General features: G+C 71.7%; 57 protein-coding genes (1 of these 57 cut by a window edge). 39 read left to right on the forward strand and 18 right to left on the reverse strand.

What is annotated here, in order from left to right; all coding sequences use genetic code 11:
• The first annotated feature begins 58 nt into the window (after window positions 1-58).
• The 3 genes from AB0I71_RS04550 to AB0I71_RS04560 all read left to right on the forward strand — a co-directional run bounded on the left by AB0I71_RS04550 (window position 59) and on the right by AB0I71_RS04560 (window position 2,180).
• A complete protein-coding gene (locus AB0I71_RS04550; protein ID WP_357581857.1) occupies window positions 59-301 on the forward strand; it encodes a hypothetical protein in 243 nt (80 codons plus the stop codon).
• A 140-nt stretch (window positions 302-441) separates the two neighbouring features.
• Complete coding sequence (locus AB0I71_RS04555; RefSeq protein ID WP_357581858.1) at window positions 442-1,398, forward strand: DUF4034 domain-containing protein; 957 nt, start codon at window positions 442-444, stop codon at window positions 1,396-1,398.
• A 62-nt stretch (window positions 1,399-1,460) separates the two neighbouring features.
• Complete coding sequence (locus AB0I71_RS04560; RefSeq protein WP_357581859.1) at window positions 1,461-2,180, forward strand: class I SAM-dependent methyltransferase; 720 nt, start codon at window positions 1,461-1,463, stop codon at window positions 2,178-2,180.
• Window positions 2,181-2,222: 42 nt separating this feature from the next.
• Here the strand turns inward: AB0I71_RS04560 and AB0I71_RS04565 are convergent, their stop codons facing one another.
• The 3 genes from AB0I71_RS04565 to AB0I71_RS04575 form a co-directional block, all read right to left on the reverse strand.
• Complete coding sequence (locus AB0I71_RS04565; RefSeq protein ID WP_357581860.1) at window positions 2,223-3,392, reverse strand: 4-hydroxybenzoate 3-monooxygenase; 1,170 nt, start codon at window positions 3,390-3,392, stop codon at window positions 2,223-2,225.
• Between the two features lie 178 nt (window positions 3,393-3,570).
• The gene (locus tag AB0I71_RS04570) at window positions 3,571-4,335 is read right to left on the reverse strand and encodes an IclR family transcriptional regulator (protein ID WP_357581861.1); all 765 of its coding nucleotides are present in this window, start codon (window positions 4,333-4,335) and stop codon (window positions 3,571-3,573) included.
• Window positions 4,336-4,396: 61 nt separating this feature from the next.
• On the reverse strand, window positions 4,397-5,857 hold the full coding sequence (locus AB0I71_RS04575) for a benzaldehyde dehydrogenase (protein ID WP_357581862.1): 1,461 nt from the start codon (window positions 5,855-5,857) through the stop codon (window positions 4,397-4,399).
• Window positions 5,858-6,194: 337 nt separating this feature from the next.
• Here AB0I71_RS04575 and AB0I71_RS04580 point away from each other — a divergent pair, with 337 nt between their 5' ends.
• The 9 genes from AB0I71_RS04580 (at window position 6,195) to AB0I71_RS04620 (ending at window position 14,233) form a co-directional block, all read left to right on the forward strand.
• Window positions 6,195-7,013, forward strand: coding sequence for a CoA-transferase (locus AB0I71_RS04580; protein ID WP_357581863.1), 819 nt, complete (start codon window positions 6,195-6,197; stop codon window positions 7,011-7,013).
• Between the two features lie 76 nt (window positions 7,014-7,089).
• The gene (locus tag AB0I71_RS04585) at window positions 7,090-7,860 is read left to right on the forward strand and encodes a CoA-transferase (RefSeq protein WP_357581864.1); all 771 of its coding nucleotides are present in this window, start codon (window positions 7,090-7,092) and stop codon (window positions 7,858-7,860) included.
• A gap of 130 nt (window positions 7,861-7,990) precedes the next feature.
• Entirely contained in the window at window positions 7,991-8,713 is a 723-nt protein-coding gene (pcaH, locus tag AB0I71_RS04590; RefSeq protein WP_357582011.1) for a protocatechuate 3,4-dioxygenase subunit beta, read from the forward strand.
• On the forward strand, window positions 8,706-9,275 hold the full coding sequence (pcaG, locus tag AB0I71_RS04595) for a protocatechuate 3,4-dioxygenase subunit alpha (RefSeq protein WP_357581865.1): 570 nt from the start codon (window positions 8,706-8,708) through the stop codon (window positions 9,273-9,275). The genes pcaH and pcaG overlap by 8 nt, the downstream gene beginning before the upstream one ends.
• Window positions 9,250-10,590 (forward strand): 3-carboxy-cis,cis-muconate cycloisomerase, encoded by a 1,341-nt coding sequence (gene pcaB, locus AB0I71_RS04600; RefSeq protein ID WP_357581866.1) that lies wholly within the window; start codon window positions 9,250-9,252, stop codon window positions 10,588-10,590. The genes pcaG and pcaB overlap by 26 nt, the downstream gene beginning before the upstream one ends.
• Entirely contained in the window at window positions 10,587-11,402 is an 816-nt protein-coding gene (gene pcaD, locus AB0I71_RS04605; protein ID WP_357581867.1) for a 3-oxoadipate enol-lactonase, read from the forward strand. Before pcaB ends, pcaD begins: the two co-directional genes overlap by 4 nt.
• Window positions 11,399-11,779 (forward strand): 4-carboxymuconolactone decarboxylase, encoded by a 381-nt coding sequence (gene pcaC / locus AB0I71_RS04610; RefSeq protein ID WP_357581868.1) that lies wholly within the window; start codon window positions 11,399-11,401, stop codon window positions 11,777-11,779. Before pcaD ends, pcaC begins: the two co-directional genes overlap by 4 nt.
• A complete protein-coding gene (locus AB0I71_RS04615) occupies window positions 11,776-12,564 on the forward strand; it encodes an IclR family transcriptional regulator (RefSeq protein WP_357581869.1) in 789 nt (262 codons plus the stop codon). Before pcaC ends, AB0I71_RS04615 begins: the two co-directional genes overlap by 4 nt.
• A gap of 94 nt (window positions 12,565-12,658) precedes the next feature.
• On the forward strand, window positions 12,659-14,233 hold the full coding sequence (locus AB0I71_RS04620) for a Na+/H+ antiporter (protein ID WP_357581870.1): 1,575 nt from the start codon (window positions 12,659-12,661) through the stop codon (window positions 14,231-14,233).
• A 47-nt stretch (window positions 14,234-14,280) separates the two neighbouring features.
• Here AB0I71_RS04620 and AB0I71_RS04625 read toward each other — a convergent pair whose 3' ends face one another.
• Entirely contained in the window at window positions 14,281-15,528 is a 1,248-nt protein-coding gene (locus AB0I71_RS04625) for a helix-turn-helix domain-containing protein (protein WP_357581871.1), read from the reverse strand.
• A gap of 84 nt (window positions 15,529-15,612) precedes the next feature.
• Here AB0I71_RS04625 and AB0I71_RS04630 point away from each other — a divergent pair, with 84 nt between their 5' ends.
• Both AB0I71_RS04630 and AB0I71_RS04635 read left to right on the forward strand, forming a co-directional pair.
• Complete coding sequence (locus AB0I71_RS04630; RefSeq protein WP_357581872.1) at window positions 15,613-16,704, forward strand: ferredoxin reductase; 1,092 nt, start codon at window positions 15,613-15,615, stop codon at window positions 16,702-16,704.
• Window positions 16,705-16,720: 16 nt separating this feature from the next.
• Window positions 16,721-17,878, forward strand: a complete 1,158-nt coding sequence (locus tag AB0I71_RS04635) for an acyl-CoA desaturase (RefSeq protein ID WP_357581873.1) — start codon at window positions 16,721-16,723, stop codon at window positions 17,876-17,878.
• A gap of 285 nt (window positions 17,879-18,163) precedes the next feature.
• Here AB0I71_RS04635 and AB0I71_RS04640 read toward each other — a convergent pair whose 3' ends face one another.
• Together AB0I71_RS04640 and AB0I71_RS04645 are read right to left on the reverse strand one after the other, a co-directional pair.
• Complete coding sequence (locus AB0I71_RS04640) at window positions 18,164-18,457, reverse strand: hypothetical protein (protein WP_357582021.1); 294 nt, start codon at window positions 18,455-18,457, stop codon at window positions 18,164-18,166.
• 26 nt (window positions 18,458-18,483) lie between these two features.
• Window positions 18,484-19,203 (reverse strand): spermidine synthase, encoded by a 720-nt coding sequence (locus AB0I71_RS04645; RefSeq protein WP_357581874.1) that lies wholly within the window; start codon window positions 19,201-19,203, stop codon window positions 18,484-18,486.
• Window positions 19,204-19,314: 111 nt separating this feature from the next.
• Between AB0I71_RS04645 and eccB the strand changes: the two genes are divergently transcribed.
• Both eccB and AB0I71_RS04655 read left to right on the forward strand, forming a co-directional pair.
• A complete protein-coding gene (gene eccB, locus AB0I71_RS04650; RefSeq protein WP_357581875.1) occupies window positions 19,315-20,691 on the forward strand; it encodes a type VII secretion protein EccB in 1,377 nt (458 codons plus the stop codon).
• 118 nt (window positions 20,692-20,809) lie between these two features.
• Complete coding sequence (locus tag AB0I71_RS04655) at window positions 20,810-21,385, forward strand: dihydrofolate reductase family protein (protein ID WP_357581876.1); 576 nt, start codon at window positions 20,810-20,812, stop codon at window positions 21,383-21,385.
• 130 nt (window positions 21,386-21,515) lie between these two features.
• Here the strand turns inward: AB0I71_RS04655 and AB0I71_RS04660 are convergent, their stop codons facing one another.
• The 5 genes from AB0I71_RS04660 to AB0I71_RS04680 all read right to left on the reverse strand — a co-directional run bounded on the left by AB0I71_RS04660 (window position 21,516) and on the right by AB0I71_RS04680 (window position 26,934).
• On the reverse strand, window positions 21,516-22,037 hold the full coding sequence (locus AB0I71_RS04660; RefSeq protein ID WP_357581877.1) for an AAA family ATPase: 522 nt from the start codon (window positions 22,035-22,037) through the stop codon (window positions 21,516-21,518).
• Window positions 22,038-22,092: 55 nt separating this feature from the next.
• Window positions 22,093-23,853: an ABC transporter ATP-binding protein gene (locus AB0I71_RS04665; RefSeq protein WP_357581878.1), complete on the reverse strand. Its 1,761-nt coding sequence runs from the start codon at window positions 23,851-23,853 to the stop codon at window positions 22,093-22,095.
• Window positions 23,850-25,601 carry an ABC transporter ATP-binding protein gene (locus AB0I71_RS04670; protein WP_357581879.1) on the reverse strand — a complete coding sequence of 584 codons (1,752 nt, stop codon included), beginning with the start codon at window positions 25,599-25,601 and terminating at the stop codon, window positions 23,850-23,852. The genes AB0I71_RS04665 and AB0I71_RS04670 overlap by 4 nt, the downstream gene beginning before the upstream one ends.
• 84 nt (window positions 25,602-25,685) lie before the next feature.
• The gene (locus tag AB0I71_RS04675) at window positions 25,686-26,288 is read right to left on the reverse strand and encodes a class I SAM-dependent methyltransferase (RefSeq protein ID WP_357582012.1); all 603 of its coding nucleotides are present in this window, start codon (window positions 26,286-26,288) and stop codon (window positions 25,686-25,688) included.
• 34 nt (window positions 26,289-26,322) lie between these two features.
• Window positions 26,323-26,934 carry a class I SAM-dependent methyltransferase gene (locus tag AB0I71_RS04680; RefSeq protein WP_357581880.1) on the reverse strand — a complete coding sequence of 204 codons (612 nt, stop codon included), beginning with the start codon at window positions 26,932-26,934 and terminating at the stop codon, window positions 26,323-26,325.
• A 112-nt stretch (window positions 26,935-27,046) separates the two neighbouring features.
• On the opposite strand from AB0I71_RS04680, the gene AB0I71_RS04685 reads away from it, so the two are divergent.
• The 8 genes from AB0I71_RS04685 to AB0I71_RS04720 all read left to right on the forward strand — a co-directional run bounded on the left by AB0I71_RS04685 (window position 27,047) and on the right by AB0I71_RS04720 (window position 34,851).
• Complete coding sequence (locus AB0I71_RS04685; RefSeq protein WP_357581881.1) at window positions 27,047-28,420, forward strand: hypothetical protein; 1,374 nt, start codon at window positions 27,047-27,049, stop codon at window positions 28,418-28,420.
• Between the two features lie 163 nt (window positions 28,421-28,583).
• Window positions 28,584-29,228: a PhoU domain-containing protein gene (locus AB0I71_RS04690; protein ID WP_357581882.1), complete on the forward strand. Its 645-nt coding sequence runs from the start codon at window positions 28,584-28,586 to the stop codon at window positions 29,226-29,228.
• A 215-nt stretch (window positions 29,229-29,443) separates the two neighbouring features.
• Complete coding sequence (gene pstS / locus AB0I71_RS04695) at window positions 29,444-30,517, forward strand: phosphate ABC transporter substrate-binding protein PstS (RefSeq protein WP_357581883.1); 1,074 nt, start codon at window positions 29,444-29,446, stop codon at window positions 30,515-30,517.
• An 85-nt stretch (window positions 30,518-30,602) separates the two neighbouring features.
• Window positions 30,603-31,595, forward strand: coding sequence for a phosphate ABC transporter permease subunit PstC (pstC, locus tag AB0I71_RS04700; protein ID WP_357581884.1), 993 nt, complete (start codon window positions 30,603-30,605; stop codon window positions 31,593-31,595).
• Window positions 31,592-32,506: a phosphate ABC transporter permease PstA gene (pstA, locus tag AB0I71_RS04705; RefSeq protein WP_357581885.1), complete on the forward strand. Its 915-nt coding sequence runs from the start codon at window positions 31,592-31,594 to the stop codon at window positions 32,504-32,506. The genes pstC and pstA overlap by 4 nt, the downstream gene beginning before the upstream one ends.
• 1 nt (window position 32,507) lies before the next feature.
• Entirely contained in the window at window positions 32,508-33,371 is an 864-nt protein-coding gene (gene pstB / locus AB0I71_RS04710) for a phosphate ABC transporter ATP-binding protein PstB (protein WP_357581886.1), read from the forward strand.
• A gap of 179 nt (window positions 33,372-33,550) precedes the next feature.
• Window positions 33,551-34,300, forward strand: coding sequence for a response regulator transcription factor (locus tag AB0I71_RS04715; RefSeq protein WP_357581887.1), 750 nt, complete (start codon window positions 33,551-33,553; stop codon window positions 34,298-34,300).
• A complete protein-coding gene (locus AB0I71_RS04720) occupies window positions 34,297-34,851 on the forward strand; it encodes a hypothetical protein (protein WP_357581888.1) in 555 nt (184 codons plus the stop codon). The genes AB0I71_RS04715 and AB0I71_RS04720 overlap by 4 nt, the downstream gene beginning before the upstream one ends.
• 19 nt (window positions 34,852-34,870) lie before the next feature.
• Here AB0I71_RS04720 and AB0I71_RS04725 read toward each other — a convergent pair whose 3' ends face one another.
• Entirely contained in the window at window positions 34,871-35,329 is a 459-nt protein-coding gene (locus AB0I71_RS04725) for a hypothetical protein (RefSeq protein WP_357581889.1), read from the reverse strand.
• Window positions 35,330-35,717: 388 nt separating this feature from the next.
• Between AB0I71_RS04725 and AB0I71_RS04730 the strand changes: the two genes are divergently transcribed.
• Both AB0I71_RS04730 and AB0I71_RS04735 read left to right on the forward strand, forming a co-directional pair.
• The gene (locus AB0I71_RS04730) at window positions 35,718-36,074 is read left to right on the forward strand and encodes a DUF2267 domain-containing protein (RefSeq protein ID WP_357581890.1); all 357 of its coding nucleotides are present in this window, start codon (window positions 35,718-35,720) and stop codon (window positions 36,072-36,074) included.
• 77 nt (window positions 36,075-36,151) lie between these two features.
• Window positions 36,152-36,634: a type II toxin-antitoxin system PemK/MazF family toxin gene (locus AB0I71_RS04735; protein WP_357581891.1), complete on the forward strand. Its 483-nt coding sequence runs from the start codon at window positions 36,152-36,154 to the stop codon at window positions 36,632-36,634.
• Window positions 36,635-36,672: 38 nt separating this feature from the next.
• Here the strand turns inward: AB0I71_RS04735 and AB0I71_RS04740 are convergent, their stop codons facing one another.
• Together AB0I71_RS04740 and AB0I71_RS04745 are read right to left on the reverse strand one after the other, a co-directional pair.
• On the reverse strand, window positions 36,673-37,323 hold the full coding sequence (locus AB0I71_RS04740; protein WP_357581892.1) for an NAD(P)H-dependent oxidoreductase: 651 nt from the start codon (window positions 37,321-37,323) through the stop codon (window positions 36,673-36,675).
• Window positions 37,324-37,413: 90 nt separating this feature from the next.
• Window positions 37,414-38,061, reverse strand: a complete 648-nt coding sequence (locus tag AB0I71_RS04745; protein ID WP_357581893.1) for a GGDEF domain-containing protein — start codon at window positions 38,059-38,061, stop codon at window positions 37,414-37,416.
• A 254-nt stretch (window positions 38,062-38,315) separates the two neighbouring features.
• Here AB0I71_RS04745 and AB0I71_RS04750 point away from each other — a divergent pair, with 254 nt between their 5' ends.
• The 5 genes from AB0I71_RS04750 (at window position 38,316) to AB0I71_RS04770 (ending at window position 42,758) form a co-directional block, all read left to right on the forward strand.
• Window positions 38,316-38,555, forward strand: coding sequence for a DUF397 domain-containing protein (locus AB0I71_RS04750; protein WP_204001349.1), 240 nt, complete (start codon window positions 38,316-38,318; stop codon window positions 38,553-38,555).
• A 132-nt stretch (window positions 38,556-38,687) separates the two neighbouring features.
• Window positions 38,688-39,575, forward strand: coding sequence for a helix-turn-helix transcriptional regulator (locus AB0I71_RS04755; RefSeq protein WP_357581894.1), 888 nt, complete (start codon window positions 38,688-38,690; stop codon window positions 39,573-39,575).
• A 242-nt stretch (window positions 39,576-39,817) separates the two neighbouring features.
• Window positions 39,818-40,867 carry a LacI family DNA-binding transcriptional regulator gene (locus AB0I71_RS04760; RefSeq protein WP_357581895.1) on the forward strand — a complete coding sequence of 350 codons (1,050 nt, stop codon included), beginning with the start codon at window positions 39,818-39,820 and terminating at the stop codon, window positions 40,865-40,867.
• 2 nt (window positions 40,868-40,869) lie between these two features.
• Window positions 40,870-41,076 carry a hypothetical protein gene (locus AB0I71_RS04765; protein ID WP_357581896.1) on the forward strand — a complete coding sequence of 69 codons (207 nt, stop codon included), beginning with the start codon at window positions 40,870-40,872 and terminating at the stop codon, window positions 41,074-41,076.
• A gap of 140 nt (window positions 41,077-41,216) precedes the next feature.
• Window positions 41,217-42,758, forward strand: coding sequence for a serine/threonine-protein kinase (locus tag AB0I71_RS04770; RefSeq protein ID WP_357581897.1), 1,542 nt, complete (start codon window positions 41,217-41,219; stop codon window positions 42,756-42,758).
• Between the two features lie 39 nt (window positions 42,759-42,797).
• Here the strand turns inward: AB0I71_RS04770 and AB0I71_RS04775 are convergent, their stop codons facing one another.
• A complete protein-coding gene (locus AB0I71_RS04775; protein WP_357581898.1) occupies window positions 42,798-43,493 on the reverse strand; it encodes a carbon-nitrogen hydrolase family protein in 696 nt (231 codons plus the stop codon).
• 77 nt (window positions 43,494-43,570) lie between these two features.
• Here AB0I71_RS04775 and AB0I71_RS04780 point away from each other — a divergent pair, with 77 nt between their 5' ends.
• Together AB0I71_RS04780 and AB0I71_RS04785 are read left to right on the forward strand one after the other, a co-directional pair.
• Window positions 43,571-44,371: a DedA family protein gene (locus tag AB0I71_RS04780; RefSeq protein ID WP_357582013.1), complete on the forward strand. Its 801-nt coding sequence runs from the start codon at window positions 43,571-43,573 to the stop codon at window positions 44,369-44,371.
• A gap of 67 nt (window positions 44,372-44,438) precedes the next feature.
• Window positions 44,439-44,882 (forward strand): protein-tyrosine phosphatase family protein, encoded by a 444-nt coding sequence (locus AB0I71_RS04785; protein ID WP_357581899.1) that lies wholly within the window; start codon window positions 44,439-44,441, stop codon window positions 44,880-44,882.
• 78 nt (window positions 44,883-44,960) lie between these two features.
• Here AB0I71_RS04785 and AB0I71_RS04790 read toward each other — a convergent pair whose 3' ends face one another.
• The gene (locus AB0I71_RS04790) at window positions 44,961-47,234 is read right to left on the reverse strand and encodes an excinuclease ABC subunit UvrA (protein WP_357581900.1); all 2,274 of its coding nucleotides are present in this window, start codon (window positions 47,232-47,234) and stop codon (window positions 44,961-44,963) included.
• A gap of 177 nt (window positions 47,235-47,411) precedes the next feature.
• Here AB0I71_RS04790 and AB0I71_RS04795 point away from each other — a divergent pair, with 177 nt between their 5' ends.
• Window positions 47,412-48,137 carry a MerR family transcriptional regulator gene (locus AB0I71_RS04795; RefSeq protein ID WP_357581901.1) on the forward strand — a complete coding sequence of 242 codons (726 nt, stop codon included), beginning with the start codon at window positions 47,412-47,414 and terminating at the stop codon, window positions 48,135-48,137.
• A 48-nt stretch (window positions 48,138-48,185) separates the two neighbouring features.
• Here AB0I71_RS04795 and AB0I71_RS04800 read toward each other — a convergent pair whose 3' ends face one another.
• Both AB0I71_RS04800 and AB0I71_RS04805 read right to left on the reverse strand, forming a co-directional pair.
• Window positions 48,186-48,914, reverse strand: a complete 729-nt coding sequence (locus AB0I71_RS04800) for a methyltransferase domain-containing protein (RefSeq protein WP_357581902.1) — start codon at window positions 48,912-48,914, stop codon at window positions 48,186-48,188.
• A 151-nt stretch (window positions 48,915-49,065) separates the two neighbouring features.
• Window positions 49,066-49,908 (reverse strand): hypothetical protein, encoded by an 843-nt coding sequence (locus AB0I71_RS04805; protein WP_357581903.1) that lies wholly within the window; start codon window positions 49,906-49,908, stop codon window positions 49,066-49,068.
• 321 nt (window positions 49,909-50,229) lie between these two features.
• On the opposite strand from AB0I71_RS04805, the gene AB0I71_RS04810 reads away from it, so the two are divergent.
• The 5 genes from AB0I71_RS04810 to AB0I71_RS04830 all read left to right on the forward strand — a co-directional run.
• Window positions 50,230-51,531: a serine hydrolase gene (locus tag AB0I71_RS04810; RefSeq protein ID WP_357581904.1), complete on the forward strand. Its 1,302-nt coding sequence runs from the start codon at window positions 50,230-50,232 to the stop codon at window positions 51,529-51,531.
• A 164-nt stretch (window positions 51,532-51,695) separates the two neighbouring features.
• Entirely contained in the window at window positions 51,696-52,895 is a 1,200-nt protein-coding gene (locus tag AB0I71_RS04815; RefSeq protein ID WP_357582014.1) for a D-alanyl-D-alanine carboxypeptidase, read from the forward strand.
• 40 nt (window positions 52,896-52,935) lie between these two features.
• Window positions 52,936-53,715 (forward strand): M15 family metallopeptidase, encoded by a 780-nt coding sequence (locus AB0I71_RS04820; protein WP_357581905.1) that lies wholly within the window; start codon window positions 52,936-52,938, stop codon window positions 53,713-53,715.
• Window positions 53,716-53,824: 109 nt separating this feature from the next.
• Window positions 53,825-54,613 carry a class I SAM-dependent methyltransferase gene (locus AB0I71_RS04825; RefSeq protein ID WP_357581906.1) on the forward strand — a complete coding sequence of 263 codons (789 nt, stop codon included), beginning with the start codon at window positions 53,825-53,827 and terminating at the stop codon, window positions 54,611-54,613.
• Between the two features lie 179 nt (window positions 54,614-54,792).
• Window positions 54,793-55,775 carry the 5' portion of a PHB depolymerase family esterase gene (locus AB0I71_RS04830; protein WP_357581907.1) on the forward strand. The gene runs 49 nt beyond the window's last position, so 983 of the gene's 1,032 nt are visible here — the first part of the coding sequence; the start codon lies at window positions 54,793-54,795; its stop codon lies beyond the right edge, outside the window.

A 55,775-nucleotide genomic window follows, 5' to 3' on the forward strand; every position in this document is an offset into this window, starting at 1 on the left:
GGCCGGTACGCCCCCGACATCGGCCGGGTGCCGACGGTCCGGAAGGTACCCTCGGCCGGTGTTCTCGCCACACGGCCCGTCGCTACGGGAGTTGTGCGTCCAGGCGCTCACCTCGGTCGAGCGCGGCTATGACCTGCTGGCGCCGAAGTTCGACCACACGCCCTTCCGTACGCCGGACAGCGTTCTCCGCGCGACCGCGCAGGCGCTGTCCGACGTCGGGTCGTTCGACAAGGGGCTGGATGTCTGTTGCGGTACCGGCGCGCCCGGAGCGCTCTCTCGTCGACCTGTATCTAGCCCTTGAAGCGGCTGCACGCCATGCCTGCCGCCGGACCGATTTCGCCCGGGGGCGAGTAGACCTCGGTGGACCGACGTCGTTGCGCCCAACCTTGATCGTCTACGATCGGCGGCCGGTGCGGCGCACGACACGGAGGTTGGGTTGGCATGTGGCCGTTCAAAAAGCACCCGACGGAGCCGGTCCTGGACCCGACCTACGGTGACCCGCACCGCAAGGCCCTGATCCGGGCGCTGGAGAAGCGCAAGTGGAAGTGGGCCCGGGAGCTGCTCACCATGGCAGCCGACCCGGACGAACTGGCCTTCCTGATGGAGGCCGTCGGCGGGGTCGACGGGATCCAGGACTGGATCGGCGAATGGATCGACGCCGAACCGGAGTCGACGCTGCCGCTGCTGGTAGCCGGTTGTCACGCGGTGCACTGGGCGTGGGAGGCGCGCGGCGGCAAACTGGCCAAGTACACAAGTGCCGAGCAGTTCAGAGGATTCCACGAGCGGTTGCACTACGCCGAGGCGACGTTGCAGCAGGTGATCGCCCGCGAACCGGACAACGTGACGGCGTGGGCGTGGCTGGTGACCAGTTCCCGCGGGCTGCGCATCGGTGCGGTCGAGGCTCAGCAGCGGTTCGACGCGGTGACTCGACTGCACCCCGGGCACCTCGTCGCGCACGAGCAGCGGCTGCAGTACCTGTGCGCGAAATGGTCCGGTAGTCATGAGCAGATGTTCGACTTCGCCCGGGGCGCTGCCGCTGCGGCCGGACCCAACAGTCTCCTGCATGAGCTGGTGGCCGTCGCCCACATCGAGAAGTGGGACCGCACCGAACGAGCGGAGGCCAACGATTACATCGTCTCGGACGAGGTCCGGACGGAGCTGCTCGCCGCGGCGGAGAACTCCATCTTCCACCCGGATTACATCCCTGCCGGCCCGGGCTGGGCACCCCGGGTTGCGACGTTCGCGATGGCCTTCGAACTGGCCGACGAGTTCGACGCGGCCTGGCACGCGTTCGCACTGCTGGACGGCATGGTCACCGAGTGGCCGTGGATGATCCTCGGCGACCCGGTCGAGAAATTCACCGCCTCCCTCGACTACGTGACCGCGAACCGCAGCTGACGAACTGCGGTACGGCCCGACTTCGGCCGGAGCGGGTGACGGTCGGCAGGTACCCTCGGCCGGTGTTCTCGCCACAAGGCCCGTCGCTGCGGGAGCTGTGCGTCCAGGCGCTCTCCTCGGTCGAGCGCGGCTACGACCTGCTGGCGCCGAAGTTCGACCACACGCCTTTTCGTACGCCGGAAAGCGTGCTCGACGCGACCGTCGAGGCGCTGTCCGAACTCGGGCCGTTCGCGCACGGCCTGGACGTGTGCTGCGGTACCGGCGCGGGCATGCGGGTGCTCCGGTCCCTGTGTTCCGAAGGGATCACCGGCGTCGACTTCAGCGCCGGAATGCTCGCCCAGGCCCGCCGCGCGTACCCGGATGCCACCTGGGTCCGGGCCGACGCTCGGGCGCTGCCGTTCGCCGCGGGCTTCGACCTCGCGGTCAGCGCCGGAGCGCTCGGACACTTCCTGCCGACCGAACGGCCCGCGCTCTTCGCCGGGGTGTACCGGGCGCTGCGGCCCGGCGGACTCTTCGCCATCCCGATCGGCACGGCACCGCTCACCTCGGTGTCGCACTGGATGACGCGCGGATTCGACCTGGTCATGCGGGTACGCAACGTCGTCTGGCACCCGCCGTTCGTCATGTACTACCACAGCGCGCCGTTGCCCGCGCTCTGTGCCGACCTGACGGCGGCCGGCTTCACCGCGACGGACGCCGCCTTGCCCGCCCTGGGCACGCACCGCGACGGCAGCCCCCGTTTCCAGCTCATCCTCGCGCGCAAGGCTGCCGCGCACTGCTGAGACGTCGAACGCGCACTCCTGAGACGTTGAAAGGCCCCTCCCTCACACCTCGGGCAGGCCGACGTAGTTCTCGGCGAGGCTGGTGGCGTACGCCGGAGACGTGGTGACGTAGCGCAGGGTGGCCGACTGGAGCTTCGCCTCGTACGGGTCGTCGGCGTTGAGCCGGTGCAGCATCGAGGTCATCCACCAGGAGAACTGCTGCGCCCGCCAGACCCGGCGCAGTGCGGTACGCGAGTAGCCGTCCAGCAGGTCGGTGCTGCCGTCGGCGTACCAGGCGGCGAAGGCGTCACCGAGCAGGGCGACGTCCGCGAGCGCCAGGTTCATGCCCTTGGCACCTGTCGGCGGCACGATGTGCACCGCGTCGCCGGCCAGGTACAGCCGCTGCCACTGCATCGGCTCGACCACCAGACTCCGCAGCGGAGTGATCGACTTTTCCAGCACCGGACCCTCGTTGAGCGTCCAGTTCGGCACCGTCTCCAGCCGGGTACGCAGCTCGGCCCAGATCCGTTCGTCCGGCCAGTCGGCGATGTCCTCGTCGGCCGGGACCTGGAGGTACAACCGGGAGATCTGTGGCGAGCGCATGCTGTACAGGGCGAAGCCCCGCTCGTGGTGGGCGTAGATCAGCTCCTCCACCGCGGGTGGGGCGGCGGCGAGCACGCCCAGCCAGGCGAACGGGTAGGTGCGCTCGTAGGTGGTCAGCACCCCGTCGGGCACCGTCTGTCGGCTGATCCCGTGGTAGCCGTCGCAGCCGACCACGAAGTCACAGTGCAGCTCCTCGTCCCGGCCCTGATGCCGAAAGTGGATCACCGGTGCCGAGTCCAGCCCGGACAGGCGTTCGGCCGGTGCCTCGAACAGGATCGTCCCGCCCGCCGCCAGCCGGGCGGCGATCATGTCCTTGACCACCTCCTGCTGCCCGTACACGGTGATCGCCCGGCCGGTCAGCTCGGTCATCGGCACCCGGTGCGACTCGCCGTCGAAACGCAGCTCGATGCCCTCGTGCCGCAGCCCCTCCCGGTCCAGCCGTGCCCCCAGGCCGGTGTCGCGCAGCAGGTCGACCGAGCCCTGTTCGAGCACGCCCGCGCGCAACCGGTGCTCCACGTACTCCCGGCTGCGGCTCTCGATCACCACCGAGTCGATCCCGTGCCGGTGCAGCAGGTGCGACAACATGAGACCGGCGGGTCCCGCTCCGACGATGCCGACCTGGGTACGCATCCGTGCCTCCTCGCCGCCGATGGTGGTGGGGGCGACATCGTCACCCGACCTTCAGCCTGCCCGCTCCGGCCCCGCGCCGCCGCTGCCGGTTTCCACTCAGTGGAAGCCCGCTGCGGGCCGGTCGACGGCGACGGCGGCGTCGGTCGGCTGTCGTCCGGTGGCGGCCGGGCCCGCGGCGTCAGGCGGTGGAACGCAACGCGCCGGCTGCCGGGACCGCTGCGGTCTCGGCGAGCCGGGCGGCGACCCGTTCGGCGGCGGCCAGCAGCGCCGGCACCAGCCGTTGGGGCGCCGCGCCGAGGCTGTGCCCGACCACGCCTATCGCGGCCAGCACGGCTCCGTCGGCGTCGCGCACCGGCACGGCGACCGAGCAGGAACCGAGGGTCATCTCCTCGTGGGTCCGCGCCCAGCCGCGTTCGCGTACCGTGGCCAGCTCGCGGGCCACCCGGCCGGGCTCGGTGACGGTGTACGCGGTGCAGCGGCGCAACGGCCGGCGCAGGTGCGCGGCGAGGAATTCCGGCGGAGCGTACGCCAGCAGCGCCTTGCCGACGCCTGTGGCGTGCAGCGGCAGCCGCCCACCGGCCCGGGAGACGGTCGGCACCGACCGGTGCCCGGTGACCTTCTCCACGTACAGCGCCTCGTCGCCGTCGCGGACGGCGAGGTGCACGTTCTCGCCGAGGGCGGTGTACAGCTCCTGAAGGTAGGGCAGGGCCACCTCGCGCAGCCGGGTGTGCAGCGGCGAGAGCAGCCCGGCCTCCCACAGCCGTACGCCTATCGTGTACCTGCCGTCGGCAGCGCGGGCCAACGCCCGGCCGGTCACCAGTTCGGCGACCAGCCGGTGCGTGGTGGCCAGCGGCAGCCCGCTGCGCCTGGCGATGTCGCTGAGCGTCAACGCCGGGTGGGCCGCGTCGAACGCGCCGAGCACGGCCAGCACCCGCGAGGTCACCGACGCCCCGGGAGATCCCGTCCTGCCCGCCATGTCCTGCCTACCCGTCCTGCCTGCCCGCTCAGAACGGGTAGCGGGTGATGTCGCCCTGCATCGTGAGCCACTGGGTCTCGGTGAACGCCTCGATGTTCGCCGCCGCCCCACCGAAGCGGGAACCGGTGCCGGAGGCGCCGACCCCGCCGAACGGCGCCACCGCCTCGTCGCTGACGGTCTGGTCGTTGATGTGCACGATGCCGCTGGGAATCCGCTCGGCAAGCGCCATCGCCTTCATCACGTCGCGGCTCAGGATGCCCAGCGACAGCCCGTACTCGCTCGCGCCGGCGAGCGCCGCCGCCTCGTCCAGGTCGGAGAAGCTGAGCACCGGGGCGACCGGGCCGAACACCTCCTGCGCGTACGCCGGGGTGTCCGGGGTGACGTCGGCGAGCACGGTCGGCCGGTAGAACAGCCCTTCGAAGCTGCCCCCGGCGGCCAGTCGGGCACCCGCGTCCACGCTCGACGTGACAAGCGAGTGAATCTTGTCGCGCTGCGCCTCGTCGATGATCGGCCCGAGCGCCACCTGCTCCTTGGCGGGGTCGCCGACCGGCAGGTGGTCGGCCTTGGCGGCCAGCTCGGTGACGTACCGCTCGGCGAGGCTCTCGTGGACCAGGTGCCGGCCGGTGGTCATGCAGATCTGCCCCTGGTGCAGGAAGGAACCCCAGGCACCGGCCGAGACGGCGAGGTCCAGGTCCGCGTCGTCGAGCACCACGAGTGCGGAGTTGCCGCCCAGCTCCAGGTGCGCCCGCTTGAGGTGCCGTGCGGCGGCCTCGCCGACCTTGCGGCCGGCGGCGGACGAACCGGTGAAGCTGATCACCCGTACGTGCGGGTCGGCGACAAGCGCTTCGCCGGTGGAGATCCCGCCCGGCAGCACGTGCAGCAGGCCCTCGGGCAGCCCGGCCTCCTCGAAGACCCGGGCGATGGCCAGCCCGCCGCAGACCGCCGTACGCAGGTCCGGCTTGAGCACCACGGCGTTGCCCAACGCCAGCGCCGGGGCCACCGAGCGGATGGCCAGGATCAGCGGGGCGTTGAACGGCGAGATGACGCCCACCACGCCTACCGGTAGCCGGCGGGCGAGGCTCAGTCGCGGCTGAGCGCTCGGGATGATCTCACCGAGCGACTGCGAGGGCAGCGTCGCGGCCTCGTAGCACTCCTGGGCGGCGGTGCTGGTCTCCAGCACACCCTTCGGCGGGATCGACCCGGACTCGCGGACCACCCAGTCGCCGACCTCGGCGGCGTGCTGCTCCCACAACGCGCCGGCCCGGCGCAGCACGGCGGCCCGCTCGGCGTAGCTGGTGGCCGCCCAGGCCCGCTGCGCGGCGGCGGCCCGGGCGCTGGCCCGTGCCACGTCGTCGGCGTCGGCCACGCCGATCAGGCCGAGCTCCTCGCCGGTGGCGGGGGAGCGAACGGCGGCGGTACCACCGGCCGGCTGCACCCAGCCGTCGCTGTAGAGCCGGCCGTGCCAGGTGTCGGTGTCGAGCAGGGGCATGGTGATCCTCCTTGCGCCGCAGAACAGCCGGGGCCCTGGCCGGAGGGGTAGTTCCGACCACGCCTCACGCGTGCGGCGGTCCGTCGGCAGGCAGAGCCGGCCGCGCGCGACGCCTGTTCGCTTGCCGAACAAGCGTTCTCATCTAGGACATTTGCACGGGACTCGACTGGCGTCAACGGCTCGCCGCAACATTTCCGCAATAGGTCGGACGCGGGAATCCGGCCGGCCGGTACGCGTTGACGAACCTCACCGACCCGGATTACGTTCGAGATAAGTACGTCGGTCCGCATGCCGAACAGCGATCGGCGGGTGTTCGACACAGGAGGCAGGGAGGCTCATGGCGAAGCTCGTCCCGCTGGCCGACGGCATCGCGGAACTGGTCCGCGACGGGGACACGGTGGCGCTTGAGGGGTTCACCCACCTGATTCCGTTCGCCGCCGGCCACGAGATCATCCGGCAGGGGCGGCGCGAGCTGACCCTGGTGCGGATGACGCCCGACGTCATCTACGACCAGCTCATCGGTGCCGGCTGCGCGCGCCGGCTGGTCTTCTCCTGGGGCGGCAACCCCGGCGTGGGGTCGCTGCACCGGTTCCGCGACGCCGTGCAGAACTCCTGGCCCGTGCCGCTGGAGCTGGAGGAACACAGCCACGCCGGGATGGCCAACCGCTACGTCGCCGGCGCCTCCGGCCTGCCCTTCGCCGTGCTGCGCGGCTACCGCGGCACCGACCTGCCCCGGCACACCACGAACATCCGCAGCATCGACTGCCCCTTCACCGGGGAGACGCTGACCGCGGTCCCCGCACTGAACCCCGACGTGACAGTGGTGCACGCCCAGCGCGCCGACCGCGCGGGCAACGTGCAGATGTGGGGCATCACCGGAGTGCAGAAGGAGGCGGTGCTGGCGGCCCGCCGGTCCCTGGTCACGGTCGAGGAGATCGTCGACGAGTTGACCCCGGTGGCCGGTCAGGTCGTGCTGCCCGGCTGGGCGGTCACCGCCGTGGCACACGTACCCGGAGGCGCCCATCCCTCGTACGCGCACGGCTACTCGGTGCGCGACAACGCCTTCTACGTGGCCTGGGACGAGATCAGCCGGGACCGTGACACGTTCCAGGAGTGGATCGCACGGCACGTGCAGAACGCGGGAGCGAAGGCATGAGCGAGCGTCAGCGAGCGAATCATCAACTCAGTGCGTTGGTGCCTCAGGCCGGCCCGGAGCGCAGCGGAGGGCGGGCATGAGCACGGGGGACTACACGGCCGACGAGATGATGACGGTGGCGGCGGCCCGGCAACTGCGCGACGGCACCGCCTGTTTCGTCGGGATCGGACTGCCCAGCACCGCGGCGAACCTGGCCCGCGCCACCCACGCCCCGGATCTGGTGCTGATCTACGAGTCCGGTTGTCTCGGCGCCAAGCCGGACCGGTTGCCGCTCTCCATCGGTGACGGCGTCCTCGCCGACACCGCCGACGCGGTGATCCCGGTGCCCGAGGTGTTCAACTACTGGCTGCAACCCGGACGCATCGACGTCGGGTTCCTCGGCGCCGCGCAGCTCGACCGGTACGGCAACATCAACACCACAGTCATCGGCGGTGACTACACCGATCCGAAGGTGCGCCTGCCCGGTGCCGGTGGCGCTCCCGAGATCGCCGCCTCCTGCGGTGAGGTGGTGGTGATCGTCCGGCAGAGCCGGCGTACCTTCACCGAGCGCGTCGACTTCGTCACCTCGGTCGGCTACGGCGCAGGCCCCGGCGACCGGGCCCGGCTCGGGCTGCGCGGCGGTGGACCCCGCACCGTCATCACCGACCTCGGCGTCCTCGAGGCCGACCCGGACAGCTGCGAACTCACCCTCACCCGACTGCACCCGGGCGTCACCGTGGAGCGGGTCCGCGAGGCCACCGGCTGGCCCCTCGCCGTCGCCGACGACCTGAGCACCGGTGAGCCACCCACCGCCGAGGAACTCGCCGTGCTGCGTGCCCTCGAGGCGACGATGCGGACGGCGGCATGAGCGACAGGCCCCGGATCGGACCGTCGGGCGGTGCGATCGCCAGCGGGCACCCGCTCGAATCCTCCGGGTCGCGGATACTCGGATCGACAGAAGGGGAGGAGCGGCCGTGAGCCAGGACGCCGAGCGGAAACTGATCCTGCCGAGCTACCGGCGCGACGACGTCGACGCCCATCCGCCACTGCTCAGTCCTGGCTACCGGTCGACAGTGACCCGGGCGCCGCAGCAGCCGTTGACCTACCTGCCCCAGCGGCTCACCGAGGTCACCGGCCCGCTGCTCGGTGAGGGCCGCCTCGGCGAGCTGGACCACGACCTGACCCGCCAGCACGACGGCGAACCCCTCGGGCAACGGATCATCGTGCACGGCCGGGTCCTCGACGGCGACGGTCGCGCGGTGCCGCACACCCTCGTCGAGATCTGGCAGGCCAACGCCGCCGGCCGCTACCGGCACACCGCCGACACCTGGCCGGCGCCGCTGGACCCGAACTTCACAGGCGTCGGGCGCGCCCTGACCGACGCCGAGGGCCGCTACCGCTTCGTCACCGTGCAGCCCGGCGCCTACCCGTGGCGCAACCACGACAACGCCTGGCGGCCCGCGCACATCCACTTCTCCCTCTTCGGCCGTGCCTTCACCCAGCGGCTGGTCACCCAGATGTACTTCCCGGGCGACCCGCTGTTCTCCCAGGACCCGATCTTCAACTCGGTCCGCGACGAGCGGGCCCGACAGCGGATGGTGGCCCGCTACGACCACGCCGCCACCCGCCCCGAGTGGGCACTCGCCTACGAGTTCGACATCGTGCTGCGCGGCCGGGAGGCCACCGTGTTCGAGGACGAGGACGAGGACGACGATGAGTGAGTCGCTGGGCGTGACGCCCGCCCAGACCGTCGGGCCGTACCTGCACATCGGCCTGCGCTGGCCCGACGGGCCGTACGTGGTGCCGGAGGGCACGGCCGGGGCGTTCTGGCTGCGCGGCCGGATCGTCGACGGCACCGGCGCCGCGGTGGTCGACGCGATGGTGGAGAGCTGGCAGGCCGATCCCGACGGTCGCTTCGACCACCCGGACGATCCGCGCGGCGCCCGGCCACCGGCGGTCGCCGGCTTCCGGGGCTTCGGCCGGGCCGAGACCGACAGCGAGGGCTGGTACGCGTTGCACACCGTCAAGCCGGGGCCGCTGCCCACCTTCGACGGCGACACCGAGGCACCGCACCTGACCCTGTCGGTGTTCGGGCGGGGGCTGCTGCACCGCCTCGTCACCCGGGTCTACTTTCCCGGCGAGGCGGCCAACGCCACCGACCCGGTGCTGCGTACCGTCGACCCGCAGCGTCGTGACACGCTGCTGGCCCGACCGGCTGCGGACGGGTTCCAGTTCGACATCCGCCTTCAGGGAGAGCATGAGACCGTCTTCTTCGCCGTCTGAGGCACTGCTGCGCGGGCTCTCCGGCACACCCGACGTCGACGCCGAGATCGGCGACCACGCCCTGCTGCGGGCGCTGCTGGACGCGGAGGCGGCCCTGGCCCGGGCCGGCGCCGAGGTCGGGCTGGTGCCCGCCCCGGCCGCCGACGAGATCGTCAGTCAGTGCCGCGCCGAGCGGTACGACCCGGCCGCGCTCGGCGAGGCGGCCGAGGCGGCCGGCAATCCCGTCGTCCCGCTGGTGCGGGAGCTGACCGCTGCGGTCGACGAACCGGCCCGCCCCTGGGTGCACCACGGCGCCACCAGCCAGGACGTGCTCGACACCGCCCTGTCGCTGGTGGCGGTCCGCGCCGCCGGGCCGCTGCTGCGACACCTCGACGACGCCGCCGAGGCCGCCGCCCGGCTGGCCCGGACCCACCGTGACACGCTGATGGCCGCCCGCACCCTCGGCCAGCAGGCCGCACCTACCACCTTCGGGCTCAAGGCGGCCGGCTGGCTGGTCGGCCTGGTCGAGGTGCGGACCCGGCTGGCCCGGGCGCGCACCGGGCTGCCCGCGCAGCTCGGCGGGGCGGTCGGCACTCTCGCCACGTACGGCGCGGCCGGGCCGAGGATCGTCGAACGGTTCGCCGCGCACCTCGGGCTGGCGGCGAGCCCGCTGCCCTGGCACACCCGCCGCCAGCCCCTGCTCGACCTGGCCTCGGCCCTCGGCGGGCTGCTCGCCACCACCGGCAAGATCGCCCTCGACGTGGGCCTGCTCGCGCAGACCGAGGTCGGTGAGGTGGCCGAGGGGGGCGACGGGCGCGGCGGCTCCTCGGCGATGCCGCACAAGCGCAATCCGGTGGACTCGGTGCTGGTCACCGCTGCGGCCCGACGCGGCCCCGGACTCGTCGGCACGTTGTTCGCCGCCGCGGCGCAGGAACACGAGCGGGCCACCGGTGGTTGGCACGCCGAATGGGAACCCCTGCTCGAACTGGTGCACCTCGCCGGCGGGGCCGCCGCCCGTACCGCCCGGATGCTCGCCGGCCTCGACGTGCGTCCGCAGCGGATGCGGGCCAACCTGGACGCCACCGGCGGCCGGCTGCTCGCCGAGGCGGTCGCCGCCCGACTGGCGCCGGCCCTGGGCCGGGCCGCCGCCCACGATCTGGTGCGCCGTGCCGCCGGCCGGACCGACTTCCGGGCGGCGCTGCTGGCCGACCCGGATCTGCGCGCCCACCTGTCGGAACCGGACGTCGACGCCGCGCTCGACCCGGCCGGCTGGCTCGGCAGCACCGGGCAACTGATCGACCACGCCCTCGACCTGCACCGCGAGGCCCGGCCGTGACCGCCGGGACGACATCCCGGGGCGGACCGGTGACCCCCGGGCTGCACGCCACAGTGGACGGCCCGCCCGACGCCCCGGTGCTGCTGCTCGGCAGTTCCCTGGGCACCACCGGCGCGATGTGGCAGCCGCAGGTGGCGGCGCTGGCCGCCCGGTACCGCGTGGTCCGCTACGACCATCTCGGCCACGGCGGTTCGGCGGTGCCGGCCGGGCCGTACACCATCGACCTGCTCGGCCGGAAGGTGCTGCGGCTGCTCGACGACCTGGGCGTCGCCCGCGCCCACTACGCCGGGCTCTCCCTCGGTGGGATGGTCGGCATGTGGCTTGCCGCGCACGCCCCCGAGCGGATCGACCGCCTCGCCCTGATGTGCACCTCCGCATCGCTCGGCCCGGCTGACGGCTGGCGGGCCCGAGCCGCCACCGTCCGGGCCGGTCGGCTGGACAGCATCGCCGACGCGATAGTCGAACGCTGGTTCACCCCCGCCTTCGCCGCGTCCCGTCCGGACACCGTCGCCGCGTACCGGGACCTGCTGGTCAGCACACCCGCCGTCGGGTACGCCGGCTGTTGTGAGGCGATCGCCGCGATGGATCTGCGCCCGGACCTGGCCGCCGTACGCGCCCCGACGCTGGTGATCGGTGCCGCCGACGATCCGGCGACCCCGCCGGAGCAGGCGGCCGCCATCGCCGAGCGGATCCCGTCGGCCCGCCTGGTGGTGCTCGACGGCGCGGCGCACCTGGCAAACGTCGAGCAGCCCGAGGCCGTCACCCGGCTGCTCGCGGACCACCTCGATCCGGAAGGCGCGATGCGGAGATGACCGACGAGCAGCGGTACGAGGCCGGAATGACGGTACGGCGTCAGGTGCTCGGCGACGCGCACGTCGACCGGGCCGTCGCCGGCACCGACGAGTTCACCACCGACTTCCAGGACCTGATCACCCGCTACGCCTGGGGTGAGATCTGGACCCGCGAAGGGCTGGACCGGCGTACCCGCAGCTGCATCACCCTCGCCGTGCTGGCCACGCTGCATCACGACGAGGAACTGGCCATGCACGTCCGCGCCGCCCTGCGCAACGGCCTGACCCCCGACGAGGTGAGGGAGGTGCTGCTCCAGGTGGCCGTCTACGCTGGCGTACCGGCGGCGAACCGGGCGTTCAAGGTGGCCCAGGAGACTCTGCGGCAGGAGGCCCAGTGACCGACGAGGCGACGGCCCGCTCCGGCGAGTTCGTCCAGTCGTTGGAACGCGGGCTCGCGGTGATCCGGGCCTTCGACGCCGAGCATCCGCAGCTCACCCTCAGCGAGGTGGCCCGCGCCACCGGGCTGACCCGGGCCGCCGCCCGCCGCTTCCTGCTCACCCTCGTCGACCTCGGCTACGTACGCACCGACGGGCGGCTGTTCTCCCTGCGTCCGCGCATCCTCGATCTCGGTTACGCCTACCTGTCCAGCCTGAGCCTGCCCGAGGTGGCCCGGCCGCACATGGAGGCGCTTGTCGCGCAGGTGCACGAGTCCTGCTCCGTGTCGGTCCTCGACGGCGACGAGGTCGTCTACGTCGCCCGGGTACCCACCAAGCGGATCATGACGGTGGGGATCAGCGTCGGCACCCGGTTTCCCGCGTACGCGACGTCGATGGGCCGGGTGCTGCTCGCCGCGCAGCCGGCCGGGTGGCTGGACGACTATCTCGCCACGGCGCAGTTTCGGCCGCTGACCCGCCGCACCGTGACCGACCCGGCCAGACTGCGCGCCACTCTGACGAAGATCGCCAGCCAGGGGTACGCCCTCGTCGACCAGGAGCTGGAGGAGGGGCTGCGGTCCCTGGCCGCGCCGATCCACGGCGACAACGGCTCGGTGGTGGCCGCTGTCAACGTCTCCGCCCACGCCAGCCGTGGCTCGTTCGAGATGATCCGCAAGGAGCTGCTGCCTCCGTTGCTGGCCACCGCCAAGCGCATCGAAGAGGACCTGGGCGCCGGTCCCGGTCGCTGAGCCCGGTCGGGGTCCGGGTCCGGCGCTGCGGCGAATCCACCCGGTGCGGCCCGTCGGCGTACCACCATGTGGGGGGCGACGAACGGGGGGCGGGGTGCGCGAGCTGCTGCTGGTCATCACACTGGGCGTCGTCGTGCTTGTCGGCACCACCGTCGGCGGCCGGTACCGGGTGGCCCCGCCGGTGCTGCTCATCTGCCTGGGCGCCCTGGTGGCGCTGCTGCCCCCGTTCTCGCACGTGGTCCTGGCACCCGAGGTGGTGCTGGTGCTGTTCCTGCCGGCGATCCTGTACCGGGAGAGCCTGGTCACCAGCCTGCGGGAGATCAGGGCGAATATCGTGGTCATCGCCTTGCTGGCGATCGGCCTGGTGGGCGTCACGATGGTCGCGGTGTCGCTTGTCGTGCAGCGCTTCGGTGTCGATCCGGCGGTGGCCTGGGTGCTCGGCGCGGTGCTCGCCCCGACCGACGCCGCCGCGGTGGCCGGGCTGGCCAAGCGGATGCCCCGACGCCTGCTGACCACGCTGCGCGCGGAGAGCCTGGTCAACGACGGCACCGCCCTGGTGCTGTTCGCCATCGCGCTCGGCCTGCTCGGCGGGGGTGCCGCACCGACCGCCTTCGAACTCGTCGAACGGGTCGGCCTGTCCTTCCTCGGTGGCATCGCGGCCGGCGCGCTGGTCGGCACCGTGGTGATCCTGATCCGCAAGCGCATCGACGACCCGCTGCGGGAGGGCGCGCTCAGCGTGCTCACCCCGTTCACCGCCTTCTTCCTCGCCGACAGCATCCACGAGAGCGGGGTGCTCGCGGTGGTCGTCGCCGGCCTGATGCTCTCCTACGCCAGCCCCCGGGTGATCCGCGCCCGATCCCGGGTGCTTGCGCTGTCGTTCTGGGACCTGACCACCTTCCTCATCAACGGCGGACTCTTCGTGCTGGTGGGCATGCAGATCCCCCGGGCGGTGCGGAGCGTCACGAGCATCTCGCTGGGCCGGGCCGTCCTGATCGCGCTCGTGGTGGCCCTGGTGCTGGTGCTGGTCCGGATGCTCTGGCTGCACCTGATCGCCGCCGTGGCCTGGCTGGTGGACCGGCGCGAGTCGCGGCTCGCCCGCCGGGTCAACTGGCGGGTGCGTACGGTCGCCGGTTGGGCCGGCTTCCGTGGGGCGGTCTCCCTGGCGGCGGCGCTCGCCGTGCCGTTGACCGCCCGGGACGGCAGCCCGGTGCCGGAACGAGACCTGATCATCTTCGGCGTCGCCACGGTGATCCTGGTGACCATGCTGGTGCAGGGCACCACCCTGCCGCTCCTGCTGACCTGGGCCGGGTTGAGCGGTGACCCGGAACGCGTCGCGGAGTCGCGGCGGGCGCAGCTGGCCGCCACCCAGGCCACGCTCGACGCGCTGCCCGACATCGCCGACCGGGTGGGTGCCGAGGAGGAGATCCTGCACCGCCTGCGGGCCGAGTACGTGGGCCATCTGAGCGCGGTGCGGTCCGAGCCGGAGGACGACTCGTCGGCCGCTCGCGAGGTCGAGCGCCGACTGCGGTTGGCCGCCCTCGAACACAAGCGACGTGAGATCACCCGGATGCGCGACCGGCGGGAGATCGACGACACCGTGCTCCAGGAGTTGCAGGCCCGGCTGGACGTCGAGGAGATCCGCCTGCTGGGCCCGATGTCCTCCGAGTGAGTGTCTTGTCGGAGGTTCGGCCGGTCACACCCGCCGGGCGGGCCAGCTCATCCGGCCGGCGCACCGCCGGCCGGAAGCGCGAGCGCGACAGTGAGATCGAGCAGGCTGCGTGGATCGGTGAGTCGGTCACCGTAGAGCTGACGCAGCTGACCCATCCGGTATCGCACGGTCTGCGGGTGGACGAAGAGGTCGGCGGCGACGTCGTCGCGCCGGCCCTGATGCAGCAGCCACGAACGCAGCGTCTCGGTGAGCCGCTCGGCGGTGGCGGCGGGCAGCTCAGCGAGGGGTTGCAGGACCCGGGCACGCAGGTCGGCCAGCGCCTCGACGTCGGCACTGAGCAGCAGCTCCGCCAGGTGTTGCTCGGTGTCCAGGGGTTCGCCGTCGGCGGGCTGGGCGATACCCAGCGCGACCACCCGGAGCACCCGTCGGTACGAGGAAGAGACCCGGGCCCAGGGACGGGCCGGCCCCAGCACCGCGCGGCGGCCGTGCAGCACCCGGACGAGCTGCCGGCGACGGTCGCCGTGCATGTCCGGTACGAGCAGCACCGCGGTCTCCTCACCGGGCTCGCCGACCGGCAGCTCCTCGCTGCTCTCCAGGGTGTGCTCGCCCAGCAGGGCGAGCGCCCCGCGCAGTTTCGCCTGCGGCAACAGCGCCACGGTGAGGGTCTGTGGCACCGGCCAGTCGGCCCGCTCGGCGCTACGCAGCAGTACGTCCTCCGCGTCACCGGCCAGTAACTGCTGGGTGAGCCGTTCCAGGTTCCGCCGTCGGGCCCGGCCCACGCTCGCCAGCTCGTCGGCGTGCCCGGCCACACTGGCGGCGGAGAGCTCGTCGATGTACGCGAACATCAACTCGGCGAATTCGGCGACCGTGGCGGCGGGCAGGCCGGTGGCCACGGTGGCGGCGGCCAGCTCCCGCCAGGAGACCCGGGCACCCACCCGGTACGCGGCAAGCAGCGCGTCCACGCTCCGGCCCGACCGGGCCTCGCCGCTGCCCAGGGCGTACGCGGCCTCCAGCGCCGGGACCAGCGGGGTGCTCGGGTCGCTGACCTGCGGACGGTCGGTGGCCTGGGACTGTTCGAGTAGTTGCAGGAAGGTGCCCAACGCGATCTGCACCGCGTTCTCTATCTTGTCCCGCATCTGCCCGGTCAGGGTGCCCGAATAGCTGGGTACCTCGGCCGTGATGGCGGTGACGGTCTGCCCGGCTACAAGCGGTAGCCGGTCGCGCAGTTCACGGGCCACCCGCTGGTCCAGTTCGATGCGGGCCGCCCGATTGGTCGTTCCGGATGGTTCCGCCACGGTTGTTCTCTCCGCACAAAAGGGGTGGATCGCTTTACCTTCGCAGACCAAGAGTTTATGCCAGCGGGCCGCGACCATCGTCTTATGACCGCCACCGTCCCGCCACCGGGCACGACGAGATCTTTTCGGCGCCGCCTGTGGCGGCTCGCCGAGACGGTGACCACGCCGGCGCTGCCCAGCGACTACCTTGACCTGATCGCCCCGCTACGCGCCGGGGCCGACCTGCGCGGCCGGATCATCGACGTGCGCTCGGAGACCCCGGACGCGGCGACCCTGCTGATCCAGCCCGGCCGCAGCTGGCGCGGGCACGTCCCCGGCCAGTACGTCCGGCTCGGCGTCGACGTCGACGGGGTGCGTCAGTGGCGGGCCTACTCGGTCACCTCGGCCCCCGGCCGGCGTACCGACCCGATCTCGGTGACGGTGAAGGCGATCCCCGACGGTGTGGTCAGCAACCACCTGGTCCGGCGGATCCGACCGGGCACGATCGTGCAGCTCGACCAGGCGCGCGGCGACTTCGTGCTGCCGGAGCGGGCACCGTCGCGGGTGCTGTTCCTCACCGCGGGCAGCGGCATCACCCCGGTGGCCGGGATGCTGCGCTCGGGAGCGCTGGCCGGCAGCGACGTGGTGCTTGTGCACTCGGCACCCACCGCCACGGACGTGGTCTTCGGCGGTGAGCTGCGCGCCCTCGCCGAGCGCGGCGCCATCCGCCTGATCGAGCGGCACACCGAGGTCGAGGGCCTGCTGGACGTGGCCGAACTCGACACCCTGGTCCCCGACCACCTGGAGCGTCAGACGTGGGCGTGCGGCCCGCTCGGGCTGCTCGACGCGGCGGAGGAGCACTGGTCGGCTCGCGGCCACGCCGCACGGTTGCACACCGAGCGGTTCCGTCCCACCGTGATCACTGCGGGTGACGGTGGAACCGTCACCTTCACCCGATCGTCGGTGACCGTGGAGGCCGCCGGCGCCACCCCGCTGCTGGATGCCGGCGAGAACGCCGGAGTGCTCATGCCGTCGGGCTGTCGGATGGGCATCTGCTTCGGCTGCGTGCTTCCGCTGCGCCAGGGCGCTGTCCGCGACCTGCGCAACGGCCAGCTCACCACCGCCCTGCCGGGCGACGGCGTACGCGTGCAGACCTGCGTGTCTGCCGCCGCCGGCCCGTGCGAACTCGAGATCTGATCGGAGAACGACCGACGTGACTGTGATCCAGAAGAAGGCCGACAACCCGATCGCCCACCTCACCGCCGAGGACATCGAGACCCTCGGCAAGGAACTCGACGCCATCCGGGAACGCGTGATCGCCTCCCGGGGCGAGCGGGACGCCGCGTACATCCGCAAGGTCATCTCGACGCAGCGGAAGCTGGAGATCGGCAGCCGGGTGGTGCTGCTGTTCTCGCTCTTCCCGCCGGCCTGGATCGTCGGCACCGCCGGGCTCTCGGTGGCGAAGATCCTGGACAACATGGAGATCGGGCACAACATCCTGCACGGCCAGTGGGACTGGATGCGGGACCCGAAGATCCACTCGACCAGCTGGGACTGGGACCACGTCGCCCCGGCCGACCAGTGGAAGCAGTCACACAACGAGCTGCACCACCGCTACACGAACGTGGTCGGCAAGGACAACGACCTCGGCTACGGCATCATGCGGGTCGACGAGGACCAGCCCTGGCACCCGGCTCACCTGGGCCAGCCGCTGTACAACTTCCTCAACGCCTGCTTCTTCGAGTACGGCATCGCCGCGTACGACCTCGACCTGGGGAACAAGCTCAAGAACGGGGGCCACAAGGACCCCGAGTTCCGCACCAGGGTCCGCGCCGTCGGCCGGAAGATCCGCCGCCAGGTCCTCAAGGACTACCTGCTGTTCCCGCTGCTGTCCGGCCCGTCGTTCTTCCACACCATGGCTGCCAACTTCACCGCGAACCTGATCCGCAACTGGTGGAGCCACTCGGTCATCATGTGCGGGCACTTCCCGGAGGGGGTGGAGACCTTCGAGAAGACCTCGATCGAGGGCGAGACCCGGGGGGAGTGGTACGTGCGGCAGATGCTCGGCTCGGCAAACATCAGCGGTAGCCGGCTGCTGCACATCATGACCGGCAACCTGTCGTACCAGATCGAGCACCACCTCTTCCCCGACCTCCCGAGCAACCGCTACCAGGAGATCGCGCCGGAGGTGCGGGCGCTGTTCGACAGGTACGGGCTGAAGTACACCACCGGCTCGCTGCCCCGGCAGGTCTTCTCGGCCTGGCGGAAGGTCTTCCGGCTCGCCCTGCCGAACCGCCGCCAGCCGGTCGCCCCGGCCGCTCCGCTCGACGACTCCGACGACCGCCCGACCCGGGCCCTCGTCGCCGCGTGACCGCTCGCGGCGTCGCTGTCCGATCGCCTCGCGGCGTCGCTGCCTGACCGCCTGACCGGGCCCGTCGGCCAGCTTGTCGGCCAACCGGCCGGCGCGGGCGGTGACCGCGGCCTGCTGCTCGGCGAGCGCGGCCGGGACTGCTGAGCGCGGCCGGGACTGTGTTGTGCGCGCACTGTCGAGCTGAGAGCGCAGACGGCTCAGCTCGACAGTGCGGTGCCGGGTACTCGCCCGGGACCGCCCGACCGGCGGGTACTCGCCGGGACCGCCCAGCGTCTGGCCAGTTTCTCAGCGGCGGTTGGGATAGTTCTGGGCGGACTGGCGCCCCTTGATGAAGGCCAACACGATCACCGCGGCGAGCGCGATGACGCCGATGATGACCAGCCAGCGGACCGCTTCGAGGAGCAGCCCGAGCAGGACCAGCGCCCCGGCGACCACGCCGACGACCCAGAGCAGGGCACGCATCTCCACCTCCCACCCGGCCGCCCGGCCCATCCGGGCGCGGTTGCTGGCCGGATACCCGTTTCGGCCCGGATCATGCCGGGTGCGTGGGTGCGCGGCTGGAATTTCGGCCCGGATCATGCCGGGTTTGCACATGCGTAGCTGGTTCAGTCCGAAAGCTGCCCCAGATAAACGGTGTTGGCCGACTCGCCGCCGGTGAGCGGGTTCGGAAACCGCACCACGTGACTGTGGTGGATGGGGAACACGGCGGCGAGGGCGGCTTCGAAGTCCGGGTCCGGTGGATCGTCCGACCAGAGGGCGAAGACCCCGCCCGGATGCAGCAGCCGCGCCAGTCGGCGCAGCCCGTCCGGCCGGTAGAAGGCGGCGTGACTCGGATGCAGCGGGTGTCGGGGGGAGTGGTCGACGTCCAGCAGCACCGCGTGGAAGCGACGCCCGGCGTCGTCGGGGTCGAGGCCGTCCGGACCGGCCACCCGGGCGAAGAAGTCGGCCCGGACCAGCCGGGTACGCGGGTCCGTGGCCAGCCCGGCGGCGAAAGGCAGCAGGCCGCGCCGGTGCCAGTCGATGACGTCTTCGACCGCCTCCACCACAAGCAGGGAAGCGACCCGGTCGTCCGCCAGGGCGGTACGGGCGGTGTAGCCGAGGCCCAGTCCGCCGACGACGACGTCGAGGCGGTCGCCGGCCAACGGCGCCAACCCCAACCGGGCCAGCTCGATCTCACCGGCGGTGAACAGGCTCGACATCAGGAACTCGTCGTCGAGCTTGACCTCGTACACGTCCAGGTCGAGCCGGGGATCGCGACGCCGGCGCAGACTGATCTCGCCGATCGGTGTCGGTCGCCAGGCCAGTTCCTCGAAACGTACGGTCACCGCCGGCATGTTACCGGCCGGCGAGCCGCCGCCCGTGGTGTGACGCACGGTCCTCGGGACATCGACGCAGCGCATATCCTGTGCCCCGATCGTCTCGCCGGAGGGGAAACGATGCCGTCGCGGCAGGACCAGCTGCACTCGTACCAGTTCACCATCCAGCGGACGGTGGCCGCCCTGGTGACCCGGGAGCCTGATCCGGCGCAGTCGCCGTTGCGCCGGCTCGCCGGAGCCGGGATGGCCAGTGTGCTGGTGGCGGCCATCGGGCTGGGCGGCGCCGCCCTCTACGGCCTCGTCACCGGTGGCGGCACGAAATGGCGCGACGCCGGTGTGGTCATCGTCGAGAAGGAGTCCGGCGCCCGGTTCGTCTACCGGGACGAGAAGCTGCACCCGGTGCTCAACTACGCCTCCGCGCTGCTCATCATCGGCGCGCAGCGGCCGAGAACCGTACTGGTGTCCAGCCGGTCGATCGACGGGGTGCCGAGAGGGCTGCCGTTGGGCATCCGCGACGCTCCCGACTCGCTGCCTCCGGCGGCCCGGCTGGCCACCGCGGCGTGGACGGTCTGCTCGGTGTCCCGGACCGGGCACGGACCGGAGACCCGGTCGGTGCTGCTGGTGGGGACCGGCGACACCGGCGGCCGGGCGCTGGGCCGGGACGCGCTGCTGCTCCGTGGTCCCGACGGCCGGCTGCACCTGCTCTGGCAGCAGCGGCGGCACCTGATCCGGGACACCGACCGGGTGCTGGCCGCGCTCGCGACCACCCGTTCCCGGTCCGTCCCGGTGGCCGCCGCCCTGCTCAACACGGTGCCGGCCGGTACCGACCTGGCTCCGCTGAACCCGCCCGGCCTGGGCCGGCCGTCCAGCCGGGTCGCCGAGGCCCGGATCGGTGACGTGCTGGTGGTGAGCAACTCCGGCGGAGGGCGGCAGTACGCGGTGGTACTGCGCGACGGGCTGGCCGGCATCACCGAGCTACAGGCCGGCCTGCTGCTCGCACGTACCGGGCAGCGGGAGCCGGAGCAGGTCAGCCTCGGACGGTTCGCCGCCCTGCCTCAACTGCCCGACCTGGCCCCGGTCGGGCCCGACGCGCCGCCGGCCGGCCCGCCCCGACTGGCCACCCCCGACTCGTCGGCGATCTGCGCGCGAGTCGGCGATGACACCGGTCCGGTCGAGCTGCGGCTGGGCGTGGACCTGCCGGCCCTGACTCCGGCGCCGGAACAGCCCACCGATTCGACCACCGCTGACCACGTGCTCGTGGAGCCGGGGCGGGGCGCAATCGTCGAAGCGGTCGCCGCACCGGGCGCCACCGGCGGCGCGATCTCCGTGGTGACCGACCTCGGCCGCCGGTACGCGCTCGCCAGCCCCGACGTGACGGGCATGCTCGGCTACGGTGACGTGCGACCGGTCCGGCTGCCCGCCGGGGTGGTCAGTCTCGTACCCGCCGGCGCGCCGCTCGACCCGGACGCGGCCCGCCAGCGCGCCGCTCCCGCCTGACGCGCTCGGACGCCCTGCGGAAGTGGTAGGAAATTTCTCGGCGTGCGTTGTCGAATCCGGTGACTCCCGCTCGTCGCACTGACGACAGCACGTCAGACAAACATCAAGGAGCACCCACATGCGTACCCTGATCGCCACCGCGTTCGTCTCGCTCGACGGCGTCATCGAGGCACCCGGCGGAGAACCGGGCTACCGCAACTCGGGCTGGACCTTCAACGACATCGAGTTCGACGAGGCCGCCTACGAGATCAAGGCCCGCGAGCAGGACGAGGCCACGGCGATGATGATGGGCCGGGTCAGCTACCAGGCGTTCGCGCCGGTGTGGCCCAAGATGACCGTCGAGTTCCCCGGCTACAACGCGATGCCGAAGTACGTCGTGTCGACGAGCCTCAAAGAGCAGGACCTGGTGTCCAACTGGGGAGAGATCGTCATCCTCCGGTCGCTCGACGACGTCGCCGCGCTGAAGCAGACCGAGGGCGGGCCGATCAGCATCCACGGCAGCGCCACCCTGAACCGCAACCTGTCCGACGCCGGCCTGATCGACCGCTACCACCTGCTGGTCTTCCCGGTTCTGCTCGGCGCGGGCAAGCGGCTGTTCTCCGACACCGACCGGGACAAGCAGAACCTCAGGCTCGTCGAGAGCGAGTCCTACGCCAACGGTATCCAGAAGCTGGTCTACGACGTCGTCCACTGACCAGCCGACCGGCCAGGTCGGGTCCGCTCCCGTCCCGCCTGAACGTCGTGCCGTGCTGGGTGCATCTGTTGTCGCTCTGACGACAACAGATGCACCCACAGCGAAACCTGCGTCCGGGTACGGAAGCGGGTCAGCGGCTGGGCACTGGCCGGATGCTCATGGCGATGGCGTCGGCCACCTGTTCGGGCGGCTGGGACGCGTCGACCACCTGAGCGCCGGTCACGGCGGCGAAGCTGGTGAGCGCCCGGGCGACATGATCGTGTCGCCACTGGCGGGCAGCGACATCCATCTGGTCGGCATCGATACGGGCACGCAACTGCTCCTCGGGGAGCGTGAGCACGACCTCGCGCACCTCGACGCCCACCGCACGGATACCGTCGAGGATCTCCTCGCGGTAAGCCGGGTTGATCAGGCTCATCGGCGCGATCCAGGGGTGCGGATACTCCCGGGCGAGACCGCTCATCGTCTCGACGACGAGGTGACGCCACAGTGGAAGATCCTGGAAGTCGCCGGTCGGCGAGGTGATGAACGGGGTCAGCAGGTAACCGACGTACTCGGGGTCGAAGATCTTGGCGTCCGGGAGCCGCTCCACGAGCAGGCCCGCAGTGGTCGTCTTGCCGACGCCGAAGGCCCCGTTGATCCAGACAATCATGCCGAGGATGCTCCCACGGCCGAACCGGCGTGACAGGGCCGCCGGGTGGGACGGCTCAGCCGTGCCAGGAGTGCCAGAGGGCGGCGTAGGCGCCACCGGCCCGGACCAGTTCGTCGTGGCTGCCGAGTTCGGTGATCCGGCCGTCCTCCAGCACCGCCACCCGGTCGGCGTCGTGCGCGGTGTTCAGCCGGTGCGCGATGGCGATGACGGTACGCCCGGTGACCACGGCGGCGAGTGCCCGCTCGGTGCGGCGGGCGGTCGTCGGATCGAGCGCGGCGGTCGCCTCGTCGAGGATCAGGGTGTGCGGGTCGGCGAGCACCAGTCGGGCCAGCGCGAGCTGCTGGGCGTCGGCGGCGCCGAGTTCGCGGGCGCCGTCGCCGACCTGTGTGTCGAGTCCGTCGGGCAGGTCGGCGTACCAGTCGGCGCTCACGGCGACGAGCGCGGCGCGCATCTGCCCGTCGGAGGCGTCGGGCGCGGCGAAGGCGAGATTGTCGCGCAGCGTGCCGATGAAGACGTGGTGTTCCTGGGTGACCAGGGCGATCTGGCGACGCCGCTCGGCCGGGTCGAGGTCGGTGATCGGACGGCCGTCGAGGCTCACCACGCCCTCGCGGGGCGCGTCGATTCCGGCGAGCAGCCGGGCGAGGGTGGACTTTCCCGCGCCGGAAGGACCGACGATGGCGAGGCGTTCACCGGGGCGTACCGCCAGGTCGATCCCGTGCAGCACGTCGTGGCCGTCGGCGTACGAGAATCGGGCACCGCGCACGACGAGCCTGCCGGACCGGGCGTTCGCCGGACCGCGTGGGCGCGGTGTCCCGGTGGCGACCGGGGCGGCGGCTGGCTCGGCCTGCTGACCGACGCCGAGCACGCGGGCGAACGACGCCAGGCCGCGTTGGGCCTGCTCCATCCATTGCAGCAGCCGGTCCAGCGGATCGATCGACTGCTGAAGGTAGAGCGCGGCAGCGACCACCTCGCCGAGGGTCACCATGCCGCGGTCCAGCAGGAAGCCGCCGAACAGCAGCACCGCGGCGATCGGCAGCGCGTAGCTCGCCTCCACCGCCGGGAAGAAGACCGACCGGAGGGCCAGGGTCGCCCGGCGGGTGGCCCACACCCGGCCGATGCGCTGCCTGCCGTGTGCGATGCGGTCGGCACCGAGGCGGAACGCCTCGACGGTACGGGCGCCCTCCGCGGTCGTGGTCAGCGTCTCGGTCAGCTCGGCGGTGGCGGCCCCCTCGGCGAGGTACGCCGGTCGGGCCCGACGCAGATACCAGCGGGTGGCCGCGACGATCGACGGCAGCCCGGTCAGGGCGACCAGGCCGAGCAGCGGATGCAGCAGGAACACCGCGCCGAAGAGCAGCGTCAGCTGGGTCGAGGCGATGACCATGACGGGCACCACGTCTCGGACGGTGCTGCCGACGGTCGTCACGTCCACCGAGCTTCGGGTGGCGAGTTCACCGGTGCCGGCCCGTTCGACGACGGAGATGGGCAGGTCGAGCGTCCGCGCGACGAATCCCTCGCGTAGCCGGGCGACGGCACGTTCGCCGAAGCGGTGACCGGCGTACTGGGCGTACCGGGTGAGCAGCCCGTGGGCCAGCACGCAGCCGCCGATCGCGAGCGCCAGGCGGTCCACGGCGGCGGCACCGGCACCGGCCGCGACCTCGTCGACGATCCTGCCCAGCAGCCACGGCGTGGCGAGCCCGGCGACCGCGGCGGCGCCGTGCAGCACCAGGACGACGGCGACCGCGCGACGGTCCGCGGCGAGGAGGCCCAGCGCGGAGCGGCGGACGATCTGCCGGTCCGCAACGGGCAGCCCGCTCACCGCAGCGACCCGTCCACGTCGGCGGACACGCCGTCCCGGGACACCAGGGCCCGGTAGCTCGGGTCACGGTGGAGCAGCTCGACGTGGCTGCCGGCGGCGACGATCCGGCCCTGGCGCAGATGCGCGACCAGGTCGGCGCGACCGAGCAGCAGCGGTGAGCTGGTCAGCACGACAGTGGTGCGCCCGGCCCGCGCCGAGCGAAGTCGCTGCGCGATGCGCGCCTCGGTGTGCGCGTCCACAGCCGACGTCGGGTCGATCAGGATCAGCACGTCCGGCTCGGCGAGCAGGGCCCGGGCCAGGCGTACGCGCTGTCGCTGGCCGCCGGAGAGGGTCCGGGCCCGGGTACCGACAGGCATCGCGAGCCCCTCCGGGTGGGCCTCGACGACATCCTCCGCCGACGCCGTACGCAGGGCCACCCGCAGGTCGGCGTCGCTGAGGTCGGCCCGGACGCCCAGGATCTCGCGCAGCGTCCCGGCGAAGAGATAGGAGTCGTGGTCGGCGACGAGGATCCGGGCCCGCACCTCGTCGAGCGCGACGCCGGTCAGCGGTACGCCGCCCCAGGTCACGTCGCTGGCGACGAACCTACCGAGGCGGTCGGCCAACGCGATGGCCTCGGCCGGGTCGTCGGCGGCGACCGCCAGCAGCCGCCCGGCGGGTACGGTCAGGCCGGTATCGGGATCGTGCAGGTCGGCGGGCCGGTCCGGTGCGGGCTGAGCTTGCGTCCCGCCGACCGGCGACGGTGGGCCGACCACGTCCGGCGTCAGGTTGAGCAGCGCGACGATCCGGCGGGCGGCGACCCGACCCCGGATCAGCTGGTAGCCACCTTCGAGCAGGAACCACACCGGCACGATGAGGACCGCCACGTACCCGTAGACGGCCACCATCTGCCCGATGGTGATGTCACCGGCCGAGGCCATCCGCGCCGCCAGCCACACCACGGCGGCCAGGAACAGCCCTGGGATGGCGACCGTCAGCGCCTCGATCCAGCTGTTCACGGCACCGACCCGGTACCCCTCGGCCAGCAGCCGCTGCGAGCGTTCCGCGTACCGGCGGGCGAACAGTCCCCGCCCACCGACCCCGGCGAGCACGCGCAGCCCGGCCACGATGTCGGCGGCGCGGGTGGTGAGCATGCCCTGCTGGTGGCGGTAGACCGACTCGACCCGTTCGAGGCGGCGCAGCAGCGGCCCGACGACGAGCACCACCGCCGGCACGCCGAGCAGCACGAACACCGCCAGCAGCGGGGCGACCGACCACAGTACGAAGGCGACGAACACGTACGCGATGACGGCGCCGACGCCCGGCCCGGTCATCGTCAGTACCGCCGACGTGTGGGTGATGTCGGCGCCGCCCACGGTGGCGACCTCCCCGGCGGCGAGCCTGCGGGGCAGCACAGCACCGATCCCGGACAGGTGACGCAGCAGGACGCCGGCGGAGCGGGCCGACGCGTCCTCCCGGACGAACGTCATCGTGCGGTGCCGCATGATGCCCAGGTACGCCAGGCACATCCCGGCCACGACGATCGCGGCCACCCACCACAACAGCGTCCGGTAGTCGGCGGCGCGCAGTCCGTCGTCGATGGCCCGGGCGACGAGGTACGGCCGGACCGACAATCCGAGCATCCAGGCCGTGCCGATGAGGCCGCCGCGCAGTACCCGCCACGGTTGGCAGCGGACCAGCCACCAGATGTACCTCAGTGGCCCCCTCGTGTCCGGCGTGCCCGGCTCGGCATGCGGGAGCTGTGGGGGCATCCGTTCAGGTTACGATCAGGCTCGCAACGCCTGCACCCCAGTATCGCCAGGAGTGTCCGACTCGCCGGCCAGGGGGAGTGGCGATCAGGCGGGGCGACGCAGGATGGTGACGGCGAAGTCCGCGTCGTCGCGCCACGGGCGCAGGTCCCAGGTGGCGAAGCGGTGCTCCAGACGCAGCCCGGCACCGACCGCGTCGGCGTCGAAATCGGTGAGCTGGTACCCCCGGTCGGTGCCGAATCCGACCGCGACCACGCCGTCCGGGCGTAGGTGGTCGGCGACGCGGCGCAGCACCTGGGGTTCGGTGCCGGCGGCGACGAAGGCCATCACGTTGCCGGCGAGCACCGCAGCGTCGAACGGCTCTTCCTCGCCGGCCGTCGTGAGGTCCAGTTCGGCCAGGTCGGCGACGAGCCAGCGGGGCGTGGGGTGGTCGGCGCGGGCCGCGTCGATCAGGACCGGGTCGGCGTCCACCCCGACCACCGTGTGGCCCCGCCTGGCCAACTCGGCGCCGACCCGGCCGGTGCCGCAGCCGGCGTCGAGGATCCGGGAGGCCGGCGGCACAAGCGTGTCGAGCAGTCGGGCCTCACCGGCCAGATCCGCCCCCTCGGCCGCCAGCTGCCGGAACCGGTCGACGTACCACTGCGAGTGCTCGGGACCGGTGTCGGTGGCCCGTCGGGTCCTGCTGCTCATGCGCTCGCTCATGCCTGCACCGTATCCGGACTGCTCAGGGGAGCCGGGCGACGGTCACGAACTCGTTGTAGGTGAACACCTTGCCGGCGACGCGGTGGAACGGGAAGGAGTACTGGCGCAGCACGGTCAGGCCGAGGTCCTGGCAGGTTTGCGCCGTCTCGCCGAAGCCGACGAAGCGGACGTGCGAGGGGTCGCTGTGGTAGCCGCGCTCCTGCGGGGTGATGAACACCGCCCGGCCGCCGGAACGGACGAACGGCAGGTACCCGGAGACCACGTCGCGCGCCTGCTGGGCCGGCATGTGTTCCAGCAGATGTGCGGCGAGCAGCGAGTCGAACGCGTCCGGACGGGCGTGTTCGGATCGGAAGAACTCCTTGACCGTGTACGCCTCAAGCCCGAGTTCCCGGGAGTGGGCCACCGAGGTGGGATTGTGGTCCACCCCGACCGCGCCCGGGCCGAGGTTCATCAGGTTGCGGCCGAGGCCCGAGCCGACGTCGAGGGTCCGGCCCAGCCGCAGCCGTCGCAGGTTCCACCGGTAGGGCGCCTGCACGTCCAGCAGCCGCTTCCAGCGCGCCCCGCTGAGGCGCCGCAGCCGCTCGGTGTAGCCCTCACCCTCCGTGTTCGTCGGACCCTGTCGTGCGTGTCCCATCGACCGTCCCCACTTCCTCGTACCGCTCGTCCTGAACCACCCCCATGTACCGTGACCTGCGCCGCGATCGTCCTAGCGTAGCTTCGGGCGCACCGCTACCATGTTGTGACACATGGTGAACCAAACTGTTCCGTCGGCCGGGCCGGGACCGGCTGCGAGCGCCGGTGCCGTCAGCGAGACCGTTGCGGAACGCAGCCGGCTGTGGGAGTTGGCCCGGGGCGTCCTCGACGGCAACTGGGAACACGACCACACGGTGCCGTCACGCACCCTGTACCCGCATCAGTGGAGCTGGGACTCCGCCTTCATCGCGATCGGCTGGGCCCACCTGCGTCCCGACCGCACCTGGTCCGAGCTGACCAGTCTGTTCCGTGCCCAGTGGCGTGACGGCCGGGTGCCGCACATCGTGTTCAACCCGGCCGTGTCCGGCGGTGCCTACTTTCCCGGGCCCGGATTCTGGTCGTCGGACACTGTCGAGGGAGCGCCCCCGGTGGCCACCTCCGGCCTGGTACAGCCGCCCGTGCACGCGCTGGCAGCCTGGCACGCGTACCGCCGGATGCCGTCGGAGCAGGGGCTCGCCGCGCTGCGTCGGCTCTACCCGCACCTGGTGGCGCAGCAGCGCTACCTCGCCAACTGCCGCGACGTCGGTGGCGCCGGGCTGGCCAGCATCGTGCACCCGTGGGAGTCCGGACTGGACAACAGCCCCGCCTGGGACGCACCGATGTCCGCGGTGCCGGCGGAGGCGGCGGTGATGCGGGCGTACCGGCGGCGGGACACCGTGCACGCCGATCCCGCGCACCGACCCACCGACCTGGACTACGCGCGGTACGTCACGATCGTCACCGCGTACCGGGCCGGCGGTTACCGCGACGACGGGCTGGCCGGTCGGCATCCGTTCCTGGTGGAGTGTCCGCTGTTCAACGCGGCCATGGGCGCCTCGGAAGTCGCGCTCGCCGGGATCGCCGAGGTGATCGGTGCGGACCCGGGCCCGCACCGGGAGCGGGCGGTCCGGATCACCGAGGCCTTGGTGACCCGGCTGTACGACCCGGACACCGGCACCTTCCACCCACGTGACCTGCGTACCGGCCGGCTCACCCCGGCCCGTACGGTGCTCGGCCTGACCCCGCTGATCCTGCCCGACCTGCCGGCGCGACAGGTCCAGGCGGTGCTCGCCGAGGCCCGCTCGGCCCGCTTCGGTCTCGCCGCGCGGATGGACCGGCCACTGCCCAGCCACGACCGCACCGCCACCGACTTCGAGCCGCTGCGCTACTGGCGCGGTCCGAGCTGGCTGAACATCACCTGGTTGGTCCGGCGTGGACTGCTGGTGCACGGACACGACCGGTTGGCGGCCGGGCTGCGCTCCTCGATGATCGAACTGGTCGCGGCGGCCGGATGTCACGAGTACTTCCACCCGGACACCGGTGCCGGCCTGGGCTCGTCGGCGTTCAGTTGGACGGCGGCGCTGCTGCTGGACGTGCTGGCCGACTGACCGGTGCCGGGTGCGCGGTCCACCCGGCGGCGACCCGTCGCCGGGGTGGCGCGGGAGGTGGCACTGCCCGGCGGCAGGTAGGTTGCTGTCCAGGGTCGGCCGGCTGCCGCGCCGGTTCCGGGTGCCACCGCTACCGGTTGGCCCGGTTGAACGGGAGGGCGCAATGAGCCGGGACAGCTTCGACGAGCAGCTCGACCGGCTCACCGGCGTCCTGGCGTTGATGAGCCGGGAGGCCGGTGCGGCGATCCGGGGGGCCAGCACCGCTCTGCTCGAGGTGGACCGGGGTGCGGCCGAGACGGTGCTCGCCGGTGACGCCGTGCTTGACGCCCGGCGGGCCGAGGTCGAAGCGATGATCCCCGAGGTGCTGGTACGGCACCAGCCGGTCGCCTCGGACCTGCGACTGGTGGTGTGCGCGCTGCGGATCGCCGGTGCGCTGGAACGGATGGGTGACCTCGCGGTGCACGTCGCGAAGGTCGCGCTGCGTCGGCATCCGGTGGGTGTGGTCCCGGAGCCGGCGATGCCGGTGATGACGGCGCTGGCTGAGGCGGCGGCCCGCGTCGCGGACAAGAGCGCGCTCGTGCTGGCCACCCGGGACCGGCTCGACGCGATGCAGCTCGGGCTGGACGACGACGAGGTGGACGCCGCCCAGGAACGCCTTCTGTCGCTGCTCGTCTCCGGCTGGCCGTACGGGGTGGAGTCCGCGATCGATCTGGCCCTGCTCGGCCGGTACTACGAGCGTTACGCCGACCAGGCGGTGAACGTCGGACGCCAGGTCGTCTACCTGGTGACCGGCACCATCCGCCTCTGAGCGGGCCCGCGAAGCCCAGCCACCGGCGCGCGAAATTCCGGACATCCGGTACGCCGCACCCGCAACGTCACATCCTGGCTCCCGATTGGCCACCACCGAGCTGGCAAGTTCATTTTTCGTTCACCTGGGTCCGGGAGTCCGGCTACCTGCGCCTCCTAACTTGACTCGCGTACGGCCCGGACGGGCTGATGCACCCCGATAGAGAGGCTTACCTGGTGAACCGCAACGTGCTTTCGCGGCGCGTCCTTGCCGGCGTCGCGCTTGCCGCGCTCGCGCTTACCGGCTGTGGTAGCAACGACAACAGCTCGGAGCCGGGCGGCGGCGGCGACAGCGCCTACGCCGACCTGTCCGGCGAGTTGAAGGCGTCGGGCGCCAGCTTCCCGGACGCTTACTACCAAGAGGTCATCGAAGCCTTCAAGAGCGAGGCCTCCGATGTGACGGTCAACTACAACTCGACCGGCTCGGGCACCGGCAAGAAGCAGTTCGGTGAGGGTCTTGTCGACTTCGCCGGCACCGACAGCCTGGTGAAGGACACCGACGGCGTCGCTGCGGGTTCGTTCCTCTACGTCCCGACGGTGGCCGCCCCGATCACGGTCTCCTACAACCTCCAGGGCGTCGACAAGCTCCAGCTCAGCCCGGAGACGCTCGCCAAGATCTTCCAGACCGACATCAAGACCTGGGACGACGCGGCCATCAAGGCCGACAACCCGGGTGTCGAGCTGCCCAACACGCCGATCACCGTCGCGCACCGCTCGGACGGCTCCGGCACCACCAGCAACTTCACCAAGTACCTCGACGCCGCTGCCGCCGGCACCTGGAAGCTGGGCAGCGGTGACACGGTGGCCTGGCCGGCCAGCACCCAGGGCGGCGAGAAGAACACTGGTGTCGCCCAGATCGTGCAGCAGACCAACGGTGGCGTGGGCTACGTCGACCTGAGCGACGCCAAGGCCACCGGCCTGAAGTTCGCCGCCATCAAGAACAAGGACGGCCAGTTCGTCGAGCCGTCGCTGGAGGGGACCACCGCCGGCCTGGAGGGTGCCGAGATCGCCGAGGACCTGAGCTACAACCCGCTCAACGCCGCCGGTGCCAACGCGTACCCGATCACCGCGCCGACCTTCATCATCGTGAAGACCTCGTACGGCGACGCCGCCAAGGCCGAGCTGGTCAAGGGCTTCCTCACCTACCTGCTCAACGACGGCCAGGAGTTGGCCGAGGAGGTTGACTTCGCACCGCTGCCGGCTTCCCTCAAGGAGAAGGCGCTGGCCCAGGTCGAGAAGATCCAGGGCTGATCAAATCAAGATCGCTAGGGCGTTCCAGCTGGGGACGGGATCACGTCGATCCCGTCCCTAGCGGGGTACCTGAGCTGGAGTGAAGATGACCTTGACGAACAATCCCCCCGCCGCCAAGCCGACGTTGACCCAGCGCGGCAGCAGCGCCCTCGGCGACCGTGTCTTCTCCTGGTGGACGCTCGGCACCGGTCTGCTGGTGCTGGCGATCCTCGGGCTGATCCTCATCACCACCGTCCGGGAGGCCTGGCCCGCGTTCGACGCGATGGGGCTGCGCTTCATCACCGAGCGGGTCTGGGACCCGAACCCGGCCACCGGCGACGCCATCTTCGGTGCGCTGTCGTTTGCGTACGGCACCGCTGTCTCGTCGCTCATCGCGCTGCTGTTCGCGGTGCCGGTCTCGGTCGGCATCGCGCTGTTCCTGACCGAGTTGGCCCCGCGCCGGCTGCGCGGCCCGGCGGTCACCGTGATCGACCTGCTGGCCGCCGTGCCGTCGGTGGTCTTCGGTCTCTGGGGCATCCTGGTGGTGGCCCCCGCGCTGGTCCCGATCTACCAGTGGATGCACGACGTCTTCGGTGGCATACCGCTGCTCGGCCGCCTCTTCGGCCCGGTCGGCAGCGGTCGCAACTTCATGACCGCCGGCCTGATTCTGGCGATCATGGTCACCCCGATCATCACCTCGATCACCCGCGAGGTGTTCAGCACGGTGCCGCGTGCCGACAAGGACGCCGCGCTCGCCCTGGGCGCCACCCGGTGGGAGATGATCCGGGGCGCGGTCTTCCCGCACAGTTTCGGCGGGGTCGTCGGCGCGGTGATGCTCGGTCTGGGCCGGGCGATGGGCGAGACGATCGCGGTGGCCCTGGTCATCGGCGGCGCCACGAACATCACCGCCAACCTGTTCGCCCCCGGCAACTCGATGGCCGCCGTCATCGTGCAGCAGTTCGGCGAGTCCACCGGCACCTTCACCGCCGCGCTCATCGGTCTCGGCGTGGTGCTGTTCGCGATGACGGTGCTGATCAACGTGCTCGCCCAGGTGGTCGTCCGTCGGGCCGAGGCCCGGATGAAGGGAAGCCTCGCGTGACTCTCACCGCACCACCCGCCGCCCGTCCGGCTGCCGGCGGGCCGGACCTGACCCGGGCGGCGCTCTCCGGCCGCCGCCGGTTCACCAACCATCTCGCCACGTCGGCCATCTGGTTCGCCGTGCTGCTCGCCGTCATCCCGCTGGCGCTGGTGACCTACACCGTCATCGCCAAGGGCGGTGGGGTGATGAGCCTGTCGTTCCTGAACGAGGACATCCCGAACTCCTACCGCCGTGAGGGTGGGGGCATGGGCCCGGCGATCGTCGGCACGCTGCTCATCACCGGGATGGCCGCGTTGATGGCGATCCCGCTCGGTGTCTTCGGCGCGATCTATCTCAACGAGTACGGCAAGCAGCGGCCGCTGGCCCGGGTCATCAGGTTGATGTCCGACGTGATGACAGGCGTGCCGTCGATCGTGATGGGCTTGTTCATCTACATCTCCTGGGTGCTGCTCGTCGGTGAGCAGACCGGTTTCGCCGGCGCATTGGCGCTGGCCTGCCTGATGCTGCCGGTGGTCATCCGCAGCAGCGAGGAGATGCTGCGGCTGGTCCCGGACGAGCTGCGGCAGGCCAGCATGGCGCTGGGTGCCCGCAAGTGGAAGACCACGCTCACCGTGGTGCTGCCGGCGGCGATCTCCGGGATCACCAGCGGCTCGCTGCTGGCCGTCGCCCGCGCGGCCGGTGAGACCGCGCCGATCATCATCGTCACCGGCATCGTCTTCTCACCCAACTGGAACCTCTTCGACGGCTCCAACACGGCGCTGCCGGCGCAGATCTTCCGCAACGCCAGCCAGCCCTTCGAAGCCGCCCAGGACCGGGCCTGGGGTGCGGCGCTGACGCTCATCGTGATCGTGCTCGGCTTCACCATCATCGCCCGATTCATCTCCAGCCGGTTCGCCATCAAGGAGCGCTGACATGGCCAGCAACGACACCAACCTCACCACCCGCCCGTCCGTGGCGGTGCACGCTCCCGGCACCACCGTCTCCGGCGCGGACTCCGCCAACGCGTCAGTGATGCAGTTGCGCGACGTCAGCGTCTACTACGGCAGCTACGAGGCGGTCCGCGGCACCAGCATGCCGATCCAGCAGAACCAGGTCACCGCGATGATCGGGCCGTCCGGCTGCGGCAAGTCCACGGTGCTGCGGGCGCTCAACCGGATGAACGACCCGATCCCGGGTGCCCGGGTCAGCGGCGACGTCCTCTTCCACGGCCAGGACCTGTACGCCAAGGACGTCGACCCGATCCAGGTGCGCCGGCGCATCGGCATGGTGTTCCAGAAGCCCAACCCGTTCCCCAAGTCCATCTACGACAACGTCGCGTACGGGCTGCGGATCAACGGCATCAAGGGCCGCCTCGACGACCACGTCGAGGAGGCGCTGACCAAGGCCGCGCTCTGGGACGAGGTCAAGGACAAGCTGCGCAAGAGCGCCCTGGCGCTCTCCGGCGGGCAGCAGCAGCGGCTCTGCATCGCCCGGACGATCGCCGTGAAGCCCGAGGTGATCCTGATGGACGAGCCCTGCTCGGCCCTCGACCCGATCGCCACGGCGAAGATCGAGGATCTGATCTTCGAGCTGACGAACGACTACACCATCGTGATCGTCACGCACAACATGCAGCAGGCGGCCCGGGTCAGCCACTACACCGCGTTCTTCACCGCAGAGGTGGACGAGGCGCAGGAGCGGCACGGGCGACTCGTCGAGTTCAGCCAGACCGGCAAGCTGTTCACCAACCCCGCGGACAAGCGCACGGAGGACTACATCACCGGCCGCTTCGGCTGAGGCCGAACGCGACGGTCGACGGTGGGTCGCCGTTGGTCAAGGGTGACCCACCGGGCGTGGCTGGCTCGTCGTGACGTCGAGCCGCGTCCGTTCGCCCGTCGCCGACCTGTAGTGCGGGGGATCGCCCGGTGCGACCGAGGTGTCGCGGCGGGCCTGAACTGAACCGGAGCCGGTGTGCGATGAACAATCTCGTCGAGGCCACCAGGGGTGACCATCGATCCGACGGGCGTTTCGTGCTGCTCGTGGTGGACGACGACGAGAGCGTCGGCGCCGGGTTGGTCGCCCAGTTGGCCGACCACCTGGTACGTGGCCACCACTTCGCGCACGCCGCCGAGGCGCTGCTGGCCGCCGGGGCGCTGCAACCGGACGCGGCAGTGGTCGCCGCCGGACTGTCCACCATGAGCTGCACCGAGTTGGTGCGGCTGCTCGCCCGCCGGGCGGGGATTCCCACGGTGGTCGGGGTTGGCGACGAGGACGGTGGCGTCGCCGCCGCCGCGCTCAAGGCCGGTGCCACCGCCTGCGTACGGCGTCCCTACCGGGCCGAGGAGGTGCTGCCCATCCTGCGCGCCATCCGCCCGGAAACCTCAGGCGCCCTCGACCCGCCCATCGAGCTGGGCGGGCTGCGGGTGGACCCGGCGACGTTCGAGGCGAGTCTGGACGGCCGGACCGTGGCCCTGCCGTTGAAGGAGTTCCGGCTGCTCTACTTCTTCATGAGCCACGCGGAGCGGACGGTCACCCGCGAGCAGCTGCTCGCCGCCGTCTGGGGCGGTATCTCCGACGACACGTCGAACACCCTGACCGTGCACATCAAGCGACTGCGGCGGAGGCTGGCACTGGACGGGGACCAGGCCCCGATGATCGTGACGGTACGCGGCCTGGGCTATCGGTTCGTGCCCGCCCAGGCCACGGCAACGCCATCGACGTCGTGAACGTTCCGGCGCTGCCGCCGTACCCGCCGTCGGCGGGTACGCCAGCGGAGGGGATGGTCCTGGTGGCGGTCCCGCTGGCGTACGTCCCGCACGTGGCCCGGTTGCTCGCCGACCTCGACGCCCGGCAGCGGGTGGGACCGGTGCCCCGGCGGCGGGCGGATCCGGCGTCCCGCCCCGCGGAGTCCGGCTGGACGGTCGAGGATCTACGCCGGCTCAGCCAGGGGCGCAGCGCCACCCACCGGACGGTCACCGCGGTGCTAGACGCGCTCGCCGCCGAGCCGGAGCGGCTGTTCACGGTGGGTGACCTGGCCGAGGCCACCGGACGTCCCCGCAAGAAGATCATCGGTGCGATGGCGGGGTTGACCCGGCTGCTGAAGGCCCACTACGACTACGCCGGCCGGGGATTTCCGTTCGACCGGGTGCCCGGACGGCCGGAGGCCCCTCGGGAGCTGTGCTACACGATGGACCGGGCGCGCGCCGCACGGTGGCGGGAGGCGCGGCAGCGAGGCCCGGAGGCGGCCGGGGAAGCGGGCGCGCGGCCAGACCCGTGACCAGTCGGCCGGCCCGGGCTCAGCTTCCGGCGACGCGCGCGGCGTCACCGCGTCGGTTGCCGGCGGCGACCTCCAGTCGGCGGACCTGTTCGATCACCGCCACCACGACTGCGTGCCCCTCCGGCGACAGGCGGGCGTCGACCAGCCGTAACGCCACCTGCCTGATGTACGGGTCGGCCAGCAGGTGCAGGAGGTCGTCGTCGGGCGGCTCCCGGTCGGTGGGTCGTCCGGTGAAGAACGAGGGTGGACGACCGAAGAAGGCGGCTATCGCCTCCACGACGGACCGTCGCGGGTCCGGTGCCCGGCCCTGGCGCAGGTTGTTGAGGTGGGTGTGGGAGATCCGGCAGCCGCGACGGGTCAACTCGCCGGCCACGTGGCGGACGCTGTACGGCTTGCCGGTCGGGTCCGGGGTGGTGCGGAACAGCCAGTCGAGACGCTCGGCGAAGGTCTCGCCGGGGTGGTCCGGCTCCTCAGGCATGGAGGCTCCTCGCACGGCGGAACACCAGATTTACACGAGGACTGGATACGGAATCCAGCATTGACAGGACTCCTTACTGTACGCGTACGATGGCATTCGTCTGGCAACCCCAGCGGCCGGCGGTTCCGGCCCGGCGGGTTGCCAACGTGGTCTTTCGGGCACGCACACGTGGTGGCGAACGGGGGCGCGACGTGTCGTGCGAGCCGCGCACGGCGGCCGAGAGACCGCCGGGCGGCGCTCGTCCCGCCGGCCTCGCTGATGGTCGGTCCCCGACGGGCCCGCCCGGGCACCGTACGGAGCCGTCCGGGCCGGCACCGGCCACCACGGGCGGGCGTTTGTCCGATGTCGGCGAGGGTATCCAGCGCGGCGCTGACGACAGGAGGGCGCCGTGCGGTTTCCGCTTTTCGTCGCCGCGGTGTCACGCCGTTCCGGGCTGGCGCCCGAACCCGCGGCCAGCGTCGCGCGTGCGGTGCTGCAGACCGTCGTGGAGCGGATGACCGGCTCCCCGCCGATCGACCCGACCGGGTATCTACCGAGCGAACTGACCGACGCCGTGTCGCCGGGCGGGCCGGCGGACTTCCTGCGCCGGGTCGGCGAACGGGCCGGGGTCGACGAGGGTACGGCGGCTGCCGGGGCCGCGGCCGTGTTCGCCACCCTGCGCGAGACGGTGACCGTCGGCGAGTTCCAGGAGATGGTGGCGCGGCTGCCGACCGCCGGCGGTGGCACCGACCCGATCGTGGGGTGAGCCGCGAGCGCCACGCGGCGCAGGTGGGCCCACTCCCTGCCGGTCGGGGGACAGGTGGCAGCGGATAGGCTGCCGCCGTGGCAGGTCTGTTCAGGAGTGTGGCGTCCCGGGTCGGCGCGGTGATCCCGAGGCCGCGGGCGGCCGGGCCGTCCCCGGCGAGGCTCGCGCGGCCGCGTCAGGTCAGCGCGTTGCAGCGCCGTGAGTTGTCGTACGCCCCGGAGCCCGACGGCCAGGCTGACCCAGGGGAGATCGTCTGGACCTGGGTGTCCTACGAGGACGACCCCCGGCAGGGAAAGGACCGGCCGGTCCTGGTGGTGGGCCGGCACAGCCGCACCCTGTTCGGGCTGATGCTCTCCAGCCAGGGTGACCGCCACGGCGACCGGCACTGGCTGGCCCTCGGGCCGGGCGAATGGGACCGTGACCGGCGTCCGAGCTGGGTGCGCCTGGATCGGGTGCTGACCATGCGGGAGGACAGCATCCGGCGGGAGGGCGCGGTGCTGGACCGGGCCCGGTTCGACCGGGTGGGTCAGGCCCTGCGCGCCGGCTACGGCTGGCGCTGACCGCCCGCCTCGCCCGGTTCGCTGCGGAGTCGGTGGTCTCAGCCTGACCGCTTCGCCGGGTCGACCGCGGCGTCGCGGGCGTCCGGCGCCGGGTACGGCTGCTCGGCGAGCAGCCGGGCGAGGTGGGCGCTGTTGAGCGCCAGCGCCTTCGTCGTCCGACCGGTGGTGTCGGGCTTGGGGCGCGCGTCGATGTAGTCGGTCTTGTGCAGCGCCTCGCCGACCCAGTAGGTCGCGCCGGCTGCCGGGCAGCTGAAGCCGACCTCGTTGAGCGCCTGCTGGACCTGGCCGATCGTGTGGTGCGCGCCGTCCTCGTTGCCGACCACCGCGACCGCGCCGATCTTGCCGTAGGTGAGCAGCCGTCCCTGCTCGTCGGTCTCGCTGAGTTCGGCGTCGAGGCGTTCCAGGACCATCTTGCACACGCTTGACGGCTGGCCGAGCCAGATGGGTGTGGCGATCACGAGGATCTGCGCGGAGAGCAGCTTCGCGCGGATCTGTGGCCAGCCGTCCCCGTCGCCTTCGTCGGTGGAGACACCGAAGCGGACATCGTGGTCCACCACCCGGATCAGCTCGCCCCCGACCCCCTGCTCGCCGAGGGCGTCGAGCACCTCCCGTCCCAGCACCTCCGAGCTGGACCGGGCGGGGGAGCGTTTGAGGGTGCAGTTGAGGACCAACGCCCGGATGTCCGCCATGATCTTCCCTCCGCCGTACCAACCTGATTCCGGCGGAGTACCCAGCTCTGGACCGGCGACGCGTGGGCCGGGGTCGCAACCGGGGTGGCGTCAGCACTCGGCGAGGTACGCGGTGTCGCGCAGTGCCCGGCCAGGTCGGCCGCTGCCGAGCGCCTTGGCCTCGTACATCGCCGCGTCGGCGCGGTTGAGCGCCTCGTTGAGCTGGCTGTCCTGCACGGGGGCCAGACCGACCGAGGCGGTCACCCGGAGCGTGACGGCGCCCATCGGGATCGGCGCGGCGAGCATGTCGTACAGCCGTCGGGTGGCGTGGTCGATCCACCGTCGATCGAGGGTCGGGCTGGCCAGCAACCCGGCGAACTCGTCGCCACCGAGGCGGGCCACCAGGTTGTCGCCGGCGAAGGTGGCGAGTCGCTGAGCGACGCTGACCAGCACCTGATCGCCCGCGGCATGCCCGTACCGGTCGTTGATCTGCTTGAAGTCGTCGAGGTCGAGCACCACGGCGATCAGGTGGTAGCCGGAGCGGTCGGTGAGCAGGGTCGCGGCAAGGCGGTAGAAGGCCCGCCGGTTGGGCAGCCCGGTGAGTGGGTCGTGGCTGGCGGCGTGCCGTTCGGCGGTGAGTTCGGCCTGGAGCCGCCCGATCTCCGCTTCGGCCCGCACCGCCCGGCGTCCCAACTGCCAGGAGGAGAGCAACGCTCCTGCGGCGCAGATGCCGGACGCGACGGTCAGCGGATCCGGCACCACGATCTCCCTTCTCCGCGACACACGCCCGGCGCCGATCGGCGGACGCTGCCAGACACCTCGTTTCCCCTGATGGTCGTCAGGTTCGCGGGACAGAACGTGAGCAGGTAGGCGTCACGCACGTGCGTTATCATCCCCGGTGTCCATTGCAGATGCAATAGCAGATGCACGTGCATAACGAGCCGACACCGTCCCTCAAGCCGCTACCGCTCCTCCCACGGCACCGGCGCCCATCGGAGAGAACAGAAGCCCTCATGCAGCAGCCGCCAAACGGTGTTCCCGTTAACCACTTGCCTCCCCTCGCCTGGCAGAAGAGCCGGCGCAGCAATCCCAGCGGAAACTGCGTCGAGCTGGCCGAACTGCCCGGTGGTGCGGGCATCGCCCTGCGTAACTCCCGGCATCCCGACGGACCCGCTCTGATCTACACGGTGGACGAGATCGCCGCGTTCGTGCTCGGTGCCCGGGACGGTGACTTCGATCATCTGATCGGCTGACCCCACATCCCATCGACGGGATTCGTCGAGCACGGGATGGGCGGTTCACCTCACTGACGGTTCATGGCATGCTTACACGTCGGTCGAGTCGGTCCACCGGTTCGGCCGCTGACGGCATGCGGAGGACGGTAGGTGACAATGGTTTCCGCCGAGGAGGGCCCGGCGGCCGGCCCGACCGTGCTGCGAATGCTGCTGGGTGCCCAGTTGCGGCGGCTGCGAGAGTCGCGGGGCGTGACCCGGGAGAGCGCCGGCTGGGAGATCCGATCCTCGGAATCGAAGATCAGCCGGATGGAGCTGGGCCGGGTCGGGTTCAAGGAGCGCGACGTCGCCGACCTGCTCACCCTCTACGGCGTCACCGCCGAGCAGGAGCGTGCGGCGATGCTCAAGCTGGCCCGGGACGCGAACAATCCGGGCTGGTGGCACCGGTACGGCGATGTCCTGCCCTCGTGGTTCCAGTCGTACCTCGGCCTGGAAGCCGCTGCCGCTCTCATCCGTAGCTACGAGGTCCAGTTCGTCCCGGGCCTGTTGCAGACCCCGGAGTACGCCCGAGCCGTGGTGCTGCTCGGTCACAGCACGGCAGGACCCGAGGAGATCGACCGTCGGGTGGATCTGCGGATGCGCCGACAGGAACTGCTGGCTCGGCCGCGCCCACCGCGCCTGTGGGCGGTCGTCGACGAGGCGGCGCTGCGCCGGCCGATCGGCGGCCCCGAGGTGATGCGGGGTCAACTGGAGGCACTGCTCAAGGCGACCCGTACGCCGAACGTCCGGCTCCAGGTGATCCCGTTCGCCGCCGGTGGGCACGCCGCCGCCGGGGGAGCCTTCACCATCCTGCGTTTCGGTGACCAGGACCTGCCCGACATCGTGTACATCGAGCAGTTGACAAGCGCCATCTACCTCGACAAGCGCGAGGATCTCGACTTCTACGCGGTGGCCATGGAGCGGCTCTGTGTCGAGGCCGAGCCGCCGGAGCGCACCCCGGAGATCCTCGAACGAATGATCGCCGACCTGGCCCCCCACTAACCACCCCCGCTCCCACCCCCACCCCCGCTCGCACCCGCCCCGCGCGTAACCGCCCGCGCGGGGCGCTGCCGTGCGCGTCGATCATGAAGTTGTTGTTGTCGGTAAGCGCTTGCCCCGGCAACAACTTCATGATCGACGCGTGGGTCGGGTGGGTGTGGGGTGGGGTGTTGACGGGGTGGGGGAGTGGGGGTTAGTGTCTGGATCGATCCAGTTGCTGGATCGATCCAGAAGGGTGGTGCGGGGTGAAGCCGACGTTGCGGGCGGTGGCTGAGGCGGTCGGGGTTTCGCGCAGTACGGTCTCCAACGCCTACGGGCGACCGGACCAGCTCTCACCCCAGTTACGGCAGCGCATCCTGGAGACCGCACGGCAGATGGGTTACCCGGGTCCCGACCCGACCGCTCGGTCGCTGCGGCGGGGTTTCGTCGGCGCCATCGGTGTGCTGTTCACCTCCCGACTGTCGTACGCGTTCACCGATCCCTTCGCCGTCCGGTTCCTCACCGGGGTGGCCGAGGCGGCCGAACGCCACGACAGCAACCTGCTGCTGGTGCCGCTGCCCGATGACGCGGCGGGCGCGCGCACGGCGGTGGAGAACGCCGCCGTTGACGGGTTCTGCGTCTACTGCGCCGGTGACGAGGAGGGAATCCTCGACACGATCCGCGGCCGTGGACTGCCGTTCGTCACCACCTCCTCGCGTCCCCGTGCCGACGACCTCTGGGTCGGCATCGACGAGCGGGCCGCCGCCCGGTCGGCCGCGGTGCACCTGACCGCCCTCGGCCACCGACGGGTCGCCCTGCTCGGCCACGATGTCCTGCCTGACGCACCGGCCGGGCAACTGCGGGTCGCCGACGTGGCCGACGTGCCGCATCCCACCACCCGTGACCGGCTGGCAGGCTTCGCCGACGCCTTCGCGGCGGCCGGCGTCGCCTGGGCCGACCTGACCGTGCTCACCGCCACCGACAACACCCGCGCCGCGGGTGCCGCCGCCGTCAAGGCGCTGCCGAACCTTCCCGAACCGCCCACCGCGGTGCTGGCCTGCTCCGACGTGCTCGCCCTCGGTGCGCTCGACGTGCTGCGCGGCGGTGGCGAGCGGGGCGTCTCCGTGACCGGCTTCGACGACATCGCCGAGGCCGAGGCGGCCGGCCTGACCACCATCCGCCAACCCGGCGAGGCGAAGGGCCGCAGCGCCGCCACGCTGTTGCTCGACCCGCCCGTGGACGCCGCCGCGGGCCAGATCCTGCTGCCCACCACGCTCGTCGTCCGGAGCAGCTCCGGACCGGCCCCGAGGAGTTGATCATGGAACAGCCCACCGGATTCGTCATGGCCGTCGACGCGGTCACCCGCCATGTCATGTCCGCCCGGCCGGACGCGCCGGTCCGACCCGACGTACCCCGACCGGCGCGGCTGGCGGTGACCCGCCGGCTCGCCGCCGGGGCGCTGCGCCGGCTCGCCGACCAGATCCAGCCCCGCCCGGTACCCGCCCCGCCCGCCTGCCGTACGTAGGGCGGGTGGCGATGTCCCAGCCCGCCGGAAGGCAGCCTGGGACATCGCCACCCGCCGGCTGCGCTCCCGTTCGCCCGCCGTACGACCGGTCCGAGACCTGGGTGGTGCGGCGGGTGGTGCAGCAGGCAGACTGGAGACCCATGTCGCCGTTCACCCCCAGCCTGCGGTTGCACGACCGCTACGTGCTGCACGACCGCATCGGCCTCGGCGGAATGTCCGAGGTGTGGCGCGCCGACGACGAGGTGCTCGGCCGGTCGGTCGCGGTGAAGGTCCTCGCCGGGACGTTCGCCGTCGACCCGGAGCTGCGGGCCACCCTCCGGCGGGAGGCCCGTGCCGCGGCGCGCCTGGCCCACCCGCACGTCACCCAGGTGTACGACTACGGCGAGGCGGCCCTGGCCGGCGGCAACGTCGTGCCGTACCTGGTGATGGAACTGGTCGACGGGCGGAATCTCGCCGACCGCCTGGCCGACGGCCCGCTGCCCTGGCGGCCGGCCCTGCGGATGGCCGCCGAGGTGGCCGCCGCCCTGGCCGCCGCGCACCGCCTGGGGGTGGTGCACCGCGACATCAAACCGGGCAACGTGATGCTCACCGACAACGGTGCCAAGGTGCTCGACTTCGGCATCGCCGCACTCGCCGGGGCACCGCCGCCCGGCGCCCGTCCGGCAGGCGGTGCCCTGATGGGTACGCCCGCGTACCTCGCGCCGGAGCGGTTGAGCGCCGACCCGCCGCATCCGGCCAGCGACGTCTACGCCCTCGGCGCACTGCTGTACCGCACCCTCACCGGTGACGTTCCGCTACCGGTGCGTAGTTGGCAGGACGCGGTGAGCGTGCACGCGAACCGTCCGGCCGTGGCGCCCCTGCGGGTGCCCGGGCTGCCGGCCGACCTTGCCGAGCTGGTGCTGGCGTGCCTCGATCCCGACCCTGACCGACGCCCCACGGCCGGGCGACTGGCCACCCGGTTCCGCGCCGCCGCCACCGAAACGGTGGGACCGTTCACAGTCGACCCAGCGGCCACCGGACCGGCCGCCACCGGAGGTGCTCAGCATCCGGCGGTGGACGCCACCCGGCCGCCGCCTCACCATCCGCCGACCCTGATCGAGCCGGCGGCCCGCGTCGCGGCCGTCACCCCCGTCGCCGGGCCACGGCCCGCGACGGGCGGACCACTGCGCGGCCGCCCCCGGCCGCTTCCCGGACGGCCGCCGGGCCGGCGGGGGCGTACCGGCCCGCCCGCGGGCGCGCTTGTCACGTTCGTACTGGTCCTGATCCTGGGTCTGGGCGCGGCGCTCGTCCTCGGCGACCGGGGCGACGGAGAGCCGACCGCCGCGCCCACCACGTCGGCGGCCGCCCCGCCGACGTCGTCCGCACCTGCCGCGTCACGACCCGCCGCCACCTCGCCGGCCGCCCGGCCGGAGCCGGTGAGTCTGCGACGTGCGGCTGTCGAACTCATCGCGTTGCTCACCGAGGCACAACTCACCGGAGAGATCGACCGCAAGGCCGCCGACCGGCTGCGCAAGGAGCTGACCGACCTTGCCGGTGGCAGGCCGAAGGACCAGGAGAAGCGACTCGAGGATCTGCGTGAGCGTCTCGACGACGAGGTGGAACGTGGTCGGATCCCCGCCGACTTCGCCGACCGGGTCGACGACGTGCTGGACCGGTTCGAGGCGACCCTGCCGGCGGACTGACCCGGTCCGATGTCGACGAGCGCCGCCCCGTGGCGGAGGTCAGGTCAGGGTCGCCTGGACGAACTCGTCGGGTGCGGTCCCGGCGCGGGCGAGCACCGAACCGTCCGGCGCCCAGATCGCCGACCGTCCGGCCGTCTCGGCGAAGCCGCCACCTGTGGCGCCGGCGAAGCTGGCGACCGCGACCACGACGCGGTGGGTGGTGGAGATCCGCGACGCCCGCTGGTCCGGCACGTGCGCCTCCGCCGCTGAGTCGACGATCGAGGCCGCGTACACGTCGACGCCGGCAGCGCAGGTGCGCGCCGCGTGTTCCACCACCCCGGTGTCCTTGCAGATCGCGAGGCCGAGGCGCCATCCGTCGACGTCCAGCACGGCCGGTGCCGGTCCCGGGCGGAACCGGCGAGCCTCGACGTCGCCGAGCCACATCTTGCGGTACGCCACCCGGGTCCCGGTGCCGTCCACCGCGAGGGTGGCGATGTGCTCGCCGGCCACCGGCGCACCGACAAGCGCCAATGTCCCCGTCGCCGCACACGCCGCGACCAGCGGTGCGAGCCGGGAATCCGCGGGGTCGACCGGCGGGGCGTCGAGTTCGTAACCGGTGAGCGACAACTCCGGGAAAACCACCACCCGGGCCGCCGCGGCACGGACCAACGCCGCGTGCGCGGCCACGTTCGCGTCGACGTCGTACGCCGTGCACCGGGACTGGGCAACGGCGATGCTCAGCGGAGGGCGTGACATCTGCGTAGCTTAGCGACCGGAAAAAGTCGACGCCGGTGCAGCGACTCTCAGGTGAGGTTCGTAGCGTGTGGGGCATGATGCATGTCCGGAACGCTTCGCCAGTGTTCGTCGGCCAGTCCGCTCCGCCCGAGGACGGCCTTGTCGGTTTCGTCACCGACCTGGTGGAGCGGCTCGGCGGTCCGGGTGCCGGGCTGGCTGTGGCACTGGAGAATCTGTTCCCACCGATTCCCAGCGAGGTGATCCTGCCGCTCGCCGGGTTCGTCGCGGCGCAGGGGCGGATGAGCGTCATCGGAGCCATCTTCTGGACGACGCTCGGTTCGTTGCTCGGTGCCCTGGCGCTCTACTGGGTCGGCGCCGCGCTGGGCCGGGAGCGGACGCGGGCCATCGCGGCCCGGCTGCCGCTGGTGAAGCTCAGCGACATCGACCGGACCGAGGAGTGGTTCCTGCGGCACGGCGTCAAGGCCGTCTTCTTCGGACGGATGATCCCGATCTTCCGAAGCATGATCTCCATTCCGGCCGGGGTGGAACGCATGCCGCTGCTCACCTTCGCGGTCTACACCACGCTGGGCAGCCTGATCTGGAACACCACATTCGTGATGGCGGGCTTCCTGCTCGGTGACAACTGGCACCTGGTCGAGGGGTACGCCGGTATCCTGCAGAACCTGGTGATCGTCGCCACGGTGCTGGCTCTGGTCTGGTTCGTCGTCACCCGGTTGCGCCGTTCCCGCCGAGCCGGCGGCCTGCGGTCGAACGACAGCGGGGCCGGCCTGACCGATTCGACGCCCACCGCGGTGCCCGATCCTGACGGGCGGGGCACCATCTACCGCAGCGTCTGGTCGGACGGTCACCATCGGACCGACCAGGACCACAACCGCTGAACGTCCCCTGCTGGTGCGAGCCGGTCAGCCGGCCGACGTCGTGCCGGCCGCGCTGAGGAGGGTCGAGATGGTGGAGGGGCGAGGCGCCTGGGCAGACGCGGTCGGCGTGGTGGAGTTGCCCGGCGGCGTGCGGATGCGGGGCCGCCGGATCGGTGACCCGCCCACACCGGCCGACTTCAGCCTGCTGCTCGCACCTGGTCCGGTCCCCGGTTGGGCGTACCGGCGGGTCCGCTGGCCGGATTTCTGGGTTCCGCTGGACCGGGCGGACGCGCTGGACGCCTTCCATGAGGCGCTGCGCCGTGGATACGCCGGCGAGCGGGTGGAGGTGGCCTGTCGGGGTGGCACGGGGCGGACCGGCACCGCGTTGGCGGCGCTCGCCATCCTCGACGGGTTGCCCGCTGAGCGGGCGGTCGACTGGGTACGCGCCGCCTACCGGCCGGGTGCCGTGGAGACCCCTTGGCAGCGCCGCTGGCTACGCCGCCTGGCACCGTCACCGGTACAGGAGGGTTGACGCACGGCCAGCGCGTCCGGTGGTCAGGCCACGGGCGACCGGAGCCGGCACGCGGGCGCGTACCGGCTCCGGCGGTGCTCAGCCGGTGACGTAGTCGCGCAGGTGGTGAGCGGTGAGCGTGTCACCATGCGCCACCAGGTCGGCCGGGGTGCCGGTGAACACGATCCGTCCGCCGTCGTGACCGGCGCCGGGGCCGAGGTCGATCAGCCAGTCCGCGTGGGCCATCACCGCCTGGTGGTGTTCGATGACGATCACCGTGTTGCCGGCGTCCACGAGCCGGTCGAGCAGCGCGAGCAACTTGTCGACGTCGGCCAGATGCAGTCCGGTGGTCGGCTCGTCCAGCACGTAGGTGCCGGCCCGGTCCGCCATGTGGATGGCCAGCTTGAGTCGTTGTCGCTCGCCGCCGGAGAGCGTGGTCAGCGGCTGGCCGAGGGTGAGGTAGCTCAGCCCGACGTCGGCCATCCGGTCGAGGATGACCCGGGCCGGGCCGCTGGGAAAGAAGTCCCGGGCCTCGGCCACCGACATGCCGAGCACCTCGCTGATGTTGCGGCCACGCAGCCGGTAGGTGAGCACCTCGTCGGTGAACCGGCGACCCTCGCACTGCTCGCAGACGGAGGCGACGCCGGCCATCATCGCCAGGTCGGTGTAGACCAGCCCGATGCCCTTGCAGGTGGGGCAGGCGCCCTCGGAGTTGGCGCTGAACAGGGCGGCCTTGACCCCGTTGGCCTTGGCGAAGGCGGTGCGTACCGGGTCGAGCAGGCCGGTGTAGGTGGCCGGGTTGCTGCGCCGGGAGCCACGGATCGGGGCCTGGTCGACGACCACCACACCGTCGCGGCGGTGCAGCGAGCCGTGCACCAGGGAACTCTTGCCGGAGCCGGCCACCCCGGTGACCACTGTCAACACCCCGAGCGGGATGTCCACACTGACGTCGCGCAGGTTGTGCAGGTCGGCGTGCCGGATCGCGAGGTGACCCCGGGGCGTGCGGACCGGTTCCCGCAGCCGTACCCGGTGGTCCAGGTGGCGGCCGGTGAGCGTGTCGGAGCGCCGCAGGCCGGCCACGTCCCCGGTGAAGCAGATCCGACCACCGTCGGCGCCGGCGCCGGGGCCGAGATCGACCACGTGGTCGGCCACCGCGATGGTCTCCGGTTTGTGCTCGACCACGAGCACCGTGTTGCCCTTGTCCCGCAGTCGCAACAGCAGGTCGTTCATCCGGGCGATGTCGTGCGGGTGCAGGCCGACCGTGGGTTCGTCGAAGACGTACGTGACGTCGGAGAGGCTGGAACCGAGGTGCCGGACCATCTTGACCCGTTGCGCCTCACCGCCGGAGAGGGTGGCCGACTCGCGATCGAGGCTGAGGTACCCGAGACCGATCTCGACGAGCGAGTCCAGCAGCTCCCGCAGGTTACCGGTCAGCGGGGCGACCGACGGGTCGTCGATTGCCCGGATGAACTCGGCCAGGTCGCTGATCTGCATGGCGGCGCACTCGGCGATGTTGCGGCCGGCGATGCGGGAGGACAGCGCCGCCGCGTTGAGCCGGGCGCCGCCGCAGTCGGCGCAGCTGGTGAAGGTGACCGCCCGGTCGACGAAGGCCCGGATGTGCGGCTGCATGGACTCCCGGTCCTTGGCCAGGTAGAGCCGGCGCACCTTGACGATCAGACCCTCGTAGGTCAGGTTGGTGCCACCCACCTTGATCTTCGTGGCGGGCTTGTGCAGGAAGTCCTCCCACTGCTGCCGGGTGTAGTCCTGGAGCTTGACGTCCGGGTCGAACAGGCCCGAGCCGACGATGGTCTGCCAGTACCACGTGTCGACGGCGAAGTTCGGCACGGTGATCGCGCCGTCGTTAAGCGATTTCTCCACGTCGACAAGTTCGTTGACGTCGAGATCGGAGACCCGGCCCAGGCCCTCGCAGGTGGGGCACATGCCCTCGGCCAGGTTGAAGCTGAAGGCACCGGCCCCGCCGACGTGCGGGTCACCCAGCCGGCTGAACACGATGCGCAGCATCGCGTACGCGTCGGTGGCGGTGCCGACGGTGGAGCGTGAGTTGGCGCCCATCCGCTCCTGGTCGACCACGATGGCCGGGGTGAGATTGCGCAGCGAGTCCACGTCGGGCCGGGAGAGGCTGGGCATGAACGACTGGAGGAAGGCGCTGTAGGTCTCGTTGATCAGCCGCTGGGACTCCGCGGCGATGGTGCCGAAGACCAGTGAGGACTTGCCGGACCCGGAGACACCGGTGAAGACGGTGAGCCGGCGCTTGGGAATGCCGACCGAGACCGCCGCTAGGTTGTTCTCCCGCGCTCCGCGTACCTCGATGACGTCGTGGTTGTCGGCGGCGGACCGTGCTGGCTGCTGCATGCGAACCCTTTGCGAGATCGTGGACGGACTTCCGCCCGGAACTGGCTTCCGATGGCCTGGCCGGATTCAATTGTCCCATTAACCTGCATGTGGAGACTTTTGCGAGAAGTGCAGCGCAGGTGCCGACCGATACATGCCCGAAAGTCTCAAACCGACGTGAGAGGCTAGGCTGAGCTGGTGGTGGGTCGTCGCAGTACCGAGAGGCTGCGGGCGGTGGATCTCGCCGCGACGGCGGGCGTCTCCGTTCAGCAGGTGCGCAACTACGTCGACCTTGGCGTGCTGCCCCAGGTTGAGCGCACACCGAGCGGATACCGGATCTTCACCGACGCGCACGCGCGGGCGCTGACAGTGGCCCGGGCGGTGGCCGACGGGCACGGCTGGACGCGTACCCGCGAGATCATGGCGGCGATCCACCGGGACGACCTGCCGACCGCGCTGGCGTCGCTGGACGCCGGACACGCCGAGCTGGACCGCGAACGGGCCGAGATCCGGATGGTGCTCGGCGCCTTCGAGACAGTGGTCACCAGCCCGCGTCCGCGTACGGCCGCACCCCGCCGGGCCGTCCGGGTCGGCGTCGTCGCCGACCTGGTCGGGGTACGCACCTCGCAACTGCGCTCGTGGGAGGCCCGCGGTCTGCTGCGCCCGGTCCGCGAGGCGGGCACCGGCTACCGGGTGTACGACGAGGCCGAGCTGCGGGCCGCCCAGGTGGTGGCGCTGCTGCGCCGGGGCGCGTACCCGTTCGAGATCATCACAGCGGTGCTCGACGAGATGCGGACCACCGGGAGCCCGCAGCGGGTCCGCGCCGAGCTGGCCCGCCGGGAGCAGGAACTGCACCGTCGCAGCCTGCGTCGGCTGGCCGCCTCGGCGACACTGCACGACTATCTACGCCACCTTGCCGACTGACCTCCGGGCGGCCTCGGCCGGCGACACCACGGCTCCCCGTTCGGTGACTCAGCGCAGCACCAGCAGGTCGAGACAGTCGACGATCGGCCCGTCGGTGGTGCCGACTGCCGCCCGCAACCGGGCCATGCCCGCCGCGTACTCGGCCTCCGTGATCAGCTGTAGCGGGGTGTGCGCCCGCCGGTCCATCCGGTCGGCGTACTCGGCCAGGGAGCCGGCGACGGTCTGGGCGACCGGCTCCACGGTGCTCACCGGAAATCCGGCCCGGGCGAAGGTGGCCCGGACGGCGGCCAGCCCGGGATAGGTGTCGAGGACCCGCAACGCCTCGGGAAACCAGCCGAAGAGCGCGATCCGCTGATGCCGCCCCGGAAAGGGTGACCGGATCAGCACCGGGGCACCGGGCCGCAGCACCCGACGCAGTTCATGCGCCATGCCGTCCAGATCGTCGACGTGGTGGATCATCGTCGACAACCAGGCACCGTCAAGGCTGGACGTGGCCAGCGGCAGCGCGGCGGCGTGCCCGCCGAGCAGCGGCCGGTACGCGCAGCGGGACCGCATCGCCGGGGCCGGCTCCACCGCGAGCACCCGCACCCCGTACCAGTCGGCGAACGCGCCGGCCCAGATCCCGGTGCCGGCGCCCAGGTCCAGCAGAGTTGAGCCGGGGCGTGGCCGCAGATGGTGCGCTACGGCCTGCCGCCACCGGACGAGCCCGTCCCGTCCCGGCTCGCGGCCGGCGGCGAAGGCAGCGGCGGCGGTGTCGTCGTACGGAATCAGAGCCACGGCCACCACCTCGGATTCGCCGCCGGAGGTCCGGCCGAGCGGTAGTAGAGGTTGTAGTCGGAGCACGACAACCGGTCAACAGAATGTGGTCGATCACGCACTGCCGGTGGGTGACGGCAGCTCGCCAACACCCACCGGCGGGTTTGTGCGGTCAGTTCGCCGAGCAGGGCCTGGCCAGGTTGACCAGATCGGCGGGTCGGTTGCCGTCGACCCGGCCGATCGCGGTGGCGATGCGGTTGATCGCCGCGACACGCCGGTCCTCCAGCGGGCCGATGATGGCGTTGCGCACGAAGTTCGGGCCACCCTGGGGGTTGGCGGCCTGCTGGGCGAGGCGGGCGTTGGCCTCGGCGATCTGGCTGTCCAGGTTGGCGAGTTCCCGCTGCACCTCCGCCGCGGCCTGGCCCGGCACCGCCGGGAGCCGATCGGCCACCGTGGGGCAGCTCACCCGCTGGGCCACGCCGGCACCCGCGTTGCCGTTCCCGGCGTTGCCGTTCCCGGCGGTGCCGTTGCCGGCGGTGCCGTTGCCGGCGTTGCCGTTTCCTGCCGTGCCGTTGACGGCGCTGGGTACGCCTGCGGTGTTGAGGCCGCAGGTGGCGAGGCTGGCGAGGTCGGGGCGTTGGCCGCCGGCGCGGTTGATGTTGATGCCGATGCGGTCGAGTGCGGCGGTGCGCTTGCTGGCCAGGGGGCCCAGGATGGCGTTCTGGATGAAGTTGGCGCCGCCCTGGGGGTTGGCGGCCTGCTGGGCGAGGCGGGCGTTGGCCTCGGCGATCTGCTTGTCGAGGTTTGCCAGTTCCTGTTCGACTCCGGCCACGGCGGCGGCGGGCACATTGGACAGCTTGTCCCGTACCGTCGGGCAGTTCGCCGTCTGCGGCCCGGCAGCGTCGTCGGCGGACGCCAGCGTCAAGCCGCCGCCCAGGAGCACCACCGCCAGGACACCGACGCCGCCAAGCTTCAAAGCAGCGTGCTTCTGGTGCTTCTGCGTACGCCTGACCATGCTCTTCTCCTCATGATTGACCGCCCGACGGGACGGCCCCTCGGGGCCCGTCGGCTGATGCGCAATGGGGTGCCCGGAAGGCCATCGACAGCGGCGGCCGGCCCCGCCCCGCATGCCGAGGACCTTCACGGGTGACGTCGGACCGAGCTGCGGGAGCGCTCCCGCCGCAGGTCCGGGCGTTTCATGTGTTCGGTCGTGGATACGGGGGGTGCGGGCGATCGGTTCAACAATTCCCAGCGAAGATCGCAGGCTTCGCCCGGCCGGTCCCGGCCGGGCGGGGGGTGGGCGTCACCGGGGATCCTGCCGTTAGTCTGCGTGTTCATGAGAGTCCGGGCCCTGGCCGTCGGCTGCGTCGTCCTCGTCGCAGTGACGATTCCCGCGACTCCTGGTGCCGCTGCGATCACTGTTGGTTCCGGACGGGTCGCCGCGGTCGCCCTCCCGACCCCCGCCCCCACGCCGCCGCCCGCGCCGGGCTCTGTCGCGCCAGCCCCGACGGCGGTGCCCTGCCCGAAGGCGGTGGCGCCGAAGGTGGTCCGGTCGCCGAAGCCGACACCGCCACCCTCGGTTCCGGAGCATCGGGTGGTCGGCGGAGACGTGCTCGCCACCCCCGGGTTGATCGTGCCGCCGGGAGTGCCGACGCCGCCGAAGGTGACGGCGACGTCATGGCTGGTGGCCGACCTGGACACCGGTGAGGTGCTGGGTGGCTGTGGTCCACACGAGTACGCGACCCCGGCCAGCGTGCAGAAACTGCTGCTGGCCGCGACCATGCTGCCGAGACTCGATCCGGCCCGGGTCGTCACGGTCACCCGGGAGGATCTGGACATCGCCCCGGGCAGTTCGGCGGTCGGCCTGTTGCCGGGCGGCCGGTACCGGGTGGAGACGCTCTGGCTGGGACTGCTGCTGCAGTCCGGCAACGAGGCGGCGAACGCACTGGCCCGCCTCGGCGGTGGCGCCGAGGGCGTGGCCGGCGGAGTGCGGGCCATGAACGAGCAGGCCCGGCGACTCGGCGCCCAGCAGACCCACGCGGTCACCCCGTCCGGGCTGGACGCTCCCGGACAGTTCACAAGCGCGTACGACCTGGCCCTGATCGCTCGGGCCTGCTTCGCCGACCCGGCGTTCCGCAGGTACGTGCTCACGGAGCGCACCCGAATCCCGGCGCAGAAGGCGTTGCGGGCCAAGGGCTTCGAGATTCAGAACGAGAACCAACTGGTGTACCGCTATCCGGGTGCGCTCGGCGGCAAGACCGGCTTCACCGACTACGCGCGGCACACCTACGTCGGTGCCGCTGAGCGGGGCGGTCGCCGACTGGTCGTCACGCTGCTCGGTGCCGAGCCACGGCCTCGACGTGGCTGGGAACAGGGCGCCGCGCTGCTCGACTGGGGCTTCGCGCTGCCGCGGCAGATGAGCGTCGGCCGGCTGGTGGAACCGGGGGAGTTGGACGCCGAACCGCCACCGGCGGTGCCTGGGCCCGCCGACGCGGCACCGTCGGCCGGCCCCGCCTCGACCGCCGACGGTCCCGGTGCGGGCATGTTCGTGGCGCTGGCCGTCGGTGCGGTCGCGATCGCGTTGGCTGTCCTCGCCGGACGACGGTCCCGCTCCGCTGTCACCGATCTTCCCGAATAGATCGGGCGCGACGTCGCCCTCGTGCGGCGTCGCGAGCCGAGATCCGCGCTGGCCGGTCGCGGCTGAACCCACGTGCTGGTCGATTCGCCGGACTCGCCGGAATTCACCCGATAGTGTCGCTGATTGTGAGAGTTTCCGCGCATGCAGTGGCGGTGGCGGTCGCACTGCTGACCGCGCCCCTGGTGCCCGTCACCGGAGCGAATGCGGCAGCGCCGGCGCCGTGCCCGCGTACGGCGCCGCCAGCTCCCGGTCCCACGCCGCCGGTGACGCCCTCACCGGATCCGGTGCAGCGGGCAGTCGGGGGACCCCGGCTGGCCACCTCCGGTCTGGTCGTGCCGCCGGGCGTACCGAAGCCGCCGAAGGTGGCCGCCACCTCGTGGCTGGTGGCCGACTTGGACACCGGCGAGGTGCTGGGTGGCTGTGGTCCACACGAGTACGCGACCCCGGCCAGCGTGCAGAAACTGCTGCTGGCCGCAACAATGCTGCCGAGACTCGATCCGGCCGACGTCGTCACCATCACCGCCGGTGATCTCGACATCGAACCGGGAAGTTCCGCGGTGGGACTGGTGGAAGGCGGCAGGTACCGGGTGGAGACACTCTGGCTGGGGTTACTGCTGCGTTCGGGAAACGAGGTGGCGAACGCGCTGGCCCGTCTCGGTGGCGGCGCGGACGGCATGACCGGCGGGCTGCGGGCAATGAACGAGCAGGCGCGCCTGCTCGGTGCGTACCAGACCCACGCGGCGACCCCCTCCGGGCTGGACGGTCCCGGCCAGTTCACAAGCGCGTACGACCTGGCCCTGATCACCCGGGCCTGTTTCGCCGACGCGCGCTTCCGGCGCTACGTGGCCACCCGGGAGGCGACCATCCCGGCCCAGCCGAAGCAGCGCGCCAAGGGCTTCACCATCGACAACGACAACCAGCTGCTCTACCACTATCCCGGCGCGTTGGGCGGTAAGACCGGCTTCATCGACCTGGCCCGGCACACCTACGTCGGTGCCGCCGAGCGAGGTGGGCGCCGGCTCGTGGTCACCCTGCTGGGCGCGGACGTGATCGACAAGCGGGGCTGGCAACAGGGCGCGGACCTGCTCGACTGGGGCTTCGAGTTGCCCCGGTCGGCCTCGGTCGGAGTGCTGGTGAGCCCGGGTGGGGCCACCGCCTCGGCACCGCCGGCCTCCGTACCTCCGCAGGCACTGCCCGGAGGCGCGTCCGGCGCGGAGGCAGCGCAGTCGGCCACCTTCGCCGGCCGCCTACGGACGGCCTCGCTGATCGGCCTCGCCGTCGGTATGACGCTGCTCGCCGGCGGTCTGGTCGGCCGCCGCCGCTGGCGGCACCGTACCGCCGGGACGCGCGCCGGCCGGCACTGAGGTGGCACCGCCATGCTTCCGGGGACGGGTGAGCCTGGCGGTGACGGCGGCTCTTGCGGTCGTGGGCGGCGGCTGCGGGCGGGGTGACGAACCGGCGCCGGTGCCTCCACCGCCGTCACCGTCGGTGTCGCCGGGCTTCGTCGTACTGTCCGATGTAGATCAGCGAATCCTCACCGACATCCGGTACGCCACGGCGTACAACTTCGTCGGCCGCCGCGTCGACGGCTACCAGGAGCCGTTGTGTCTGCTCACCGCCCGCGCCGCCGAGGCGCTGCGTGGCGTCCAGAACGCGGCGCTCGCCGCCGGCCGCAGCCTCAAGGTGTACGACTGTTACCGCCCACAGCGGGCCACCGAGGATTTCCTGGACTGGGCCGGTCAGCCGGGGCAGGAAAGCATGAAAGCCGAGTTCTATCCTCGGGTGGCCAAGGCGGAGCTGGTGGACCGCGGCTACCTCGGTGCACCCAGCTCGCACAGCCGGGGCAGCACCGTCGACGTCACCCTGGTCGACGTGCCGGCAGCCGAACCGGCCCGACACGAACCCGGCCAGCCGTTGGTGGCCTGCACCGCACCTCGTGCGCAGCGCTTCGCCGACAACAGCGTGGACATGGGTACCGGCTTCGACTGCTTCGATCCGCTGTCACACATCGACTCGGAGCGCGTCGACCCCACCGCTCGGGAGAACCGGCGGCAGCTACGGCGGCTGATGGCCGACGGGGGTTTCGTCAGCTACGACCAGGAGTGGTGGCACTTCCGGCTCCGCGACGAACCCTGGCCGGACACCTACTTCGACCTGCCGGTGACCCGCTCCTCGGCCGGCTGACGCAGGGACGAAGACCGTCGACCGACGCCCCAACCGGTGGTGACAGAGCGGGGTATGCCGTGGGCAGAAAGGCTCGCGGTCCGCCGGAGGTCGTGGGCATGCTGGCGAGGTGAGGACGGACTTCAGCGGTGAGGTGGCGACGTACTACGCCAGGCACCGGCGTGGTTACCCGCCCGAGGTGCTCGACGCCCTGGCCGCCGCGTACCGCCTCGGTGTCGACGACACCGTGCTCGACCTCGGCTGCGGCACCGGCCAGCTGACCCTTCCGCTCGCCGCCCGGGTGGGCTCCGTCATCGGCGTGGACCCCGAGCCGGACATGTTGGCCAAGGCCCGCGAGGCCGCCCTCAGCGCGGCGAGAGCCAACGTCACCTGGGTACTCGGCGCCGACCGGGATCTGCCCGCGCTGGGCCGACTCCTCGGTGACCGGACGGTCGGCGCGTTGACAGTCGCCGTCGCTGTCCACTTCATGGACCGTGACACGCTGTTCACCGCCGCCCGGGCGCTGCTGCGTCCCGGCGGCGGGGTCGCCGTGGTCACCAACGGCGCTCCGTTGTGGTCACAGGACACCGAGTGGTCGGCGGCACTGCGCGACTGCCTGGAACGGTTCTTCGGGCACCCCGTCAGAGCCACCTGCCAGACCGATGAGGCAGGTCGCCGGCTCAACCGGGACGCCCTCGTCCGGGCCGGCTACCGCTACGCCGAGTCGGTCGTGCAGTACGACGCACCACTCACCGTCGACGACATGGTCGGTGGTGTCTTCTCCGCTCTGTCGGCTGACCGGCTGCCCTCGGCATCCGGGCGGGCCGCGTTCACCGCCGAGGTCCGCGCCGCCCTCGGTGGGCGGAACGACGTCACCGAGCGGGTTCGTGTCTGGTTGCAGCTCGGCACCATCGACTGAGCATGATCGCGCTCGCCGGCCGGGTCAGCGGCGACGGGGGGAGAGGCCGGGACAGCTACCGGCACCACTGCTCGACCCGGCGACGTGTGGGTTGCGCTCATGTCGGCGGTGACGCAGGTCACGCTAGCGTCGCCGTACGCCGACACCACCGCCGGCGCTCACCGACCCCAGGGAGCGTCATGATCAAACCTGTCTCGCGGCTGTTCGCCGCCGCCGTCGCGGCCCTGCTGCTCATGCCGGTGGCACCCGCCCAGGCCGCCGGCACCCCGCACACCAAGACCCCCGTGTCCGGAAGCCTGTCGACGTACCGCATCTCGGGCGTGTACGTCGCCGGCGTCTCCTCCGGCGCCTACCTGGCCAACCAGCTCCAGGTGGCCTACTCGCAGCGGATCAGGGGAGCGGCGCTGTTCGCCGCCGGTCCGTACTACTGCGCCCAGAACAACGTCGCACAGGCGCTGTACGGCTGCGGCGACGACATCTATCCGACCCAGCTCAGTGCCCTCCAGGCGTACACCCGGACCTGGGCCGGATACGGCTGGGTCGACCCGGTCAGCGGGCTGTCCGGCGAACCGGTCTACGTCTTCCACGGTGGATCCGACGGCACCGTGAAGCGGTCGGTGAGCGACGATCTGGTCCGCTATCAGCAGCACTTCGGCGCCAGCGTCCAGTACGACAGCGGCTCCTCCGCCGGGCACGGCTGGGTCACGCCCTACGGCACGGTGGGCTGCACGGCCACGGCCGCGCCGTACCTCAACGACTGCGGCACCGACCCGCAGCACACCTTCCTGCGCAAGCTCTTCGGGTCGGTCCAACCGCCCAACACCGGTCCACTCGGCGGCACGCTCGTGCGGTTCAGTCAACACACCTTCGCGGTGAATGGCTGGGCCAACGGCCTGAGCATGGACGCCAACGGCTTCGCCTACGTCCCGTCCTCCTGCGCCTCGGGAGCGAGTTGCCGCCTGCTGGTGGCGTTGCACGGTTGCCTACAGGGCCACAGCCGGGTCGGTACCGCCTTCGTGGACCGGGCCAACCTCAACCAGTACGCCGACACCAACGCGACGATCGTGCTGTACCCCCAGGCCGTCGCCGCGCCCAGCAACCCGAACGGCTGCTGGGACTGGTGGGGCTACCTCGGTGCCACCAATTACCCGATCAAGGGCGG

The organism is Micromonospora sp. NPDC049891 (genome assembly GCF_040660295.1).
In the GTDB taxonomy this organism is placed as follows: domain Bacteria; phylum Actinomycetota; class Actinomycetes; order Mycobacteriales; family Micromonosporaceae; genus Micromonospora.

What these genes read in the sequence shown, in the direction of transcription:
- AB0I71_RS04750 (WP_204001349.1), top strand. Translation starts at nt 38,316, where the DNA reads ATGCAGCAGCCGCCAAACGGTGTTCCCGTTAACCACTTGCCTCCCCTC.
- AB0I71_RS04690 (WP_357581882.1), top strand. Translation starts at nt 28,584, where the DNA reads ATGAGCCGGGACAGCTTCGACGAGCAGCTCGACCGGCTCACCGGCGTC.
- AB0I71_RS04660 (WP_357581877.1), bottom strand. Translation starts at nt 22,037, where the DNA reads ATGATTGTCTGGATCAACGGGGCCTTCGGCGTCGGCAAGACGACCACT.
- AB0I71_RS04640 (WP_357582021.1), bottom strand. Translation starts at nt 18,457, where the DNA reads ATGATCCGGGCCGAAATTCCAGCCGCGCACCCACGCACCCGGCATGAT.
- AB0I71_RS04680 (WP_357581880.1), bottom strand. Translation starts at nt 26,934, where the DNA reads ATGGGACACGCACGACAGGGTCCGACGAACACGGAGGGTGAGGGCTAC.
- AB0I71_RS04775 (WP_357581898.1), bottom strand. Translation starts at nt 43,493, where the DNA reads ATGTCACGCCCTCCGCTGAGCATCGCCGTTGCCCAGTCCCGGTGCACG.
- AB0I71_RS04565 (WP_357581860.1), bottom strand. Translation starts at nt 3,392, where the DNA reads ATGCGTACCCAGGTCGGCATCGTCGGAGCGGGACCCGCCGGTCTCATG.
- AB0I71_RS04810 (WP_357581904.1), top strand. Translation starts at nt 50,230, where the DNA reads ATGAGAGTCCGGGCCCTGGCCGTCGGCTGCGTCGTCCTCGTCGCAGTG.
- AB0I71_RS04725 (WP_357581889.1), bottom strand. Translation starts at nt 35,329, where the DNA reads ATGCCTGAGGAGCCGGACCACCCCGGCGAGACCTTCGCCGAGCGTCTC.
- AB0I71_RS04715 (WP_357581887.1), top strand. Translation starts at nt 33,551, where the DNA reads ATGAACAATCTCGTCGAGGCCACCAGGGGTGACCATCGATCCGACGGG.
- AB0I71_RS04555 (WP_357581858.1), top strand. Translation starts at nt 442, where the DNA reads ATGTGGCCGTTCAAAAAGCACCCGACGGAGCCGGTCCTGGACCCGACC.
- AB0I71_RS04785 (WP_357581899.1), top strand. Translation starts at nt 44,439, where the DNA reads ATGGTGGAGGGGCGAGGCGCCTGGGCAGACGCGGTCGGCGTGGTGGAG.
- AB0I71_RS04630 (WP_357581872.1), top strand. Translation starts at nt 15,613, where the DNA reads ATGACCGCCACCGTCCCGCCACCGGGCACGACGAGATCTTTTCGGCGC.
- AB0I71_RS04805 (WP_357581903.1), bottom strand. Translation starts at nt 49,908, where the DNA reads ATGGTCAGGCGTACGCAGAAGCACCAGAAGCACGCTGCTTTGAAGCTT.
- pcaB (WP_357581866.1), top strand. Translation starts at nt 9,250, where the DNA reads ATGAGACCGTCTTCTTCGCCGTCTGAGGCACTGCTGCGCGGGCTCTCC.
- AB0I71_RS04790 (WP_357581900.1), bottom strand. Translation starts at nt 47,234, where the DNA reads ATGCAGCAGCCAGCACGGTCCGCCGCCGACAACCACGACGTCATCGAG.
- pcaG (WP_357581865.1), top strand. Translation starts at nt 8,706, where the DNA reads ATGAGTGAGTCGCTGGGCGTGACGCCCGCCCAGACCGTCGGGCCGTAC.
- AB0I71_RS04780 (WP_357582013.1), top strand. Translation starts at nt 43,571, where the DNA reads ATGCATGTCCGGAACGCTTCGCCAGTGTTCGTCGGCCAGTCCGCTCCG.
- AB0I71_RS04685 (WP_357581881.1), top strand. Translation starts at nt 27,047, where the DNA reads ATGGTGAACCAAACTGTTCCGTCGGCCGGGCCGGGACCGGCTGCGAGC.
- AB0I71_RS04575 (WP_357581862.1), bottom strand. Translation starts at nt 5,857, where the DNA reads ATGCCCCTGCTCGACACCGACACCTGGCACGGCCGGCTCTACAGCGAC.
- pstB (WP_357581886.1), top strand. Translation starts at nt 32,508, where the DNA reads ATGGCCAGCAACGACACCAACCTCACCACCCGCCCGTCCGTGGCGGTG.
- AB0I71_RS04655 (WP_357581876.1), top strand. Translation starts at nt 20,810, where the DNA reads ATGCGTACCCTGATCGCCACCGCGTTCGTCTCGCTCGACGGCGTCATC.
- AB0I71_RS04580 (WP_357581863.1), top strand. Translation starts at nt 6,195, where the DNA reads ATGGCGAAGCTCGTCCCGCTGGCCGACGGCATCGCGGAACTGGTCCGC.
- AB0I71_RS04770 (WP_357581897.1), top strand. Translation starts at nt 41,217, where the DNA reads ATGTCGCCGTTCACCCCCAGCCTGCGGTTGCACGACCGCTACGTGCTG.
- AB0I71_RS04675 (WP_357582012.1), bottom strand. Translation starts at nt 26,288, where the DNA reads ATGAGCAGCAGGACCCGACGGGCCACCGACACCGGTCCCGAGCACTCG.
- eccB (WP_357581875.1), top strand. Translation starts at nt 19,315, where the DNA reads ATGCCGTCGCGGCAGGACCAGCTGCACTCGTACCAGTTCACCATCCAG.
- AB0I71_RS04670 (WP_357581879.1), bottom strand. Translation starts at nt 25,601, where the DNA reads ATGCCCCCACAGCTCCCGCATGCCGAGCCGGGCACGCCGGACACGAGG.
- pcaC (WP_357581868.1), top strand. Translation starts at nt 11,399, where the DNA reads ATGACCGACGAGCAGCGGTACGAGGCCGGAATGACGGTACGGCGTCAG.
- AB0I71_RS04585 (WP_357581864.1), top strand. Translation starts at nt 7,090, where the DNA reads ATGAGCACGGGGGACTACACGGCCGACGAGATGATGACGGTGGCGGCG.
- AB0I71_RS04740 (WP_357581892.1), bottom strand. Translation starts at nt 37,323, where the DNA reads ATGGCGGACATCCGGGCGTTGGTCCTCAACTGCACCCTCAAACGCTCC.
- pstC (WP_357581884.1), top strand. Translation starts at nt 30,603, where the DNA reads ATGACCTTGACGAACAATCCCCCCGCCGCCAAGCCGACGTTGACCCAG.
- AB0I71_RS04765 (WP_357581896.1), top strand. Translation starts at nt 40,870, where the DNA reads ATGGAACAGCCCACCGGATTCGTCATGGCCGTCGACGCGGTCACCCGC.